Consider the following 54,714-nt stretch of genomic DNA (forward strand, 5'->3'; position numbering starts at 1 on the left):
CGCCGGCGGGAGCTCCGGGCCCGCGCCGAGCACCGCGTCCGAGCGGTAGAGGACGCCGAAGTGCATCGCGTTGTTGTCGATCAACGGCGCGTCCTCCGGCTCACCGTCGCGGTTGTGGCCGTCGTTGCGCGCGAAGATCTGCTGGTGGCACAGGGTGGCGACCGGGCGTCGTTCCGCGTCGTAGGTGTCCAAGAGGGACGGTCGTGACTCGCCGCCGATGACCGCCGCGAGCTTCCAGGCGAGGTTGTGCGCGTCCTCGATGCCGACGTTCGCCCCGAACCCGCCGCGGCTCGGCGGCAACGTGTGCGCGGCGTCGCCGGCCAGGAAGATCCGTCCAGCCGAGAACTGGTCCGCGACCGCCGCGCTGATCGTCCAGCGGCCCGTCGTGATGATCTCGATCTCCAGGTCGTCGCGGCCGATGGCCTGGACGATCTTCTGCCGCAGCTCGGGCTCGGTGTACTCGCGGTCGTCGAGCATCAGCACCCAGCGGCCGTCGCCGTAGGTGGTCAGGAAGCCGACGCCGTCGATCACGAACTGACCGATGCCGTCCTTCAGGTACTCCTGCAGCGGCGCGCGGAACAGCACGCTGCGGGAGGTGTGCATGAAGCCGCGGCCGGTGCGCGTGATCCCGAGCTGTTCGCGGACCGGGCTGCGGTGGCCGTCGGCCGCGATCAGGTAGCCGGCCCGGATCTCGTACGGCTCGCCGTCGCCCTGCACGATCGCCGTGACACCCTCGTCGTCCTGCGCGAACTCCAGCATCCGGGTGCTCATCCGGATGTCCGCGCCCAGCTCACGGGCCTTGTCCCGCAGAAGCGGCTCCATCTTGTCCTGGGCCACCCCGACGCCCTTGGACGGCGAGTACTCGATGTCGGACAGCTGCGCCGGTGGCGTCCAGAAGGTCTCGTCGAACTTCTTCCCGACCAGGCTCTCCGCCCGGACCCGCCGGACGCCGAAGCCCTTGGTCATCCTGCTCACCGGCAGTTCGCCCTCCAGGCCCACCGCACGCAGCAACTCGCCCACCCGAGCGTTGAAGCCGACCGCCCGCGGATGCGGTGAGCTGCCCGGATGCTTCTCCACCAGCGTCACGTCGACCCCGCGCCACGCCAGGAACAGCGCGGCCGACGTCCCCGCCAGTCCCCCACCCACTACCAGCACCGAAGTCTTCATCGCATCCTCCCGATACGCCGTATCACTCAATACACTGTATCGCGATGAGACGCTGTATTGTCCAGTCCGATGTCGAACGAAGCCGTGTGGGACCGCCCAGAGCCGCCCAGCAAGCCGTCACCGACCCCGTTGAGCAGGGACCTGATCGTGAACGCCGCGATCAGGCTCGCCGACGGGGGCGGGCTCGACGAGGTGTCGTTCCGCAAGGTCGCGGCCGCGCTGAACGCCGGCCCGATGCGCCTCTACGGCTACGTCGAGACCAAGGCCGAACTGCTGGACCTGATGGTCGACGAGGTCTACGGCGAGATCACGCCGCCGTCGCCGTCAGCGGACTGGCGAACGGGCCTGCGGCACGTCGCGCACGGCGTCCGGGACGCGGCGAAGCGGCACGAGTGGTTCATCGACCTGCTCAGCAACCGCCCGCACCAGGGCCCGAACGCGCTCACGCACATGGAGACCACGCTCGCCACGGTCCGGTTCGAGAACATCGACGACGTGCTCGGCGCGGTCGGCGCGGTGATGGCGTACGTGTTCGGGGCCGTCCGCGGCGAGATCACCGAACTGCGCGCGGAACGGTCGACGGGCATGACCGAGGAGCAGTGGCAGCGAGCGTCCGGTCCGTACATGCAGCGGATGCTCGCCACCGGCCGGTTCCCGACGCTGGCCAGGGTCATGCACGAGTCCAGCGACAGCGACCCCGCGCACAGGTTCGAGGTCGGCCTCGACTACGTGCTCGACGGCATCGCTACGAGGCACAACCCTGCGTAGACGCCCGCTTCGTCAGGGTCGGCGCCTTCTGCACCATCGCCTGCACCTGCTGGGCCGTGAGCACGAAGCCCGTCTCCGGGTCGTCGACCGCCGCACCGAACACCACGCCCATCACCCGGCCGTTCGGGTCGACCAGCGGGCCACCCGAGTTGCCGGACCGGACCTCGGCCCGAACGGTGTAGACGTCGCGCGTGACCGTCTGGGCGTCGTAGATGTCCGGGCCGCGCAGCAGCGGAATCCGCTCGCGCACCCGTGCCGGTGAGGACTTGTACGGGCCGTCGAGCGGGTAGCCGAGCACGATGCCGTCCTCGCCCGGCTGCACCTCGTCCGAACGGAACTGCAGCGGCGTGGCCTCCAGGTCCGGCACCGCGAGCACGGCGATGTCCGTGCGCGGGTCGTAGGAGACGACCGTCGCGTCGAACTGGCCGCGGCCGACCTCGACCGTCACCTCGTTCGTACCTGCGACGACGTGCGCGTTCGTCATGACCCGCTCGGGCGCGATGACGAATCCGGTGCCTTCCAGCGCACGTGAGCACGACGGCGCACGACCGCGGACCTTGAGCACGCTCGCCTGGAGCCGTTTCGCGACCGGGGAGTCCGCGAGCTGGGTGTTCGGCGGCTCGACCTCCTTGAGCGGCGTGCGGTTGAACGGGTCCATCGCCGCCGGGAAGCCCGAGACGTCGAAGAGCTTCTGCAGGTCGCCGGACAGCACGCGGGCGGCCTGCGGCATGGTCTGGTCGACCTTGCCGAGGATCACCGACTGCTTGAGCGACGACGTCAGGTCCGGCAGGCCGACGACCGAGGTCAGCGGCAGCGCGATCATCCACGCCACGATGAAGACGACGAAGCCCTGCACGATCGCGCCCAGGGCGTTGTCCGCGCCCCTCAACGGCGACGCGTTGACCCTGGCCTTGATCGTCCGGCCGATGTAGACACCGATCGTCTCGCCGAGCGCGACGAGCAGCACGACGACACCGACCGCGAACACGACCTTGGTGACGACGTTCTCGAACTGGGACACCAGCAGCGGAGCGATCTGTGTGCCGAGGATCAGGCCGACGAGCACACCGACGAACGCAGGCAGCGCGACGACCATGCCTTGCCTGGCCCCGGACACCGCGGCGATCGCGGCGAGGCCCAGCACGAGCAGGTCAACCCAGTTCAACCTGAAACCTCCGCCTCACTGTGTAGCGCGCAACGCTAGTTCAAGGTCACGCACATCGGTCGCATCCCACGGCTGTTCCCAGCCGCCGAGTGCGATCAGGCCGTTGATCAACCCCGCGGTGAATCCCCACACCAGCATGCCCGGCGCGGAGAAGGCCGCTCCGACGTAACCCGCGGGGTGACGCACCCGGAACCTGTTGGCAGGATCGGCGAGGTGCGCGACCGGCACCCGAGCGACCGCGGCGGTCTCCGCCGGATCGACTGGTGCGACGGGACTCGGCTGTTCCCAGTAGGCGAGCACAGGCGTGACCACGAACCCGGACACCGGCACGTACAGCTCCGGCAGCAAAGCAAGTGGTCTCACTCCTGACTCAAGTACACCGGTCTCCTCGTAAGCCTCGCGTAATGCCGTGCCCACCGGCCCGTCGTCGGTGTCGTCGCACGCGCCGCCGGGGAACGCGACCTGACCCGGATGCGAGCCCAGCGTGTCCGAACGGCGTAGCAGCAGGATGTCGGGCCCGTGCTCCTCGGACTCCCCGAACAGCATGAGCACCGACGCCTTGCGATAGGCACGCGCCGGCGGGCGGGGGTCGCGCATGAACGTTCGTGCGTCGATCTCCCCGGTCGCCTTGGTCAGGCCCTGCATCCAGTCGGGTGGCTCTGTCGCCTCCGTCATCGAACCGCCTTCTCCACCTGTTCCGGCGCGGTGAAGTACGGCGGATCGGTGATCTGCCGGACCTGACCGTCCGCTGATACGTAATACGTAGCGGGAAGCGTTATCGGCGCCTTGACTCGCTTGCGCAGTTCATCGGCCTCGTCGTGCACGGACGGCAACCGCACGCCGAGGCGGGCGAGCAGTTCCAGGCCGTCCGCGTCCCTGCTCTGCACAAGAACTGGGACGACCGGCACGGCACCTGGTTGCTTCGCATAGGTTTCCAGCACGGGCAGCTCCTCCTGGCACGGCTGGCACCAGGTCGCCCAGAAGTTGATCAGGAGCGGGCCCTTCAGCGCGAGGTCCGTCCGGGTGCCGTCGCCGAGGCACGTCACGCCCACGCCGCCCTCAGCCCCCGGCACGCACGGCCGGAGCTGGGCCTGCGCGCGCAACGCGGCGATGTCCTGCGTCGGGCGGGCGGACGTGGGCGGTGGCGGCGGTGATTCGTCACGAGGCCACAGCGCCACGACGCCCGCCACGCCGAGGACGAGCACGACGGCGAGCCAGCGCGTGCGGTTGTTCACCCTCCTAGCTTCTCACCGGCCCGTACTCGCTCGGCGAGCTCGATCAGGTGGGGCTTCTCGTCGCCCTTCACGAGCTTGGCCGCTTTGTCCGGGTCTTCCGGTCCGAGGCCGTACGACGGGCAGTCCTTCATCAGCAGACAGGCCCCACACGCAGGGGTTTTGGCGTGGCAGACGCGGCGGCCGTGGAAGACGATCCAGTGCGAGGCCATGGTCCAGTCGCGCTTCTCGATGAGCTCACCGATGGCGTGCTCGACCTTGACGGCGTCCTCGAGATCGGTCCAGCCCCAGCGGCGCACGAGGCGGCCGAAGTGGGTGTCGACTGTGAGCCCGGGCACATCGAACGCGTTGCCGAGAACCACGTTGGCCGTCTTGCGTCCTACACCAGGGAGCTTGACCAGCTCCTCCATGTTGCCGGGAACCACACCGTCGTGCTGCTCCACAAGGGCAGCACCGAGACCCATAAGAGACGTTGCCTTGTTCCGGAAGAAACCGGTGGGGCGGAGCATCTCTTCGAGTTCCGTCCGGTCGGCGCCGGCGTAGTCGGCGGCCGTCGGATACTTCGCGAAGAGCGCGGGAGTGACCTCGTTGACCTTCTTGTCGGTGCACTGCGCGGACAGAATGACCGCCACGACGAGCTCGAGCGGCGTGGTGAAGTCCAGTTCGCAGTGCGCGTCGGGGTATCCCTCGGCCAGCACGCGCACCATCCGGCGGGCCCTGCGGGTCAGGCCGAGTTTGGTTTCCGGTTTCTTGGTTGCGGGCACTGATCCAGAGTAGTCAACACGCCGGACCCACCCCCTAGATCCGCACTCGAATCCCTCATGCGCCAGACTTCGGAGCATCATGACTGCCTGGTTTGTGATCGTCGTTCCGATCGTGATCATGTTCTTCGCGCTCTTCATGGAGCGCGTCGAAGCGAAGCTCCGGCACGTCGCCGTGCAGGAGAACGAGGTCGAGGAGTTCCTGGAGTCCGCCAGGCCTGAAGAGGTCAAGGCGCTCTACGGACACGGCATCGGTCGCGCCCTTGACATGTTCCGCCTCCGTCGCCGCGGCCGCGGTGGCACGCGCAAGCGCGTCCGCTAGATGGCGTAAGCTGGCTCGTTGGGCTTCTGGATCGAGCCAGTCGGGTTGTTCCTAGTAAGACGGCGAGCCGAGCGGCGATCCACAAGAGAGCCCTTAGACTGCAACGCAGTGATCGGCGGCACGGCGCTGACTCCACCAAAGATGGTGGTAGGCGTGCCGTCGCGTCGATTAGGAGGGACGAGGTGGACGAGACCCTGGCGCGAGCGGGCATCTTCCAGGGGGTGGACCCGGCGGCTGCAGAGGCGCTGGCGACGACCCTGGAGACGGTGGAGTTCCCGCGTGGCCACGTGATCTTCGCGGAGGGTGAGCCGGGCGATCGCCTGTACATCATCCAGTCCGGCAAGGTGAAGATCGGCCGCAAGTCGCCGGACGGCCGCGAGAATCTGTTGGGGATCTTCGGGCCCTCCGACATGTTCGGCGAACTGTCCATTTTCGATCCTGGCCCCCGCACGTCGACTGCGACGACGGTGACCGAGGTGCGCGCGGTGTCCATGGACCGCCCCGCGCTCCGACAGTGGATCACCAACCGGCCGGAGATCGCCGAGCAGTTGCTGAGGGCCCTGGCCCGCAGGCTGCGCCGGACGAACTCCATGCTGGCCGACCTGATCTTCACGGACGTGCCCGGCCGCGTCGCCAAGGCGTTGTTGCAGCTCGCGCAGCGCTTCGGCTCGCAGGAGGCCGGTCTGCTCCGCGTCACGCACGACCTGACGCAGGAGGAGATCGCCCAGTTCGTCGGCGCGTCCCGCGAGACCGTGAACAAGGCTCTGGCCGACTTCGCGCACCGCGGCTGGCTGCGCCTGGAGGGCAAGAGCGTGCTGATCCTGGACCCGGAGCGCCTCGCGCGCCGCGCCCGCTAGTCAGAACGCAGAGCACGAAACGCAACGGAGCCCCGGGCAGTCAACGGGGCTCCGTGCGCGTGCAGGCCACAAGCACGCGACGGAGCGCCGATCGGCGCGCCAGGCACCGCGAGCACACCACGGATCGCCGCCTAGCGCGCCAGGCATCGCGAGCGCGCCACGGCTCTCCGCCTAGCGCGCCAGGCATCGCGAGCACGCCAAGGATCTCCGCTTAGCGCGCCACGGATCGCCGCCTAGCGCGCCAGGCACCGCGAGCACGCCACGGCTCTCCGCCAAGCGCGCCAGGCACCGCGAGCACGCCACAGATCGCCGCCAAGCACACCAGGTATCCGCGAGTTCGCCACGGATCGCCGCCAAGCGCGCCAGGCACCGCGAGCACACCAAGGATGGCCGCTTAGCGCGCCAGGCATCCGCGAGTTCGCGCTGGTCATCCGTTCGCCTCTTCGTCGTGATTCGGCGAAGCCCAATCAGGGCGAAGCGGCGGACGGATGACCAGCTACTCGGCGAACGAGCCGGAGTCTGCGGAGCAGCGACCAAAAACACAGAGGACCGGGCGCCACCCCCGACGTGGCGCACCGGTCCTCTGTGTGCACAGCTCATCCCCCGACGAACCGTGCCTTCCCTCCCTCTGGCGCGCAGGCCCCGACCCTCAAGCCAGAGGTTGGTCTCGGTTGGTGAGTCAACTTTCGCATGTCGGCACCCCGACTGCTCAAGCCCTTTCACCCTCAAGGACCTCGTGTGTGGCCGATTCGTTGCATGTTTCACCCGGTCATCCCATTCCCGTGACCCAATCGCAACCATCGTGACCCTGCGCACCCGATCTGGTACATCCGTACCAACTTTGGCATACTGGTACACATGTCCCACTCCGCCCGTCTCTCCGACTACCGCGCTGCCCTGACGACCCCCGGCATGCGCGGACCTGTGGTCGCGTCGCTGCTCGCCCGCCTGCCCATCGCGATGGTCGGGCTCTCGCTGCTGCTCTACGTCGAGCGCGCGACGGGATCGTTCGCGGTCGCCGGCATGGTCTCGGCGGCGGCGCTGACGGGTGTGGCTCTCGGTTCCGTCGTGCAGGGCCGGCTGATGGACCGCTTCGGTCCCACCCGCCCGCTGCTCGCGGTGACCGGACTCTTCGCCTTCTTCGTCACCGTCTCCGTGCTCGCCGTCGAGGCGGGCGCGTCGGTGTTCGCGCTGGTCCCACTGGCCCTCGGCGTCGGCGCCACCGAGCCGATGGTGGGCTCGGCTTCGCGTGCGCTGTGGGAGCGGATGGTCCCCGCGGGCCCGACGCGGATGGCGGGCTACGCCTATGAGGCGATCAGCATGGAGGTCTTCTTCATCCTCGGACCGGGTCTCGCCGGTCTGCTGCTGGCCGCGCCGTGGGCGGGCACCGGTGTTCTCGTCGGTTCTGCGCTGATGGTCGTGGGCGCGTTGTGGTTCGCGTTCAACCCGGTCGTGCGCGCCTGGGGCCCGGTCGTCCAGGCTCCGCGCCCGTTGCTCGGTGCGTTCGCCTACCCCGGCATGCGCACGGTGGCGCTGGCCGCGCTCGGCTTCGGTGTGACCATCGGCTTCGTCGAGGTGGCCGTGCCGGCGTTCGCGAAGGCAGCGGGCCACGCCTCGATGGGCGGCCTGATGCTGTCGCTGTGGTCGATCAGCTCGGTGATCTTCGGCGTGCTGTACGGCATGCGCCCGTGGCCGCGTCCGATGCACCTGCGTCTGCCGGTGCTGCTGGGCGGCTTCGCGCTGCTGGCGTTCCTGCTGGCGATCCCGGCCACGCTGATCGGTCTGGGCGTCGCGCTGTTCCTGGTCGGCACGCTGATCACGCCGCAGTCGACCGCCCACTCGGCGGCGATCGAGCAGGTCACGCCGAACGGCATGGCCGCGGAGGCGTTCGGCTGGGTGATCACCTCGGTGACCGTCGGCCTCGCCATCGGCCAGGGCCTGTCCGGTCAGCTGATCGAGCACTTCGGCACGCGGCCGGCGTTCATCGCTTCGGGCATCGCCGGGCTGCTGATCGCGCTGGCGGTCTGGCTGCTGCGCGGCACTGTGCAGCGCGGCGTGCCCGCCGAGGTACCGGTGCGGTCCGAGATGGAGCTTGCGGCTCGCTGAGCCGGCTCGTTCTCGGAAGGGCTCGGAGGCTTTCGCTTCCGGGCCCTTCGTCGGCTCTAAGCCACCGAACGCATCGGCACGACGAGGTAGGTGAGCTCGACGCCGTCCTCGCCCGGCGTCGACGTGAGCACCGTCGAACGCAGGCCGTCCTGGATCTTCAGCTCGATCCGGCGGCCTGCGAACGCCTTCAGCGCGTCCGCGAGGTAGCGGGCCTGGAACGTCTTGGTCAGCCGGTCGCCCTCGACCGTGGCCTTGACGAACTCCTCCGACTCGCCCTGCTGCGGGTCGCTGCCCTTGACCCGGATCTCGGAGTCCTCGACCTGGATGGTCACGGCCTGGTGCGGGCCGCCGTAGGGCGTGGCTCTGCGGACGGCGCGAGCTAACGCGTCCGCGTCCACGAGCACCGTGCTGTCGATGACTGCCTCCAGAAGTCGGCGCGCGCGGTCGTCCGGGAACGGAGCGGCCAGGAGCGCGGTGGAGATCGAGTTGTGGCCCCAGGCGAGGCCGATGCGGTCCTCGTTCGCGTGCAGGGCTACCTGGTTCGTCGCTTGCCGGGCCGCCTCGACGATGGCCTTCGCAGGTACCAACAGGTCGAGTTGACCATGTTGTTCCCACGGCAGTGTGGCGTAGGCCATGCGGTAGCGGTCGGTGGCCATGAAGTGCAGCTTGTGGGCGTCCGACTGGATCCGGATGCCGGTGAAAATCGGCAACGCGTCGTCCTTGCTCGCCGCCCCCGCGACCGCCGCGATGGTCCTGAGCCTGGCGGCGTCCACGTGCCCCTGGAGCGCCGGCAGCGCCGGGACACCGGGGTGGTGGGCGAGGTCGAGGAGCGGGATCGCGAACCTCGACGTGGGCGTGCGGATGGCCAGCCGCTGCCCCTCGACCTTGAGCCGCACTTGCGGATCGTCGAGCGCCTGAAGGGTCGCGGCCAGCGGTTTCGCCGGCACGAGCACCTCGCCCTCGGTGTGCACCGTCGCGTTGACGCTCAGGCGCACACCGTGTTCCTGGTCGCTGCCCGCGACCTCCACGTCCATCCCGGCCTTCAGGCGAAGGCCGGCCAGCACCGGGTCGAGCACGCGGGTCGGCAGCAGCCGCGCCACCTCGGCGGCGGCACCGGCGAGCTCGGCTGTCGTGGCGGTGAGGTCCATGTTCTGGACGCTAGCGGGCACCCCTGACAATTTTGGACGCCCTGGTTCTGGCTGGAGGGAGCGAAGTCGTGGACGAGTGCCTGATCTGCGCGAAGCATCTCGGTTCGGGACCGCTGGCCGGTCCGGTGGTGTTCGCCGACGACCTGGTGGTCGTGTCGCACCGGCCCGGTGAGGTGCTGGGGTACCTGTTCGTGGAGACGCGCCGGCACGTGGCCGCCCTGGACTTGCTCACCGTGGCCGAGGCGGAGGCCGTCGCGCGGGCGGTGCGGCTGGCGGCGGTCGGGCTGCGGGCCGAGCTGGATCCGGAGTTCGTGTTCTCGGCTGTGGCCGGGCGGTCCGTGGCGCACTTTCACCAGCACGTGTTCGTCCGGCATCGAGGGACGCCGGACGAACTGGCGTGGACCGAGGTGGAGTGGGCCGGGGCGCCTCGGGGTGATGCGGCGGAGCTGTGCGCCAAGCTCCGCCCGCACTTCCAGTGAGGCCTCAGGCGCCTGCCTTGCGGCGCGCCAGGTCGATGATCCGCTGCAGGTGCAGCCCCCGCCGCACGTCGCACTCGTGCGTGGTCGTGCCGCTGTCCGCCATCGCCACGAAGTCGTCGAGCAGGTTCGTGAAGCACTCCAGCGCGGGCGTGTCCCGGTTCGTCAGGGTGCGGTGGCCGTTCACCCCGAAGACGGTGAAGTCCGCGAACGGTGGCTGCATCGGCAGGGAGAGACACAGGGAGACGGTGCTGGTGGCGCCGCCGGCGTGTTGCAGGATCAGCTGCCACAGGCCCGTGTCCGTGACGTTCGCCGCCAGCACGTCGGTGATCTCGCCCAGAGCCGCGTCCAGCAGGTCGAACGCGTGCGGGCCCACGTCGTCCAAAGCGCCCTTGTCGTGCCGCCACGGGGAGTTCGAGAACGGGCCGTCCAGCAGCGCGCCGGAGATCCAGCGGCTGTCGGCGCCGGTCCAGCCGCCGGTGCGGTGCAGCTGGGCCAGCATCTCCTTCGTCTCCGGGGCGTAGCGGCGGGTCAGGACGACCAGGGACGCCACGCCGGCTTCGGCGACCGCGGCAGCCAGCTCCTCGGCCACCTCGACGGATTCCGCGATCGGCTTCTCCAGCACGACGTGCTTGCCCGCACGCGCGGCCTCGATCGCCATCGGGCCCTGCACGCCCGGTGGCACGCAGAACGCGACGGCGTCCACAGTGGACAGCATCGCGGTGTAGTCCTCGAACGGTTCCGCGCCGAAGGTGGCGGCCAGCGAGGCCGCCGCTTCCGGGCGTCGCGCCCACACGCCGGTCAGCGTCGTTCCCGGATGGTTCGCGATGCCGGGTGCGTGGATCATCTCGGCCCACGGGCCCGCACCGACAAGTCCTACGCGCAGCTGTTCGTCCACTCGCACATCCTGCCTCAGGAGTAACTGGCCTTGGGGACGAAGATCTCGCCCCCGTTGTCGAACTTCAGGCGCATGCCGGTGTCGCTCGACTCCCGCCGCGGGTCGTGATCCCAGCCACCCGGCACGGTCACCACGTGGCCGCGGTCCGGCGTCGGACCCAGCCAGATCTCGTAGTGGGTGCCGCCCACGAGCTGTTCGACCTTCTTCACGTACACGCCCGGCGAGCTGGAAGTCGGATCCACGCTGATCACGGTCGTGCGGTCCGGCACGAACATCACCACGCCCGCCACCGCGGTCAGGCCTGTGCCCAGCACGGCGCCGAGCAGGAACAGCAGGGTCTGCACCAGACAACCGGAGACCTTCGTCGCCATCACACCATCCTCGGGTTAGCGCGGTCGTACGCTCGGAGGATGCCCGACGACATGACCTTGCCGGGAAACCTGGTACCCGCATCGCGCGTCTCCCAACCCGATCAGCCCGCCGTGGCACGGGACGCCGTCACCGTGGTCCTGCTCCGCGACGGCGCCGAGGGCCTCGAAGCCTTCCTGTTGCGCCGCGTGAAGGGCATGGCGTTCGCGGGCGGCATGACGGTCTTCCCCGGAGGTGGCGTCGACCAGCGCGACGCCGACACGTCCGTCGCGTGGACGGGTCCGCCGCCGCGGTGGTGGGCCGAGATCTTCGACGTCGACGAGGGGACGGCCCGCGCGTTCGTGTGCGCGGCCGTGCGCGAAATGTTCGAGGAGTCCGGCGTCCTGCTCGCAGGGCCCGACGCCACCTCCGTCGTCGCGGACACGTCGGCGTTCGCGAAGGCTCGTCAGCAGCTGGTGGACCGCGAGATCTCCCTGGCCCAGTTCCTCGCCGCCGAGAGCCTCGTCCTGCGCACGGATCTCCTGCGGCCGTGGGCGAACTGGGTCACCCCGTACGAGGAGCCCCGCCGCTACGACACCCGTTTCTTCGTCGCCGCCCTGCCGTCCGGCCAGAAGGCCGACGGCGAGACGACCGAGGCCTCCGACGCGGCCTGGCAAACACCCGCAGAGGCCATCGAAGACGCCCAGGAGGGCCGTCGGATGCTCATGCCGCCGACCTGGCGCACCCTCGACGAGGTGGGCGCTCTCGGCAGCGTGGAGAAGGTCATGGCCGAGGAACGCAGCGTCGAGAAGATCATTCCCAAGCTGATCCGCGACGGCGACGTGATCCGAGTGGTGTTCCAGTGAGCGGCTCCCCGCTGATCGGCGCCCGCGCCGAGCACCCCCTCTACGGCGAGCTCCGCCAGGTCACGGACCACGCCGCGGTGCTGCTGGCCGACAACCCGTCGCCGATGACGCTCGACGGCACCAACACGTGGCTGCTCAAGGCACCGGACGCGACGTCGTACGTCGTCGTCGACCCCGGCCCGCTCGACGACGCGCACCTCAAGCGCATCGCGGCAGTCGGCCCGATCGCCGAGATCCTGCTGACCCACGGCCACCCGGACCACTCCGAGGGCGCCCGCCAGTTCGGTGAGCTGGTCAAGGCTCCGGTGCGCGCGCTCGACCCGACGTTCACCTACGGCTCAGAGGGCCTCGGCAACGGCGACGTGATCACCAGCGCGGGCCTGGAGCTCCGCGTCCTGGGCACGCCCGGCCACACCAGCGACTCGCTGTGCTTCGTGATCGACGGCGAGGCCGTGCTGACCGGCGACACGGTCCTGGGCCGCGGCACGACGATCGTGGCCCACCCGGACGGCAAGCTCGGCGACTACTTCGACTCTCTCAAGCTGCTCGCCGAACTGCCGGAGCACACCGCGGTGCTGCCCGGCCACGGCCCTGAGCTCACGGACGCCGGAGAAGCCGCACGGATGTACCTCGCTCACCGCACGCAACGCCTGGAACAGATCCGCAAAGCGGTGGAGGCGCTGGGCGGCGCACCGACCCCACGACAGGTCGTCGAGGTCGTCTACGCGGACGTGGACAGGGTGCTGTGGCCCGCCGCCGAGTGGTCGGTGCGGGCCCAGCTGGAGTACCTGCGGACCGGCTACTGAGGCAGGTGGCCGTTGTTCGTCGCCCCGAACGCCGACTGACGCGACGAGGACCTGTCGATCTGCCAGCGACCGCTGTCAGGTCCCTTCGCACCCGTCTGCTCCCGCTGCGCCAGCTCCTCGTGCAGCTGCTGCAACAGAGCCCGCTCGCGCTCGCTGAGGTTCGCGTCCACGGAGGACGGCTCGGCGGGCTCCGCGAGAGCGGCCTGCAGGGCCGCTAACTCGTCGGCCTTGAGCTCGGTGGTGATCTCGGCCCGGTTGATCGGGACGGGTTCGGGAAGCGTCTCGATCTCGGGCTCCGCGGAGGCCATCGGGATGCGCTTCACGGGCTTGGGCGGGAAGGGCTGCGAGCCCTCCAGCGCCGTCGGTGCGGAACGTGTGCGTCGTGAGCCGGTCTCTTCCAGTTGCTCCGGCGCCGGTGTCGGCTCGGCCACCGGCGCCGGAGCGGGAAGCTCCTCGGCCGGCTGGTCGAACCAGGCTTGCTGCTGCTGGGAGACGTGGTCGGCCATCATCGGGGCGGGAGCGCCGGAGATCGGCACCGCCATCGACGACGTCACGGCGGACGCGTGGTAGTCGCTGAGCTGCACACCGGTGGTCAGCACCTCGACCGCGGCGCGGACGCCGGCCTTGCGCAGCACCGAGTCGACCCGGTAGGCGGTCGCGGGCGCGAAGCCCTGCGGACCGATGTCCACCAGCACGACCCGCTGTGGCAACGGGCCGGGCGTGGAGCCCGTGGGCGACGAACGCCAGACGCACCGCACCGAGCGGATGTCCGGGAGCACCGACACCGCGCGGGCCAGATCGCCCGCGATGTCCGAGGCCGGGTCGGTCTCGGAGGTGAAGCGGTGCCTGATGAACGGCAGCATCTCGACCACCGGCAGGCGGTCGGTCAGCGCCGCGTCCGAGCGGACCTCGTGGAGGATCCACGTGATGGCCGCGCGCTCGTCCGGCAGCACCGGGATGTTGCCCGCGAGGAGCGTGCCCAGGAGCAGCTCGATCGAGCGGTCCAGTTCTCCGACCGCGAGGAACTCGCGGGCCTGCGACAGGGCGGCGTCGTCGATCCGCCCAGCCATCGACAGCAGGAGATCGTGGAGACGGACCGGCAGGCCGACACCGTCGTTCGTCACGTCAACTCTCCTTAGCTGAGCACCAGGTGCTCCTCGGACTCGGCGCCGGCACACACCAGCTCCGATGCCGCCAACGCCGCCCGGTGGTAGGGCGGAAGGTCCATGCCGGACGGGACGACCTCGACACACGGGTCGTGCTCGCCCAACGCCCGCAGAACACGCTGCAACTCACCGGTCAGCCGGGCGTGGCCGGTGGTGGCCGCCACCAGCAGGACGCGGTTGATCCCGGAGGGACCGATGCGCCAGCAGGAGCGAACTTCCCCGACCCCGTGCCGGCCTCGCAGCGTGGCACCGAGAACGACGGTCGCGGAATCTCCCATCGGCACCCGATCGGGTGATTCCGGAGAAAAGGTGTAGTCGGTGGGTGGCAGTTCGTCCAGCCCTTTGACCGAACTGACAGCACCGGGTTCCGCCCCGTAGGGCACCAGCGCGTCCTGCAAAAGGCGCAGTTCGTGATCAGTCAGAGGGACGCGTCCGTGCAGCAGCGTGCGCGGCAGCGACCGCGCGAGCACCGCGTACGCGTCCGAAGCCGCCCAGTCCCGGTACCGCCACAGCAGGTCGTCCGGAAGGCGTCCGGCGAGCCTGAGCAGCAGTTCGTGGCACGTGTCCGACATGTCACACCTCGACGATCAGTTCGATCTCCACTGGAGCGCCGATCGGCAGCTCTGCGACCCCCACGGCCGACCGGGCGTGCTTGCCCTCGTCGCCGAAGATCTCGCCGAGCAGCTCGGAGGCGCCGTTGATGACACCAGGCTGTCCCGTGAAGCCCTCGGCGGAGGCCACGAACCCGACAACTTTCACGACTCGCTTGATCGAGTCAATCCCCACGAGCGCGTGGACGGCCGCGAGAGCGTTGAGGATGCACGTCGCGGAGTACTGCTTGGCCTCCTCCGGGGAGACCTCGGCGCCGACCTTGCCGGTGGCGGGGAGCTTGCCCTCGACGAACGGCAGCTGGCCGGAGGTGAACACCCACGGGCCGCTCTGCGTGGCGGGCACGTAGGCGGCGAGCGGGGCCGCGACGCCGGGAAGCTCGATGCCGAGCTCCTTCAGGCGGTTGCTCCAGGTGCTCATGCCTTCGCCCTCTTCAGGTACGCGACGTGCTGCTCACCCGTCGGGTTCGTCAGCACGGTGACCAGCTCCCAGCCGTCGTCGCCCCACTGGTCGAGGATCTGCTTCGTGGCGTGGATCAACAACGGCACGGTCGCGTACTCCCACTTCGTCATGCGCGGAGCCTAACTTGCCACCCGATCGACCTCTGCGCGGTTCTCGCACTTCGGGCTACCTTGATCACATGGAGACCTGGCGGATCATCGCCACCAGCCTGTTCGCCGCGGGTGGGCTGGTGCTGGTGCTCGTCGCCATGGCCCAGGTACGTGATCGCAAGCACAGCCGGCGCACGGAGGTCCTCCAGGCCGGGCTGATCGGCCTCGTGGTCGTCGCCGTGGTCACGGCCAGCATCGCGCTGTGGCTTCCTTCGGTCGTCGCGTGGGCGTTGGTCGCCGCGACGGCCATCGCCGTTCTCTTCCTCACCATGGTCGATTGACCGACCAGTCCACGTTCGACCGATTTCACACATAGTCTGGACATGTGACGTCGTGGACCGAGGAGCTGACCCGAGCCCGTCTGCACGTGGTCTCCGGCAAGGGCGGCACGGGCAAGACGACGGTCTCGGCCGCGCTGGCGCTCGCGCTCGCCACCGGTGGCCGCCGGGTGCTGCTGATCGAGGTCGAGGGCCGGCAGGGCATCGCCCAGCTCTTCGACCGGGCCCCGCTGCCCTACTCCGAGGAACGGATCGCGTCCGCGCCGGGCGGCGGTGAGGTGCACGCGCTCGCGATCGACGCGGAAGCCGCGCTCCTCGAGTACCTGGCGATGTTCTACAACCTCGGCTTCGCGGGACGGACGCTGCGCAAGATGGGCGCGATCGAGTTCGCGACCACGCTCGCGCCCGGCCTGCGCGACGTCCTGCTGACCGGCAAGGTCAAGGAGTGCGTGAACCGCACCGGGCCGGACGGCCGCCACCTCTACGACGCCGTCGTGCTGGACGCGCCGCCGACCGGCCGCGTGGTCAAGTTCCTCGACGTCACCAAGGCCATGGCCGACCTCGCCAAGGTCGGGCCGATCAAGGGGCAGAGCGAGGGCGTCGTGCGGCTGCTGCACTCCGGCGACACGGCGGTGCACCTGGTGGCGCTGCTGGAGGAGATGCCGGTGCGCGAGACCCTGGACGCCGTCGCCGAACTGGACGGCGCCGACCTGCGACCCGGCGCGGTGCTGGTGAACCGGGTCCAGCCGGTCCGGCTGCCCGCCCGTTCGCTGCCGGTCGCGGCCGAGGGCAGGCTCGACGAGTCACGGGTGCGCGCGGGGCTGAAGGCGGCCGGGCTCGACCTCGACGAGTTCACGCTCGAAGGTTTGGTCGACGAGACGGTGGAGCATGCCATCAGGGTGCAGTCGCAGCAGGAGGCCAACGAGTTGCTCTCCGAGGCGGACCTGCCGACGCTGGAGCTGCCGGACCTGACGGACGGGGTGGACGTGGCCGCGCTGTACGAACTGGCCGAGGCGCTGGTCGCGGCGGGTGTCCGATGACCAAGCTCGAGTTCGACCCGTTGCTCGACGACCTGGCGACGCGCGTACTGGTCTGTTGCGGCTCCGGCGGCGTGGGCAAGACGACGACCGCGGCGGCGCTGGGGTTGCGCGCGGCCGAACGCGGCAGACGCGTGGTCGTGCTGACGATCGACCCGGCACGGCGGCTCGCGCAGTCGCTGGGCCTGCGGGAACTGGACAACCAACCGCGCGAGGTCGTCGTCGACGGCTTCGAGCCCAAGGGCGAGCTGTTCGCGATGATGCTCGACATGCGTCGCACGTTCGACGACATGGTGCTGACCCACGCGGGCCGCGACCGGGCCGACCAGATCCTGTCGAACCCCTTCTACCAGACCATTTCCTCGTCGTTCTCCGGCACGCAGGAGTACATGGCGATGGAGAAGCTGGGCCAGCTGGTGGCGCAGGACGAGTGGGACCTGATCATCGTCGACACCCCGCCGAGCCGGTCCGCGCTCGACTTCCTGGACGCGCCGCAGCGGCTGTCGACGGTGCTCGACGGCAGGTTCATCAGGATGTTGTCGGCTCCGGCACGGGCGAGCGGCCGCGGGCTGCTCAAGATCGTCGGAACCGGTTTCAGCCTTTTCACCCGCGCCGTGTCGACGATCGTCGGTGGCCAGCTGTTGCAGGACGCGTCAACTTTTGTTCAGGCGTTCGACAGCATGTTCGGCGGATTCCGCGAACGCGCACAGCGCACGTACGAACTGCTCCGCTCGCCCGGAACCGGTTTCGTGGTGGTAGCGGCGGCGGAACCAGACGCATTGCGCGAAGCGAGCTATTTCGTGGAACGGCTCAGCGCCGAGAACATGCCGTTGTGCGGGCTCGTCGCGAACAGGACCCATCCCGTGCTCGCGGGGGATCTGCCCGCGGCGAAGGCGGTCGCCGCAGCGGATGACCTGGACCGCTCCGGTGACGCGCCGCTCGCCGCGGCAGTGCTCCGGCTGCACGCGGACCGGGTGGCAGTGGCCGATCGTGAGAAGCGGCTGCTGGCCCGGTTCACGCGTGCTCACCCCGGCGTGGCGCTGGTCGGCGTGCCCGCATTGCCTGCTGACGTGCACGACCTCGACGGCCTTCGGGAGATAGGTCGTCGACTCGCCGGCGAATAGGCGCGCAGCGCCTAGCTGACCCTCGTGTCTTCGACGTGCTCTTGACGTGCGTTGTCGAGCAGCTCGAACCACGAGTCCACGTCCGGACGGCGGCGCAGCAGAGCACGGCGTTCGCGCTCGGTCATGCCTCCCCAGACCCCGAACTCGATCTTGTTGTCCAGCGCTTCGGCCAGGCATTCCATGCGCACCGGGCATCCCAGGCACACGAGCTTCGCCTTGCGCTGCTCCGCACCTCGAACGAAGAGCTGGTCCGGCTCTTCGTCACGGCACGAAGCGTTGATACGCCAATCCCCCTGGTTCATATCCCCCACTCCTCAGTGCTGTCCAAATGTGGAAATCCGCCACACCCCTGCCACGGATGCCGTAGCGTTCGAGCCACGGCTGCATTCCTTGGACGTTGACGGACTGTAGTGCTGTTCGGTTCCCTGTCCAAGCCTGGGTCACCCGACTGTTACCTGTCTTGCGTATGTCTACTCATGCTGAGTAACGGCACTTACTGATCACCTTCACCCGTTCGTGTACGGCGTACGCTGACCCGCGTGCGAGTCAGGAATGGCGTGCTCAAGATGCTCGGCCTGTGCCTGCTGGCTGGGGTTCTCCTCGCCGGCATGCTGTTCCCAGTCGTGGGTGCGACAGGCCTCGTCTCGAACAGAGCCAGCGACACTGTGGACAGCATCTCGGCCGACCTGGTGACGACGGATCCCCCGTTGATCACCACGGTCACGGACAAGGACGGCGCCCCGATCGCCTACCTGTTCGACCAGTACAGAGTCCTGACACCTCCCGAGAAGATCTCGCCGACCATGAAGGCGGCGCTGATCTCGGTCGAGGACCGCCGGTTCTACGAGCACCAGGGCGTGGACTGGAAGGGCACGATCCGAGCGGGGCTGACGAACCAGGTCAGCGGCTCGGTGTCGCAGGGCGCCTCCACGCTGACCCAGCAGTACGTCAAGAACTACCTGGTCCACGTGGTCGCGCGGAACAACAAGCTGGAGCAGGCCAAGGCCCAGGAGCAGACCATCGCGCGCAAGATGCGCGAGGCCCGGATCTCGTTGCAGCTGGAGCGAAAGCTCGGCAAGGAGGAGATCCTCGCCCGGTACCTCAACGTCGTTCCATTCGGTTCGACCATTTACGGCATCGCGGCGGCCGCGCAGGCTTACTTCAGCACGACTCCGGACAAGTTGACGGTTCCGCAGGCAGCGATGCTCGCGGGAATGGTGAACAGTCCGTCAGCACTCGACCCCGAAGCGTATCCGGACAAAGCTTTGGAGCGGCGCAACAAAGTGATCGACCGGATGGTCGAGAACGACAAGCTGTCGCGCGACGCGGGTGAGGCGGCGAAGAAGGAAGGCCTGGGTCTCGCGACTCCGGTCCGCACCCCGCCGAACGGTTGTGTCGGCGCCGGTCCGGAAAACGGCTTCTTCTGCTCGTACGTCGTGAACTACTTGCAGCGCGCGGGTTTCAGCGAGGAACAGCTGCGCACCGGCGGTTACACCATTCAGACCACTTTGGACAGAGCAGCCACGTCGCAGGCGAAGGCCGCGGCGGAGGCCGGCGTCGGCAAGGGCACCGACGGCATCGCGAACACGATGGCGATCGTGAAGCCCGGCAAGGAACGCCACGAGGTGCTCGCGCTGGTCGCGAACCGCGACTACGGCCTGAAGTCCGACCTGCGCCAGACCACGTACGACCTGCCCAGCGGCGTGGAGAACAAGTTCGGCGCCGGCTCGATCTACAAGGTCTTCACGGCCGCGGCCGCGCTGGAGAAGGGTCTCGGCATCGAGAACGTCATCCCGACGCCGACGTCGCACACCTCCAGGGTCTTCAAAGGTGGCGCCCAGCGCTGCCCGAGCACCGGTGAGCCCGGCACGCGCTGGTACTGCCTGTCGAACTTCGACTCGAGCTACCCGTCCTCGATGACGCTGCAGCAGGCCCTCGCGACCTCGCCGAACACCGGCTTCGTGATCCTGGAGGAGCAGACCGGCATGGACGCGGTCGTGGACATGGCCTCACGCCTGGGAATGCGCGAGACGATGGCGACGAACCTGCAGGGCACGCGGCCGGACCCGAAGGCCAAGGACAAGCAGAACCGCATCTCGCAGACCGAGTTCTACAAGCAGAACGGCGGCAACGCGTCCTTCACGCTCTCACCGGCGCCGGTGTCCACTCTGGAGCTCGCGAACGTCGTCGCGACCATCGTGAGCGGCGGCAAGTGGTGCCCGCCCACGCCGATCGCGAAGGTGCTGGACCGCAACGGCAAGGCCGTACCGCTGAACGAGGCGCCGTGTGAGCAGGTCGTCGCCGAAGGTCTCGCGAACGGCCTCGCCGTCGGCATGAGCAAGGACGACGTCGGCAACGGCACCGCCGCGGCCGCCGCCCGTGCCGCCAAGTGGACCCGCCCGATGATCGCCAAGACGGGCACCACCGAGGAGTACAAGTCGGCGGCGTTCATCGGCGCGACCCCGGACTTCGCGGGCGCCGTTCAGACGTTCAACGACGGCACCAACCCGCGCCCGATCTGCATCGGCGGCGCACCCCGGTTGTGTGGCAACGGCAACATCTTCGGCGGCACGATCCCGGCCAAGACGTGGTTCGAGACGATGACGAAGATGCACGCGAACATGCCGGTGGCCCAGCTTCCGCAGGTGGAGCAGCGCTATCTCAAGGGCGGCCGCGAGATCCAGGTGCCCGACGTCGTGGGCAAGCAGTCCAACGACGCCGTGCGGATCCTGGAGCAGGCCGGCTACAAGGTGAGCCAGCAGTCGGTGAACTCGGAGAGGGCGAAGGGCACGGTCGTCAGCCAGTCGCCGCGCGGCAACGCGTTGCGCGGCACGGTGATCAACCTGTCGGTGAGCTCGGGTTATGTGCCGCCGCCGGTGGCAACGGAGCCGCCGCCGACGCAGCCCCCGCCCAACCCCGGCAACCCGAACGAGCCGCCACCGATAACGCTGCCGACCGAACCCGAACCCCGGTAGCGCTCAGGCGAGCATCGCTTTGAGGCGCTGGACGCTCACATCGACGTGAGCACGGATCTCGGCGACCGCCCTGTCGCGGTCGCCGAGACGGATGGCTTCGACGATGGCCTCGTGCTCCGCCACGACCTCCTCCGGCGTCTCGGACTTGCTCAGGACCGTGAGGTAGAAGCGCAGTTCCTTGGTCAGCGAGGCGAAGAACTCGTCCAGCCTCGTGCTGTCGAGCAGCGCGACGATCTGCTGGTGGAACGCGAGGTCGCGGTCGACGATCCCGTGGCCGGTCCGGGCGGCTTCGCGCAGGTCGTCGAACGCTGTGGTGATCGCTTTCAGCTGCTCCGGACGCGGGGTGCGCGCGATCGCGGCGGTCTCCAGGCGTTCGCGGGCGGTGTAGAGCGCCTCGATCTTCTCCGGTGTGGGCGCGATGACGACGGCGCCGCGGTTGACCTCGTAGCGGACCAGGCCGGTCAGCTCCAGGATCCGGACGGCCTCGCGGATGGTGTTGCGCGCGACGCCGAGCTCGGCCGCGATCGCGCTCTCCCTGAGCCTGTCACCAGGGCCGAAAGCGCCGGCCATGATCCGTTCGGAGAGGCCGTCGGCCAGCTGCTGGGCCGTGGTGGTGCGGCGCACTTCGAGGCCGTCGAGGGCTGACATGTGGCCAGTTTAACGGGTTGCCCTACAGTTGAACTGTACTACAGTTCGACCCATGGACCTGACAGCGTTCAAGGCGCTCAGCTTCGACTGCTACGGCACGCTCATCGACTGGGAGACCGGCATCGCCGCGGTGCTGTCACCGTGGGCGCGCGAACAGGGGCTCTCACTGTCCGACGAGGAACTGCTGCTCGCGTACGGGACTCAGGAGGCGGCCGTGCAGGCGGCGACACCGTCCGCGCTCTATCCGGAGGTGCTGGCGTCCGCTTTTCGGCTCATGGGCTCCGCCCTGGGGCGCGAGGTGAGCGACGAGTGGGCACGCCGGCTGGGTGACTCGGTGCCGGACTGGCCTGCGTTCCCCGACTCCGCGGATGCGTTGGCACGCCTGGCTTCCCACTACCAGCTGATCATTCTGTCGAACGTGCACCGCGCCGGGTTCGCGGGCAGCAACCGGCAGCTGCGCGGGGATTTCGCGGCGATCATCACCGCGGAGGACGTCGGCGCGTACAAGCCCGCCGAGAACCACTTCCGGGCGCTGGATCGCGAGTTGGGCTCGCTGGGCGTGGAGCGCTCGGAGCTGCTGCACGTGGCGCAGAGCCTGTTCCACGACCACGTTCCGGCCAAGCGGGAGGGGCTGCCGTCCGTGTGGATCAACCGGCGGCGCGACCGGCCGGGCTGGGGCGCGACGCCGGAGCCGTCCGGTGACTTCAGCTACGACCTGGAGTTCGGGTCGATGGGCGAGTTCGCGGACGCGGTCGACAAGACGTTCTGAGTTGGGGTGCCGCAGCGGTCGTCCACCGCTGCGGCACTGCGTTCTAGCCGGCGAGCTTGGCCTTCACCGCGGCGGCCACCCGGCCACCCTCGGCGCGCCCGGCGACCTCGGCGTTGACGGCCTTCATGACCTGGCCCATCTGCTTCTGCCCCGGCGCCTCACCGAGCTGCACGGCGACAGCGTCGAACGCCTTGTCCACAATGGACGCCAGCTCGGCGTCGTCGAGCTGCTTGGGGAGGTAGATCTCCAGCACGGCGAGCTCCTGACGCTCCAGGTCGGCCTTCTCGGCCCGCCCGGCACCGTCGAAGGCCTCAGCCGCCTCCTTGCGCTTCTTCGCCTCGCGCGCGAGGACCTTCACGACCTCGTCGTCGGAGAGCTCACGGGCCTGCTTGCCCGAGACCTCCTCGTTCGTGACGGCCGTGAGCGCCATTCGCAACGCACCGGCCGTGACGGTCTCCCGTGCCTTCATCGCGACAGTCAGGTCGTTCTTCAGTCGCGTCTTCAAGTCCGCCATGGCGCAGAACGGTACCGCCCTCCGGATGCCGCGCCGATCGAGTTAACGGCCTTCCGTACCCTTGACGCGTGAACAAGCTGGGCCGCGCCCTCCTCGCCACGACCGCTCTCGGCGCCGCGACCGTCGCGTACGCGGCGGGAATCGAGAGAAGGCACTGGACCCTGCGCACCGCCACGGTGCCGGTCCTGTCCCCCGGAGCCAAGCCGATCCGCGTGCTGCACATCTCGGACCTGCACATGACGCCGAACCAGGTGTCGAAGCAGCGCTGGGTGGCCGCCCTGGCCGACCTGAACCCGGACTTCGTGGTCAACACAGGCGACAACCTCGCGCACAAGGACGCCGTCCCCGGCACGTTGCGCGCGCTCGGCCCGTTGCTCGACAAGCCGGGCGTGTTCGTCTTCGGCAGCAACGACTACTACGCGCCGAGGCTCAAGAACCCGGTCCGCTACCTGCTGCCGTCCGCCAAGACCAAGCGAATCCACGGCGTGACGCTCCCGTGGCGCGACCTGCGCGCCGGCATGATCGAGCGAGGCTGGGAAGACCTCACCCACCTGCGCAAGACCATCATGGTGAACGGCCAGGCCATCTTCTGCGCGGGCCTCGACGACCCGCACCTGAAGCGCGACCGCTACGCCGACATCGCAGGCGCCCCGGATCCCAGTGCCGCTTTGAGGCTGGGCGTCACGCACTCCCCGGAGCCGCGCGTGCTGGACCCGTTCGCAGCCGACGGCTACGACTTCGTGATGGCCGGCCACACCCACGGCGGCCAACTGCGCATCCCGTTCTACGGCGCAGTCGTGACGAACTGCGAACTGGACCGCGGCCGCGCCCGCGGAGTTTCGCGCTGGGGTTCGCACATGTGGATGAACGTGTCCGCCGGCATGGGCACTTCGCCGTACGCGCCGGTGCGGTTCTGCTGCCCACCGGAGGCTTCCCTGCTGACCTTGGTTCCGCGACCCGTTACGCCTGGTCAGGGGCGAAATGAGGGGGTCCGATTCGGAGCTGGCGCGGACATGATGTAGAGTTCTACATGTTCCCAGCCGGGGTGTGGCGCAGCTTGGTAGCGCGCTTCGTTCGGGACGAAGAGGTCGCAGGTTCAAATCCTGTCACCCCGATTGAATAACACAAATCAGCTCCTGTTCGCAGAAATGCGAATGGGAGCTGATTTGTTTTTGCGGTTGTTCCGGGAGAACAACTCCTGAACCTCATGGCCGCCACTCGGCGAGGAAGTCGCCCTCAAGCCACTCGGCCACCCCGGCGAGCATCGCGGCGACGTTCTCCCAGAGCGGTTCCTCGTCCGCGCCCTCGACGTTGTCGAACGGCATCACGCACCCGTGAAGCGGCCCCTCGCGGAGATCGACGAACAGATAGCTGCCGGACGCGCTGACCGCGATCGGGACGAAGAGCGGCAGCCACAGGTCCCCGATGAGCGACCCGGCGGGTTCACCCAGCTTGCGCGCCTCGTAGCTGTCGACGTCCCCGACCCGCGGGTCGACCGCGACCTCGCGCCGGATCCGCATCGTCATCTCGCGGACCTCCAGCGCCCGGCCGACGCCGAACGGACTGTAGAACTCCGGAACGAGCGGGGCGTAGTCCGCCTCCTCCAGCCCGCCGCACGCCGTCCACCACGCCGCCAGGTCGGCCGGCAGAGGCGCACCGATCGCCTCCTCGGCGGCCGCCACGTCTGCTGCGGTGGCCGGAGGCAGGAACTTGGCGTGCAACTCGGGCGCGTGAGAGCGGAGCCAGGCGTCGGCTCGGGTCCAGTTCACGCGCCAGATCATCCCGAGTGACGCGCGACACAGCTCCCTCGGCCCCTCAGCACAATTCCTTTCGGCCTTGAATTTGTCTCGCCTTTTGTTTGTCGACAAGTCGACCAGAAGGTCCCTTCGCACACAGGGTCGAAGGTCCTTCGCGATCACCGCGAAAAGTCATCAACGTTCCCGATAAGCCACCCGATCGTGTGACGCACCTCGACACGAGCAGCCGTAGACGCCACCGTCGTTGCATGACACTGCGCCATCGTTCTGGATCAAATTATACGGAACGACCACGTAGCGTTAACCCTTACGAGTGAAGGTTGACGGTTCAACTGACGTTGCGTAACGGGAGACTTGATCCAAACGACGAAGGCTGTGGTTCAGCCGCCGTTGAATAAGTCGGGAGATGTCAGTGATGGACTCCGCCTCCGCCGCCAATGCTTCTCATCGGTCGTGGATCGTCGTAGTGGCCAAAGCAATTGTGGTGTTGCAGTCCCTGGGGATTGTTTACATGCTCACTTCTGCCTGGGTGACGGCCGTGGTCGCCGTCGGTTTCATCGTGGTCTTCATCGCGGTCAGGGCATTGTCGCGGGCTTCGCGGCAGGTCGACCGGATCTTCGAGGAGGAGCTCGGCCGGCAATAGGCTCGGCACCATGCTTACGCGGGTGTCGGAGGCTCTGGTGAAGCCAGGCCGGGAGCAGGAGTTCGTCGCACGGGTGCGGGATCTCGTCGGGTCGTTTCCCGAGATCTACGACGGGCTTGTGGGGCACGAGGTGCTCGTCGAGCTCGACGACCCGCGGCGCGTGCAGTACGTGAGCCGGTGGCGGGACGAGCAGGCCCTGGAGAACTACGCGGGGCCCGGATGGCGCACCGATCCGGTGACGTTCCCGGACGAGGACGAGTACCTGCAGCGGCCGTTGACGCTGCGGCACTTCCAGGACGTCAGTTGATGAAGCCCCGTGCGGGCAGGCCTTCCGGGAAGCGTTCCAGCGCCTCGCCGGCGGCGTGGGCCAGTGACTCCAGCGTTTCGGTCTCGGCCGGGGTCGCGGTGTGCGGGACGGCCCAGTAGCAGCCGATGGCGCCGAGTGGTTCCGGGCGCAGGATCGGGGCCATCAGCAGGCTTCGCACAAAGGTCGGCCGATACGCTTCCTGAGGAATCCTCGAATCGAAGCGAATGTCCCTGATCGCCACGGTTCGACGATTCAACATCGCCCACCCGCTGATGCAGTTCACGGCGGGGAAGCGCTGGCCCTTCCACAGCGGGCTCATCGAGTCCTCGTCGGCGTAGTAGCAGAGGTCGCCGTCGAGCAGCACCAGCGTCGCACCGTGCGCTACCAGCGAAGACCTGGCCGTGGTGCGGACGATGCGTTGCACTTCCTCCAACGTGGCGGCCCCGGCGAGGCGATCCATTGTTTCGGACATGCATCAACGTTAACTCTCGCGGGACCCCCGCACCTAGAATCTCTGACTCGATTCAACTGGTCAGCGGCGGTTCCTCGGTCGGTGACCTTGTGACAAAGATTGCTGGTGCTTTGCGACAATCCACCGCTTCACGGCCGGACGGGTCGCCAGTACGAGGCTCAGCACGCACAGCGCCAGCAGGACGGCCGACCCCATCGTGGGCACCAGTTCGGCGACGCCGCGGCGCACCGAGCGGATCAGCGCCACCAGCAGCACCAGCCCCGTGAACCCGCCTGCCATCTGCGAGGCGACCGTGTTCGGGAAGTGCGGGTGGTTGACCGACAGCGCGCCGAGCGCGTTCAGCAGGCCGAAGCCCGCGATCACGGCGGCGAGCAGGATGCCGACCAGCAGCGTGCCGCCGGACATCAGGAAGCTCATGATCACGAAGGCCGCGATCACCAGCATGCCGACGGCCAGGATCCAGTTCAGGATCGCGAGCAGGGTGAGTTGCGACGGCTTCGGCGGCAGCCAGCCGGGCGGCGGGCCGGGCTGGAACGGAGGGCCCTGCCGCGGCCACTGCTGGGGTGGCGGGCCTGGCTGGGGCCACTGCTGGGGTGGCGGGGGCCGGTGCTGCTGCGGTGGCTGGTGGTGCCCGTGACCAGGTGGTGGCGGCGGGCGGTGCGGTGGCCCACCCCACTGTGGTGGTTGTGTCATGTGGAATCCCCCTAGAACCGACCACTGACTCTAGTGTTGAACCGTGACCACGCACCCTTCTCCCGACATTCCGGAACAGCTCTTCGAGGACCCGGCCGCCGAGACCCGGTGGCGTGAGCGGTTCACCGCTCCCCGCATGAGCCTGCCCGGATGGGCCGACGACGCACCGGACCGCACCCTGTACGTCTCCAACGCGAGCGGCGTGTGGGAGATCTACTCCTGGGACCGCGCGACGGACGAGCACCGCAAGGTCACCGACCGCCCGAACGGCACGTCGCACGCCACGCTGAACCCGGACGGCACCGAGATCTGGTGGTTCGACGACCACGACGGCGACGAGTTCGGCGTCTGGGTGTGCGAGCCGTTCAAGGCCGACGGCAGCAAGGCGGAGCCCGCGGTCGCCGACGTGACGCCCGGCTACCCGGCGGGTCTGGAGATCGGCCGCACCGTCACGGCGGTGGCGGCGTCGACCGACGACGGCACCACGGTGTGGTTGGCGCGCAACGGCAAGAGCGAGGTGCTCTACCAGCACGTCAACGACGCCGGCGTCACCGCGCTGTCCAAGGACGAGTCGATCGTCGTGATCGCGCACTCCGAGCACGGCGACAACCGGCACATGGCCCTGCGCGCGCTCAAGGCGGAGAACGGCGAGACGATCGCCGAGAAGTGGGACGGCAAGGGCAAGGGCCTCGACGCCATCTCGTTCAGCCCGGTGCACGGCGACCAGCGGCTGCTGGTGCTGCACGAGCGCCGTGGCCGCGAGGAGCTGCTGATCTGGGACGTCGCCGCCGGCACCGAGCAGGAGATCGTCCTCGACCTGCCGGGTGAGGTCTCCGCCGACTGGTACCCGGACGCGTCCGCGTTGCTGATCGTGCACACCCACCACGCCCGCAACACCGCGCACCGCTACGACCTCGCGACCGGCGAGCTGTCCACTCTGGACACCGCGCCCGGTGTGATCGGCTCGGCGGGCGTGCGGCCGGACGGCACGATCGAGTACTCGTGGTCGTCCGCCGAGAGGTCCACGGTCATCCGCGCGCTGGCCACCGACGGCACCGAGCGCGTGCTGGTCGAGCCCGCCGGCGCCAAGCCCGCGACGTCCGCGCCGTTGGAGGACGTGTTCGTCGGCGACGTGCACGCGCTGGTCTCGAAGCCGGAAGGCGAGGGCCCGTTCCCGACGGTCTTCCTGATCCACGGCGGCCCGCACTCCTCCGACGAGGACCGCTTCTCCGCCTACCGCGCGGTCTGGCTGGACGCCGGGTTCGCCACTGTGCACGTGAACTACCGCGGCTCCAGCGGCTACGGCTCGAAGTGGCGTGACGCCATCGAGGGCCGGCCGGGCATCACCGAACTCGAGGACATCGCCGCCGTGCACGACTGGGCGGTCGAGTCCGGGCTCACCGACCCCTCGAAGTCGGTCCTCAACGGCGCATCGTGGGGCGGCTACCTGACCCTGCTCGGCATCGGCACCCAGCCGGAACGCTGGACCGTCGGCGTCGCGGGCGTCCCGGTGGCGGACTACTTCGCCGCCTACGAGGACGAGATGGAACCGCTGCGGGCGTTCGACCGCGCGCTGTTCGGCGGCTCCCCGGAGGAACTGCCCGAGCTGTACAAGGAGTGCTCGCCGCTCACGTACGTCGACCAGGTCACCGCTCCGGTGCTGATCCTCGCCGGCGAGAACGACCCGCGCTGCCCGATCAGGCAGATCGACAACTACCTCGACGCGCTCGCGGCCCGCGACCACGCCTACGAGATGTACCGCTACGACGCGGGCCACGGCTCGCTGGTCGTCGCCGAGACGATCCGTCAGACGGCGGCCGAGGTGGACTTCGCAAGGCGGCACATCACGAAGTAACCTGGTGACGGCGCTGCCGAGCGCCTCACCTCCTGATCGGTCACCCACGCTGACCGGCGTCGCGGAGGCAAAGGGGACTCCTGTCCTCCCGGCGCCGGTCAGTCGTGTCTGTCGTGTGCACGAACGCAGCCCGGACGAGCAGAGCGAGGCGTGGGGAACGGCTCCAGCGCGTCCGCGAAAGGCACGCCATGACCGAGCAGAAGTCGTTCAAGCGCCTGGTTCGCGCCCGGATGGAGCGCACCGGCGAGTCCTACACCACCGCCCGCAGGCACGTGCTGAAAGACGCGCGGCCCACCGGGCAGATGCACGACTCCTGGCTGCTGCGGGAGGTGCTCGACGACGAGTGGTCCGAGGCGATGCTCGCTGGGCTCGCCGGGGGCATCGGGTTCATGTACTTCGTGTTCGAGTACAAGGGCCACACGCCGACCATGACGATCGTCGCGCGGCACCACCCCGCGCCGTTCATCCCGACTGCGCTGATGCACGCGAACATCGCGCACGACGTCACCAGCACCACCTCGGCACGCAAGGCCGAAAAGCAGCTCCGCGATGCCGACGGGCCGGTGATCTGCTTGCTGGGCAAGGAGAAGCATCCGGTCGGGGTGCTGGGAACGGACGGTGACACGGTCACCGTGCACAACCACGGGACGAACGTGCAGCCGCTCGCCGAGTTCATGACGAGCTGGGGTCAGGGCAAGCACGAGATGATCAGCATCGGTGAACGGACAGGCGAGCCGGACGTCGCCGCGGCCGTGCGGATGACGTGCGAGCACCTCACCGGGCCGGTGCTGGGCAACAACTTCGACGTGAACTTCGGCTTCTCCGGCATGAGTAAGCTCGCGGAGCAGTTGCGCGACAAGGGGAAGAAGGGCTGGGCCCGGCGCTGGGCCGACGACCCCGGGTTCGTGAAGCAACGGCTGCACGACGGCCTGGAGGTCGAGTACACCGCGCCCGGAGCCACGCGGCCGCTCTACGCCGAGTTCCTCACCGAAGCGGGGCTTCCCGGGGCGCAGGAGTTCAGGGCGTCGGGCGCGCTCTGGTCGGAGATCGCGAACGGCGGCGACTACGACGAACTGGCGGACAAAGTGGACGAGGCCCGTTCCATCGAGGAACGGGCCATCCGCCGGCTGATGCTCTGAGCCGTCAGGCCGACTGGGCCTGCCACATCCAGTGCGCCTGCTCCAGTTCCTGCGTGATGCCGATCAGCAGGTCCTGGGTGACGAGGTCGGGCTTGTCCGTCTCGTCGATGCGGGTGCGCATGCGGGAGATCAGCGACGCCAGTGAAGTCGTGATCGACTCGACGACCTGGTCCTCCTTCAGCCAGCCGGACGCGATCTCGGGTACGCCGGACGACGCGGCGATGGTCTTCGCCGTGCCGTTCGGCGTGACGCCGAGAGCGGCCGCTCGCTCGGCTACCTGGTCGGCGGCGTTGCGTGCCAGGACGACCAGTTCGTCGAGCTGAAGGTGGACGCTGCGGAAGTTCTTGCCGATCACGTTCCAGTGCGCCTGTTTCCCGATCAGGGACAGGTCGACGAGGTCTACGAGCGTCGCCTGCAGGATCTTGCCCACCGCGTCGCGGTCGGCGTCAGCCAGTGGGCTGGTGATCGGGTTCTTGGCCATGGTGAAACGCGCCTCCTCAGACGGTGACGGTGAGCGCCACCTCGATGTTGCCGCGCGTCGCGTTGGAGTACGGGCAGACCTGGTGGGCCTGCTCGACGAGCTTCTCCGCGACCGCCTGGTCGAGTCCGGGGATCTTCACCGCGAGCTCGACGGCGAGCTGGAAGCCGCCGGTGCCGTTGGAGCCGATCCCCACCTTGGCGGTTACCTCAGAAGAAGCGACCTGAATCTTCCCGGCGCGCGCGACGGCTGCGATGGCGGAGTTGAAGCAAGCCGAGTAACCGGCCGCGAACAGCTGCTCCGGGTTGGTCGCGTCGCCGCCGGGGCCGCCCATCTCCTTGGGGATCGACAGGACCTCGTCGATCACACCGTCGGACGAGCGAACCTCGCCGTTGCGGCCTTCGCCGTAAGCAGTCGCCTCAGCCGTGTACAGCGCTTCCATTCCGCTCTCCCTTGAGTCAGTGGGCTTTGAAGCCTTTCACTGAGGGAGAACGCATCGCGCACGACTCAAATGCCCCGTCGTGACTCAGTTCACGTCCAACTGAGACGTCTGACGCAGCGCGAACTCGGCGACCTGACGGCCGATCACCCGGAGGTTCCGGTCGACGTCGGCGTCCGAGCAGGCACCGTCGCCGTCGAACTTGACCTGCGCGGAGTTGATCGCGGAACCCAGCGGCGTCGGCCAGCCGCGCAGCGCGTGCACGATCGAGCGCACCGCCGCGAGCGTGTTCACCGCAGCCTGCCAGCCGTACGCGGCGGTGATGGTGCCGACCGCCCGGCCGTCGAGGTACGGGCGTTCGTCGTCGCGCAGGTCCTCGATGTAGTCGAGGGCGTTCTTGACCAGGCCGGACACGGTGCCGTGGTAGCCGGGCGACACGACGATCACGCCGTCGCACCTGCGCAGGTCCTCGACCATCCTCATGGCGACGTCCGTGCGGTCCGGCACCGACGGGTCGTAGAACGGAAGCACCAGGTCAGGGCCGCTGTACTGGATCGTCTGCGCACCAAGCTCGCGAGCGCCCTCCAGAGCCACCCGCAGCGCCCGCTCGGACTGCGAGTCGGACCTGATCGAGCCCCCGATGCCCACCACCGTCACCGTCATGACAACGATCCTTCCACCTCCAGATACCTGGAGATCCAGCACTACTCGCGAGTAACCTGCAACACATGTCGAACTTCCAGGCGGCCGTGATGGCCGGTGCTCTGCGCTTCGCGTTCGGTCTCCCCGGCCCTGTGCGCCGCCTCATCGCCGGCAGTCCGATCCGTCTGGACGGCCAGGACCTGCATCCCGAGGCGCAGTTGCTGCTCAGGCTCCAGCAACTGTCCGGGACGGAGTGGCGCACGAAGACAGCATCCGAGAGCCGACTGGATCTGGAGTTGAGTTCGAAGCTCGTGGCCGGCCCGAAGATCACCGGGGTGGGTGCGAGGGAGCTCACGATCGGGGAGTTCGCCGGGCGTCTCTACACGCCGGACGGTCTTGCCGAGGGCTCACCGTTGTTGATCTTCTATCACGGTGGCGGCTGGGTGACCGGAAGCCTCGACAGCCACGACAACCTGTGCCGGTTCCTCGCGAGGGAAGCGGGTGTCCGCCTGCTCGCGGCCGACTACCGGCTCGCCCCGGAGGCCCCGTTCCCGACCGCGGCCGACGACGCCGCCGAGGTGCTGCGCTACGCCATCGCCAAGGCCGAGGACCTGGGCATCGACCCGAAGCGGATCGCGCTCGGCGGTGACAGCGCGGGCGGCAACCTCGCCGCGGTGACCGCGCACGCCGCCGAGATCGACCTGGCGTTCCTGCTGCTCTTCTACCCCGGCGTGGACGCGTCGGTGCGCCGCCGGTCGCGCGAGATCTTCGGCAACGGGTTCTTCCTGACCGACGAGAAGATGGACTGGTTCCTCGACCAGTACACGGCCGGGGGCAAGGACCGTCACGACCCGCGCCTGTCGATCATGCTGGCCGAGGACCTGTCGGGCCTGCCCCCGACCTACATCGCGACCGCGGGCTACGACCCGTTGCGCGACGAGGGCGAGGCCTTCGCGGAACGGCTGGCCGCCGAGGGTGTGCCGGTGGTGCTGCGCAGGCACGAGGGCCTGTTCCACGGCTTCGCGAACGTGCTCGGCGTCGGCGGGATCTTCCGCGAGGCCGTGTCCGAGGCCGTGGGCGCGCTGCGGACCGGCCTCGCGCTGGCCAACTCCGCTCAGGACGTGGCCGAGACCGCCTGACGCTGCCGCGCCAACACCCAGCCGACGCCGGCCACCACCAGGCCGGCGAGCCCGGCGACGACGAAGCCGAGCGGGGGCCCGCTGTGGTCCACGGCGAGCCCCGCCAACGGCTGACCAGCGGCAACGCCGAACGTGAACGCGGAGCCCTGCAGTCCCAGCGCCAGCCCGCGCGCGGACGGCGGCGCGCTCTTGGCGATCAGTTCGGACGAGGCCGTGATGGTCGGCGCGCACGCCAGGTTCATCGGGATCAACGCGAGCGCCAGCAGCAACACGCTGCCGTCGCCGAGGCCGACCGGTATCTCCAGCAACGCCATGCACGCCAGCAGGAACACGCCGCCGGGCACTCGTTTGAGGCTGCCGTAGAAGAGCCCGCCGAGGGCCGACGCGGCGCACATCACGAAGAAGATCAGCCCGAGCCAGCTCTGCTGGCCCGTGCGCTCCAGTGAGGCGATCGCCGAGATCTCCATGCCGGACAACACCATCGTGGCGCCGAACGGGATGATCAACGCGGCGATCATCGGTCCGCGCAGCCACTCCCGCAACCGAGGAGGCGACCCCTCGACGACGTCGTCCTCGTGCAGCAGCACCGGGTTCACGACGAACAGCACCGCGCTCGCGGTCAGGATCGCCAGACCGATCACGACGAGCGCCGTGCCGGTGGAGAACTTCGTCGCGATCAGCACGCCCGCCGCGGGCCCGACCATGAACGACAGCTCGACCGAGATCGAGTCCAGCGAGAACGCGGGCCTGCGCTGGGGTTCGGGCACGATCGCGGTGAGCGCCTGCCGTCCGATCGACATCACCGGTACCGCCACGAGCCCGTTGGCGAACGCCAGCACGAGCAGGACGTAGTAGTCCATCAGCGGCGCCGTCAGCCAGAACGCGCCTTCGAGCAGGCTGAGCATCAGCACGAACCGAAGGCCTCTGCTGTCGACCAGCTTGCCCATCAACGGCGACCCGAGACCGAGGCCGATCATGGTCGCGAAACCCACCGTGCCGGCCGCCGCGTAGCCCTTGTCGAGCGTGGTGACGACGTGCAGCGTCACCGTGACGCCCGCCGCCGTCGGGGGAATCCTGGCGAACAGCATCAGCAGCATCAGGGGACGAACCCCCGGCAGCGCCAGGACCGACTTGAACGGGGCGAGGTTCACGAGGACATCGTCACCCCGGTGGCAACCGGTTTGCTCTGCCGGGCAAGCAGCCAGGCGACGCCCGCGACCAGCAGCCCGGCCACGCCGACGATCGCGAACCCCGCCGGAGCACCACCCCGGTCGACCGCGACGCCGGCGAGCGGCTGGCCGATCGCGTTGCCCACGGTGAACGCCGACCCCTGCAAGCCCAGCGCCAGCCCACGTGCGGTGGGCGGCGCGAGCTTGCTGATGTGCTCACCTGACGCCGCGATCAACGGAGCGCACATGAGGTTCATCGGCACGAGGAGCAGGCACAGCAGCAGCACGTTGCCGTCGCCCAGGCCCACCGGAATCTCCAGAGCGGCCATGAGCACCAGCAACACGAGCACACTGGGCACCCTCTTCACGCCGCCGTAGACCAACCCGCCCACGATCGACGCCGCGCACATCGCGAAGAACACCACGCCGAGCCAGCTCTGCTGGCCGATGTGCTCCATCGACGCGATCGCCGAGACCTCCATGCCCCCGAGGCACACGGTCGCACCGACACACACGGCGAGCACGCCGACGATCCGTCCGCGCATCCACTCGAAGATCCTCGGCTGCGGCCCGTCGACGATCTCGTCCTCGTGCACCATCGGCGGGTTCGCCCAGTACAGGAGCGCGCCGGCGACCAGGATCGAGACGCCGATGAACAGCAGTGCGGCGTTCGTGGAGAACTTCGTCGCGACGACCACCCCGAGCGCGGGCCCGCCCATGAACGACAGCTCGACCGAGATCGAGTCCACCGACAACGCGACCCGGCGCCGGCTCTCCGGCACGAGCGCGGTGATGACCTGCCGTCCGATCGACATCATCGGCACGCCGAGCAGCCCGACGCAGAACGACGTCACCAGCAACGTCCAGTAGCCCATCAGCGGCGCCGTCAGCCAGAACGCCGCCGAGGCCGTGACGCTCAGCGCGAGCATCGACCGCAGGCCGCGCGCGTCGATCAGCCTGCCCATCAGCGGAGCGCCCAGCCCCATGCCGATCGTGCCCGCCGCCCCGACCAGGCCCGCCGCGCCGTAGCCCCTGTCCAGCGTGACCGCGACGTGCAGCGTCAGGATCACGCCGGTCGCCGCCGGAGGCATCCTCGCGAAGAACATCAGCAGTGCGAACGGACGGACTCTGGGCAGCATCAGCACGTGCTTGAAGGGGGCGAGGTCCACACAGCCATCCTCACGTGGATGGCAAAAGGTTTTCTTTGCTAACGATGTGAGTCCGCGTACAGCTCTTCCAGGGCTCGGTACGCCTTCACCACGAACGGCCGTGCGTTCGCGTACCTCTCGATGGCGTCCTCGTCCGGTGTGATCGTCTGCGTCGGCTGCACGAGGTCGACGGTCAGCGACTCGATCTCGCCCAGCGCCCGCCACGCCAGCAGCGCCGCGCCGACGGCCGAACCGCCGCTGTCCTCGGTGAGGTGCAATGGCATGCCGAGCGTGTTCGCCAGCGTCTGGGCCCAGATCGGAGCGCGGAACGCACCGCCGGTGATCCGCAACGAGTCGACCTGCGGCACGGCGTCGAGCACGAGCGCCAACTGCTGACACACACCCTCGACCAGTGCCTTGGTGATCTGCGCAGGCGTGTGTTCGCGCCGGAGGCCGAGCAACGCGGCGTGCGCGGTCGGGTCCCACCACGGCGCTCGCTCGCCCAGCAGGTACGGCAGCGCGACGAGCCCGTCCGAGTCGACGTCGGCTGCCTGGGAGAGCAGCTCACCGACCGGGACGTTGAACGTCTCCGCGGCCCACTGGGCGACCACGCCGCCGTTGCTGATCGCTCCACCACGAACCCAAAGGCCCTCGCCGATGGCGTAACTGAAGGTGCGGCCTTCCTCGTCGACACCGGGTCCCTGCTGCGCCACGCGGAGCGCGCCCGACGTGCCGAGCGAGACCGCACCGGCTCCCGGAGTCGCCGCGCCGACGCCGAGGTTGCCCAACGGCCCGTCGCCACCGCCGACGATCACGGGAATGCCGGGCCGCAGTCCTGGGATCTCGGCGGTCAACGGCGTCGAGTGGGTCGGCTCGACCAACGGCGGCAGCTGATCCGCGGTGACGCCCGCGAACTCCAGCGACGGCTCGTGCCACTGCAGGGTGTGGATGTTCATCAGGCCCGTGCCGGAGCCGGACGAGTGCTCGTTGATCAGCTCACCGGTCAGGTGCAGGTGCACGAAGTCCTTGATCTCGCACCACTTCGCGGCGCGGACGCCGTTCTCGTGGAACCAGGCGAGCTTCATCAGCGGCGTGAACGAGTGGATCGGCGCGCCGGTCGCCTGGTGCAGCGCACGACCCTCCTCCGTGCCGCGCAACCGTTCGGTCTGCTCGACCGCGCGGTTGTCGGCCCAGCTCAGGGCGTCCGTGACCGGCGTCAGGCCGGCGTCCAGGCCCATGATCGAGTGCATCGCACCGGTCAACGCGATCGCACGAACGTCCTCAGAAGCCAGCTCACGCAGTGCGTCGAGCGCGGCGTCGAGCACCTGCTTCGGGTCGTGCGTGGCTTCGAGACCGCTGGTGCGCATGGGATAGGCGCGTTCGGTCGAGGCGACGACGCGAGCCTGCGCGTCGACCGCGACGACCTTGGTAGCCGTGGTGCCGAGGTCCACCGCGAGAACGATCATGCTGCGGCTCGCACGGCCGTGAAGACACCGAAGCTCGGGGACTTCCGCGACGGGCCCCAGAACTCCTCGCCGCGTTCGTCGTCCGGCGTGACCGCGGGCTGCCGCGTCACCTCGGCCAGGCCCGCTCGGGTCAGCGCGCCGTCCGCGTAGCCGATCATCTCGCCGGCCGAGCCGACGCCGACGACCTTCGCGGCACCGAGGTCGTGGAAGTGCCTGACGTAGAACCCGGTGCCGCGGGCCACATCCAGCACCGACTTCCCGCGCAGGTCACCGAAAGCGGTGAGCAACGTCGAGCGCTCGGCCAGTCCGGTCGGGATGTGCTTGGCGCGCTCGTAGATCGCACCCAGCGCATCGTACTGCTCGTCGCTCTCCGCCATACGACTCACCCTAGGACGGCGGATACCGGACGAACCACTCCTGTCCCACCGGCGCGGCGGGGCTCGTCTCCAGTTCCCAGTCCGCCACCATCCGGTCGACGACCTCCCGGAACTGCACGCGCTCGACCCAGTCCGGGCGGATCTTCTCGACGCCGTGCAACGCGCCGGCGAGGTTGCCGCACATCGACGCCGTCGAGTCGTTGTCGCCGCCGTGGTTGACCGAGAGCAGCAACGCGTCGTTCGGATCGTCGGTGACCAGCACCGAGTACAACGCGATTGCGAGCGCCGTGTCGCCGACGCCGCCACGGCCCAGTTCCTCGACCCGCGCCACGCTCGGTGAGCCGAGATCCGCCAGTTCGAGGGCGTGCTCGATGCCCGCGACTACCTCCTCGTGGCCTTCGCGCCGGACGAGTGAGTCGACGGCGACTTCCAGCGCGTCCGTCACGTCCTTGCCGCGCAACAGTTGGTGCACCAGAACGGCGAACACACCCGCCGACAGGTAACCGCTCGGGTGGCCGTGCGTCAGCGCCGCGTTGGCCGCCGCCAGCGCGAACACGACGGCCGGATCGTCGTCGGCGAGCGCGACCGGCGCGACCCGCATGACGCCGCCGCAGCCCTTGGAGTTGTTGACCGGCTTGGTGATCGTGGCCTGCTCGCCGGTGCGGGCGTACTCCTGCAACGCGCTCGTGCACGTGAGTCCGGGCGCCCGCATCCGGAAGAGCTCCTGGTGCGAGATGAGCCAGCCGTCCGGCTCATCCACAGTGGAATGAACGCCACGGGCCTTGTCCCACGGCGTTTTCTGCGTGTGCAGCCAACGCTGGTACGCGTTCTGGGTGATGCCGGTGATCTCGCGCTCGCCGGTGATCCGCTGCCGCACGTGCGACCTGATCATCGCCTCGAACGTGAACAGCGTCATCTGCGTGTCGTCGGTGATGTCCGGCTTCTCGGGCAGATCGGTGATGCCGTCCGGCCCGTGGCGTTCGTAGACGACCTCCATCGGCAGGTTCTCGGTGTTCGCACCGAGCGCGTCACCGATCGCGCCCCCGATCAGGCACCCGCGCAACCGCGAGCTGTCCCTGTGCGGCACCACGAAGAACCTGCGGCCCTCGCCGTCGACCCAGCGGCTCGCCTCCCTCGTGGCGGTCGGCCGTTCCGCGCACCCGCAGATCCGCATGTGCTGTGCGGCGGCGTCGGCCAGCTCCACGAAGTCGAACTCGGCCTCGAACGGCAGGCCCGGGTTGAAGTGCAGCTTCGGCTTGCTCGCGACGAGCCTGCTCAGGACCGTGTGCAACGGCAGGCGGATCCACTGCTCGACGCCCGCGGGCAGCCGTGACTCGTCCGTGTAGACCTCGAGGACCTCGCGGTCGCTCATCAGGACTTCGCCGGGAATGAGCAGCTCACCGTGCGCGGCGTGGTGCCCGAAGCCGTTCACGTCGTCTTCGTGCTCGTGCAGGAGCTGCTCCATCGGAGCCAACGCCCTCACCACGACCTCCGGTACAGCTCTTCGGCGACGAGCCGGACGTCGTGCTCGGGCCCGCCCTCCAGCGCACCCGCGATGGCCTGCGCCACCCCGCGGCCCTCACCACGAACGGCCTGCGCCAACGCGCCGGCGGCGGTGAAGGGATCGGCGTCCGGCGGGTCGAGCTTCGACGACGTGAAGAGGTGCGAGGCCAGCATGATCACGGCGTCGGCGGCCGCGGAGTCCGGGCCGTGGGTGAGCGCCACCAGCTCGCGGATCCGGTCCGCGTCGAGCCGTTGCGCGGCGGCGGGCAGCGCCCAGATCAACGCGCCGGGCCCCTGCGACCTGATCGTGCCGCGATAACTGTTCTTGACCAGGTCCCGGGCGCTCTGCCGGGACACCAGGTCGGGCTGGACGGCGGGCTCCGCCGCCCACTGCGCCAGCGCGGCGGCCGGGTCCTCCGCCGAACACGCGGCCAGCTGGCCGACGAGTCCTGTTCGGACACCCGCGCCGAAAGCGAAACCCTGATAGGCGGCCACGACCTCTGCGAGGCGGGGCGGCCTGATCCACTCGATCTCCCCCATCGCCGTCAGACCCTACCGGGCCCGACGGCGACAGGAGCGATGATCAAAGGCGCTTCGCGAGCTCTTCCGCGACCTCGTAGGTGTTCAGTGCCGCACCCTTGCGCAGGTTGTCACCGCACACGAAGAAGTCCAGCGTGTTCGGGAAGTCCAGCGCCTGACGCACGCGGCCCACGTACGTCGGGTCCTCGCCCACGGTGTCCGCGGGCGTCGGGAACTTCTGCGCGGCCGGGTCGTCGACCAGCACGATCGTCGGCTGCGACTCGAAGATCTTGTGCGCGGCCTCGACCGTGATCTCGCGGGCGAACGTCGCGTGGACGGACAGCGAGTGGGTCGTGACGACCGGGACGCGGACGCAGGTCGCGGAGACCTTCAGGTCCGGGATGCCGAGGATCTTGCGGGCCTCGTTGCGGACCTTCAGCTCCTCGGACGACCAGCCGCCGTCCTTGAGCGAACCGGCCCACGGCACCACGTTCAGCACCAGCGGAGCCGGGAACGGCGAGTCCTCAGCGGACAGACCGGCGGCGGACAGCGCCTGCGCCACGTCGCCCGCCGAGACACCGGCCTCCTTGCCCGCCAGCGCCGAGATCTCGGCGTACAGGCGGTCGATGCCGGACTGGCCGGCACCGGAAGCGGCCTGGTAGGAGGCCACGACGAGTTCCTTGAGCTCGAACTCGCGGTGCAGGGCACCCAGCGACGCCATCATCGACAGCGTCGTGCAGTTCGGGTTCGCGATGATGCCGCGCGGACGGTCGTTGATCTTGTCCGCGTTCACCTCGGGCACGACCAGCGGCACGTCGGCGTCCATCCGGAACGCGCCGGAGTTGTCGATCGCGACGGCACCGCGCTCGGCGGCGATCGGGGCCCACTCGGCGGAGACCTCGTCCGGCACGTCGAACATCGCGATGTCGACGCCGTCGAACGCCTCGGGCGAGAGCGCGATGACCGTGACGTCCTGGCCACGCACGTTGATCTTCTTGCCCGCCGAGCGCGGGGACGCGATCAGCCTGATCTCGCCCCACGGCACGGACGAACGGGTGTTGATGATGTCGATCATCACGGTGCCGACGGCACCGGTCGCGCCAACCAGCGCGAGAACGGGCGCACTCATCGTCCAGTCCCTGCGTAAACGACGGCCTCTTCGTCGGTGCCCAGGTCGAACGCGTCGTGCAGGGCACGGACGGCGTCGTCGAGCTGGGTGTCGCGGCAGATGACCGAGATGCGGATCTCCGAGGTGGAGATGATGTCGATGTTGACGCCGGCCGTGGCCAGCGCCTCGCAGAACGTCGCCGTGACGCCGGGGTGCGAGCGCATGCCCGCGCCGATCAGCGACACCTTGCCGACGTGCTCGTCGTAGAGGACCTGGTCGAACCCGATCTCGCCGCGGGACTTCTCCAGTGCCGCCACGGCGCGCGGGCCGTCGACCTTGGCCAGCGTGAACGTGATGTCGGTGCGGCCGGACGCGGCCTGCGACACGTTCTGCACGACCATGTCGATGTCGAGCTCCGCCTGCGCCACGACGCGGAAGATCTTGGCCGCGATGCCGGGGTGGTCGGGAACTGCCGTCACGGTGATTTTGGCCTCGGACCGGTCGTGCGCGACGCCGGTGATCATCGCCTGTTCCACGGGAAGGTCCTCCACTGAACCGGACACGATGGTTCCGGTCTTGTTGCTGAACGAAGAGCGGACGTGCACGGGGACGTTGTAGCGCCGGGCGTACTCCACGCAGCGGAGCATCAGCACCTTGGCGCCACAGGCGGCCATCTCGAGCATTTCCTCGTACGTGATCGTGTCGAGTTTCTTCGCGTTCGGCACGATGCGCGGGTCGGCGGTGTAGACGCCGTCCACGTCGGTGTAGATCTCGCACACGTCGGCCTTGGTCGCGGCCGCGAGCGCCACCGCTGTGGTGTCGCTGCCGCCACGGCCGAGCGTCGTGATCTCCTTCGAGTCCTGGGAGACGCCCTGGAAGCCCGCGACGATCGCGATGGCCCCCTCGGACGTCGCGTCCTGGATCCGGCTCGGCGTCACGTCGATGATCCGCGCTTTGCCGTGCACCGAAGTCGTGATCACGCCGGCCTGCGAGCCCGTGTAGGAGCGCGCCTCGGCACCGAGCGAGTTGATCGCCATCGCGAGCAGTGACATCGAGATGCGCTCACCCGAGGTGAGAAGCATGTCGAGCTCACGCGCGGGCGGCACCGGCGAGACCTGGCGGGCGAGATCGAGCAGTTCATCAGTCGTGTCACCCATGGCGGACACGACGACAACGACGTCGTTCCCCGCCTTCTTGGTCGCGACGATGCGCTCGGCCACGCGTTTGATCCGCTCGGCGCTTCCAACCGATGAACCGCCGTACTTCTGGACGACGAGCGCCACCGACCTGACCTCCTTCGCGCGACTAAAACCCCACGTCGAAGGCAGCCTACCCGGACCACCTGGTGAGACTCTGGAGCCGTGATGCGCGTGACTACTCTGTCCGGGTGTCGTCGAGTGCCGATGTCGTGGAGGCCCCAGCAGCCGTGCAGGAGAGCAGTGCGCGCTCACGGACGGCCGAAGCGCTCAGACATCCGGCCGTGCTCTGGACGGCTCCCGCGCTCATCTACCTGATCATTCGCCAGGTCGGTCTGTTCGTGCTGCAACTGGTCGTCGAGTACCAGAACAAGCTCACCGGCAAGGCCGACACCTCCGTCGACAACCTGAAGTCGTGGGACGGCGACTGGTTCCTCGGCATCGCGTCAGGCGGCTACAACGGCGTCCCGTCACCCCCGTACGACGCGTTCGGCCACCGCACCGCCGAGACCCCGCTCGCGTTCTTCCCCGGCTACCCGGCGTTGATCAGGTGGGTCGACGGCCTGCCGGGCGTGGACGTGGTCGGCGCGGCCTTCGCGGTCAGCCTGATCAGCGGCGTCTTCTGCGCCTACGGCCTGTTCGTCCTCGGCCGCGTGGTCCGCGACGGCTCGAACCGCACGGGCCTGATCTTCGTGACGCTCTTCGCCGCGTCCCCGATGTCCGTCGTGCTCTCGATGACCTACTCCGAGGCGACGTTCTGCGCGTTCGCCGTCTGGGCCCTCGTGGGCGTGGTCAAGAAGCGCTGGATCCTCGCCGGCGTCTGCTGCGCGGCGGCAGGCCTGGTCCGCCCGACCGCGGCGGCGCTGATCGCGGCGGTCGGCCTGGCCGCATTGGTCGCGGTGATCGCCGACCGGAAGGACTGGCGGGCCTGGGTCGGCGGTCTGGTCGCTCCCCTCGGCCTGCTCGGCTATCTCGGCTGGGTGGCCGTCCGCACCGGCGACCTCATGGGCTGGTTCGGCGTGCAGCAACGCGGCTGGGGCTCGAAGTTCGACGGCGGCGCGGCCACCTGGGACTTCGCCTGGGGGCACCTCGGCAACCCGCGCTCGATCCTCGAGACCGGCACGGTCTGGCTGCTGGCGTTGGCGATCGTCCTGGTCTTCTACGCCTTCCAGCGCCGCCTGGAGTGGCCGCTGATCGTCTACGGCCTGGGTGTCCTGGCCATGGACCTCGGCTCGAACGGCCTGATGAACTCGAAGGCCCGTCTCCTGCTCCCCGCCTTCACCCTGCTGCTCCCCCTGGCCCTGGTCCTCGCGCGCCGCCGTCCGTCCACGGTCCTCACCGTCCTGGGCATGGCGACGCTGTTCAGCGCCTGGTTCGGCGCCTACTCCCTGGCCGTTTGGCAGTATGCGATCTGATGAACGAGCTGATCTCGAAGCGCTGGAGCCCTCGCGCCTTCTCCGCCGACGCAACGGTTTCCGACTCTGAACTCCGCACCGTGCTGGAGGCGGGCCGCTGGGCGCCGTCGCACGGCAACAGCCAACCGGCCCGCTTCGTGGCGGGCCGACGGGGCACGCCGACGTTCGACGCGATCGTCGAGACCCTGACGCGCGGCAACAAGACCTGGGCGCCCCGCGCCTCGGTCCTGCTGATCGGCTGCGTGATCACCGCCGACGACCGCGGCGACATCCCGAACATCGAGTTCGGACTGGGCCTGGCCATGGAGAACATGGCGCTTCAGGCCGTCGACCTGGGCCTGATCGCGCACATGATGGGCGGCTTCGACAAGGCAGCCGCGCACGCCGCCTTCGGCATGCCCGGCGACGTCCGTCCGCTGGTCGCCATGGCACTCGGACGGCAGGGCGACCTGTCCGCCCTGCCGGAGGACCTTCAGGCCCGCGAACAGCGGGAACGCCGACGCCTGCCGCTGTCCGAAACGGTCTTCACCGGCACCTGGGGCCAGTCAGAGTTCAGTTGAGAAGTACTTGGTCGCGACGTCGTTGTGCAGCGGAAACGCCAACGGCACGCACTCGAAGATGATCGCCCGCTCGGAAGCCTCGTCGTTGGGCACGAACGGCGGCATGTCCTCGGCGTTGATCGCGGGCGCGGTGGCGAACATCAGCACCGTCCCCCCGTCCGGCGTGGACACGAAGTGCAACGGCCGCAGGTCGTCCGGCGGAATGCGCACGCCCGCTTCTTCCTCGAGCTCACGCACAGCACTCTGCTGCCAGGACTCACCGCGATCCATGAACCCGCTGACGAACGCCAGCTCCCCGACCGGAGGAATCGCCCGCCGCACGGTGAGCAGCCCGGTCCGCGGCCCGTCCTTCACCGGGACGAGCAACACCACGACCGGCGATGGGTTCGCCCACACCATGTGCCCACAACTGGCGCACCTACGCGGGTACGCGGCCGTGTCGGCGTACTGAGAGCCACAGCTGTTGCAGAAGTCGTCGCGCGCCATGCTTCGAACCTAGTTCAGGCGCCTCACGAGTTTAATGACGATCGCTCGAACGGCCAGCCAGAACAGGGCGGCCAGCCCGAAGTTGACGATCACTCGCAACTTGGCGTCCGCGGGCGAGAAGAGGTCCCTGAACGCGAGCGCCAACGGCTCCGCCAGGGACTTGACCGTGCTGGTGATGGGGTTGTCCGGGTTGGCCCCGCCGACGGTGAGCACGACGTGAACGACGAGCACGACCGCCAGCGCGAGGCCGACCCAACTGACAACTCCGGCGGCGATACCGACCACACGCGTCCGCATACCGCCGGAATCTACTACTCAGTAGCGTGACACCGCACGCGCGAGCAATCCGGTCACGACCAGCCAGAACACGGCGGCAAGACCGTAGTTGAGGAAGACGTCGAGGTTGTAGTTGCCAGTGTTGAAGAGCCCAGGGAAGAACAGGGCGAGAGGCTCGGCCAAGGACTGGATGAACTTGAAGAACGCGTTCGTGGGGTTCGCGCCCAACACGATCATCAGGATGTACAGCACTTCGATGAAGGCGAAGAGCGCGCCGATGCCGCTGATCACGCGGGAAGCCGTGCCGCGGCCACTGGTGGTACGTAATCTGGACATACATGAACTTTTCCCGGGTACGCGCGCGTCAAAACTTGCTAACTGACCTTCTTCAGCAATCGTGACCTGCCCGTATCAACCGCTCCCAGCCCACCGCGATGCCGAAGGCGAGCCGTCCTTACCGAGCGGTCCGGGTGGGGTGGCTTCGTCACGAGTCGTGCCACAGCTCTTGCTGCATCAGGGAAGGGGTGTCAAACGGACACGCTCTTCGTCCGTTTGACACCCCTTCCCTGATGTGGCCCGCTCTTGGCTCGACTCGTGACGAAGCCACCCCACCAACGCGCCCCACTACGCAACGCAACTCCGCCCAACGCACCAGGCGTGCCATCAACCCACGCACGGCGTAGACCCCGGCTTTGGATCAGATTGGCGGGGTCTGGGGCGGAGCCCCAGGAATCAGCCGCCACAGACGCACGCAAGGCGACCACCTACGGACGACGCAACAGGCAGCCGCCAACGCAACAGGGGGACGCCCCACCCAACCCACGCGCCCACCCAACCCACGCGCCCACCCAACCGACACGCCCACCCCAACCAACACGCCCGGCTATCCCACGATCCGGTCCCTGAGTTCCATCCCACCCCGATCTGTGGCTACTCTGTCCGACGTGTGGCGTTCCCTCCTGCTTCGCTGCCGTGACGGGGTCTGATCAGACCGGCCCCCCGTCGCGGGCCTCAGCGTTGCCGCCGGTCGTTCCCGTAAACGACCCGCAGGAGCACAGAGATCATGACCTCGAACGAGGCCTTCACCACCACCGCGTACGAGTCGGCTGACGCCTACACCTCGGGCACCAGCCGAATCCGCAAGCCCTCCCGCCCGGCCCCGGACACGCAGCAGTCCTGGAACCGCCAACTGGGCAGCAGCATGCCTTTCCACCGCTACCGCCCGTTCAACGAGCTGGTGGAGGTCATCGACGTCCCCGACCGCACCTGGCCGGCGAAGAAGATCGAGACGGCTCCGCTGTGGTGCGCGGTGGACCTGCGGGACGGCAACCAGGCCCTGATCGACCCGATGTCCCCCGCCCGCAAGCGCAAGATGTTCGACCTGCTGGTCCGCATGGGCTTCAAGGAGATCGAGGTCGGCTTCCCGGCGGCGTCCCAGACGGACTTCGACTTCGTCAGGGAGATCATCGAGGACGGCGCGGTTCCGGACGACGTGACGATCCAGGTCCTGACCCAGTGCCGCGAGGAGCTGATCGCCCGCACCTTCGAGTCGCTCAGGGGCGCGAACAAGGCGATCGTCCACTTCTACAACTCGACGTCGATCCTGCAGCGCCGGGTGGTCTTCCGCTCGGACCGCGACGGCATCAAGAAGATCGCGACCGAGGCCGCGAAGTTCGCCAAGCAGCAGGAGCAGGACTACCCGGAGACCGACTTCCGCTACGAGTACAGCCCTGAGTCCTACACGGGCACCGAGCTGTCCTACGCCCTGGAAGTCTGCAACGCCGTCCAGGCGGTCATCCAGCCCACGCCCGAGAAGCCGCTGATCATCAACCTGCCGGCCACCGTCGAGATGGCCACGCCGAACGTCTACGCCGACTCGATCGAGTGGATGTCGCGGAACCTCGACAACCGCGAGTCGATCATCCTGAGCCTGCACCCGCACAACGACCGCGGCACGGGTGTCGCTGCCGCCGAGCTGGGTTACCTGGCCGGGGCGGACCGCATCGAGGGCTGTCTGTTCGGCAACGGTGAGCGCACCGGCAACGTCTGCCTGGTCACGCTGGCCATGAACATGTTCAGCCAGGGCATCGACCCGCAGATCGACTTCTCCGACATCGACGAGGTCCGGCGCACCGTCGAGTACTGCAACCAGCTGCCCGTCCCCGAGCGCCACCCGTACGGCGGCGACCTGGTCTTCACCGCGTTCTCCGGTTCCCACCAGGACGCGATCAAGAAGGGCTTCGAGGCCCTGGAGGCCGATGCCAAGGAGGCCGGTCAGCACGTCGACGACTTCCTGTGGGAGGTCCCGTACCTGCCGATCGACCCGAAGGACGTCGGCCGCAACTACGAGGCCGTCATCCGGGTCAACTCGCAGTCCGGCAAGGGCGGCGTGGCGTACCTGATGAAGCAGGAGCACCACCTCGACCTGCCGCGGCGCCTGCAGATCGAGTTCTCGAAGGTGATCCAGGAGGTCACCGACACGCAGGGCGGCGAGATCAACCCGAAGGAGATGTGGGACGCCTTCGCCGACGAGTACCTGCACGGCCGGGCGCCGCTGTACCTGCTCAAGCACAGGGCGTCGTCGGACGGCAGCGGCCGCGAGGAGATCACCGCGACGCTGCTGATCGACGGCGACGAGCAGGAGATCACCGGGTCGGGCAACGGTCCGATCGCGGCCTTCGTCGACGGGCTCGCCTCGGTGGGCTACGACGTGCGGGTGCTGGACTACGCCGAGCACGCGCTGTCCGCCGGTGACGACGCCCGCGCCGCCGCCTACGTCGAGTGCGCGGTGGGCGACCGCGTCCTGTGGGGCGTCGGCATCGACAGCTCGACGGTCGCCGCGTCGTTCCGCGCGATCGTGTCGGCGATCAACCGAGCACAGCGTTAGATCATTCTGGGATAACCAGCGACGGGGAGGACGCGTGCGGCACCAGTTGCCGCGGCGCGCCCTCCCCGTTCGCCTGCACGGCCCAGATGCCCTCACCCGGCAGGCCGTAGGCGATGGTGTCGTTGTCGAGCCACACGACCTGGTCGTCGATCCCGCGGGTCTCGGCCAGCGGTGTCTCCACCATCGTGGTCAGGTCCAGCACGTGCTGGCGCCACGGCCGCGCGCCGTCGCCGGACACGCGCTTCTTGAACGCCACGCGCCTGCCGTCCGGCGAGAGCGACGGGCATTCGGCGTTCTCCCGCACCGTCTTCGCTGAGATGTCGACCGCGTCGCCGTTGATCAGATAGGTCTTGCCCCCGGTGGACAGCGTCGCGTAGAAGGAGCGATCGTCGCCGGTGAACGTCACGCCCCAGAAGTTCATGTCCTCCGCCCGCTTCATGCCGGCGATCCGCGTGCCCTCCATGTTGCTCTGGTACAGCAGCGTCTCCCGGTCGTAGATGCCCGTGCGGGTGGAGAAAGCACCGGTCTGCGCGTACGAGTCGCCGGTGACGAAGGTCGTCCAGGACGCCATGCGCCCGTCCGGCGACAGCTTCGCGCGGTTCGGCACGCCTGCGACGTCGATGCGGTGCGTCTCCGTCAGCGACTGGTCGACGAAGATCGCGACGGACCCCGGGAACGGGCCGGAGCGGTCCGCGAGACACAGCCCCTGCCGTGCCGCGGTGTAGAACCGCTTGCAGGACAACGAACTGACCCGGCGCGGACCGGCCGGGTCGGTCAGCGGCACCGACGCCACCCTGCCGCTCACCTCGTCCACGAACATCAGCCGCCCGGCCGAGAGTTCGACCGGGCCCTGTTCCACGGCAACGGAAACCTCCTCCGGAGCGCGCAGGGCGTAGGCGGTGGCGCCCGCGCCCAGCGCGATCACGGCGGCGATGACGATCAGGATCCTCACCAAGCGAACCACGTCCAAAGAGCACCGAAGAGAACGGACGAGGTGGCGCGGGCGAGCACCTGTCCGGTCTGCAGCAGGGCCAGACCGGACGTGCGCAGCTCGTCGGGGATCATCGGCCCGGCAACGGCCATCAGCACGCCGTCGGTACAGGCGTAGAACAGCCCGTGCAGCACCAGAACACCGATGAGCAGGGAAATCCCGCCGACACCGGCGAGCAGCACGTACGCGCCGAGCAGCGCGAGGTGACCGACCAGGAAGATCTTCCACCGGCCCAGGCGGTCGGCGAGCGACCCCAGCGGCACGGCGGCGAGCAGGTACACGCCGGCCGTGCCGAGGGGCAGCAACGCGATGTAAGCGACGTCGACGTCGAGTTTCTTCTGCAGCAACAGGTAGATGAACCCGTCGCCCAGCGTCAGGAACCCGAGTCCACAGGCGACCAGGCAGACCCGCCGGAACGGCCTGGATCGCAGCAAACCGAACGCGCTCTTCAGCGACACCGCGACGCGTGGCAGCACGTCCCGGTGATCACGAACGAACAGCACCAGAACCAGAAGACCCACCGCGGCGAAGCAGAAGCTCACCACGAACACGACGTCGTAGCGCGCCGGGAGCGTCCACAAGAGACAGAACGCCACCAGTGGACCGAGGAACGCGCCCACGGTGTCCATGGCGCGATGGACACCGAAGGCCCGTCCGAGCGCCGAGGGCTCGCTGCTCAACGTGATCAGCGCGTCCCTCGGCGCGGTGCGCAAGCCCTTGCCGGTCCGGTCCCCGGCCAGCACGAGCCCCATCGCGGTGGCCGAGGTCCCGGCGGCGAGCAGGCCGAGCTTGCCCAGCGCCGAGATCCCGTACCCGAGTCCGGCCACGAACTTGCGCCGTTGCCAGCGGTCCGCCGCGTGACCGCCCACAACGCGAACCAGTGCCGTCACACCGGTGTAGATGCCGTCGAGCACACCGAACTGCAGTGGGGAGAACCCCAGCCCCAGCACCAGGTACAGCGGCAGGATGGCGGTGACCATCTCGGACGAGACGTCCGTGAGCAGGGACACCGCGCCCAACGCGAGTACGTTCCCCGCGATCCTGCCGGTCCCACCCGCCGCCGGAGCTTGTCTAGCTGTTGCGATGTACACGACGGCCTCCGATCAACAGCCGAACACGGCTAACGACAGTTGTAAGGACCGGCCTTGTCGCGCACCGTTCCGGCCGTGTCGATGACCTCCCACGAGTAGGAGCGGCCGGAGATGGTGAGCTTCATGACGCCGTGACTGTCCGAGAAGTACTTCTCGACACCCGTACGCGGAGTGCGCTCGTTGTAGAGGTAGTCACCGCCGATGCCGACGACCGCCGACCGCACGCCGTTGGTCTGGTCGACCACACCGCTCTTGTTCAACGGGGCCAGCCGCTCGTAGTGGTGGTTGTGGCCACCGAGCATCAGGTCCGCCTTGACGTCCGCGAACGCGTTCCAGTACGGCGCGATCTTCGCGTTGTCGCCGTACTTGCCGGAGGTGAACCGCGGGTGGTGCATGTAGCCGACGACGCAGGCCTTGGTGTTGGCGGCCAGGTCTGCCTTGAGCCAGTTCAGCTGCGTCGAGTCCGAGCCGTCGTTGTCCATCGGGTCGGAGTCGACCGAGACGAAGTGGAACTCGCCTGCTTCCCAGCTGTAGTACGGCTTGCCGGCGGGATAGGCCTGGGCCCCGAAGTACGCCTTGTACCCGTTGAGGTTGTCGTACCACTCGTGGTTGCCGGGCGAGGGGTGGGTGATGCTCTTGTACTTGCCCCACGACTTGTCGTAGTGGTTGCGGAACTCCGTCAGCGTTCCGTTGTCGTACTGGTTGTCGCCGACCGTCAGGATGTGGTTCGGCTTGATCTGGTCGATCAGCCTCGCGGTCTCGTAGTGCTCGGAGTTCGTCAGCGACGCGATGTCGCCGGCGACGACGATCGTGATGTTGTCGCCCGGCCCGGCCGGCAGGGTCGTCGCCTGCACCGCGTTGCTCACCGCGGAGAGGTTGCCCGCCGCGTCACGGGCTCGGACGGTGTAGGTGAACGCCGTCCCGGACGCGAGGCCCGTGTCGGTGAACGTGGTGCCGGTCGGCGTGCCGACCACGCTGCCGTTGCGCAGGACCTCGTAGCCGGTCACGCCGACGTTGTCGGTCGCGGCCGTCCACTGCAGCCCCACCGTGCTCGACGTGGTGCCCGTGCTCGCGAGCCCGGACGGCGCGGTCGGAGCGGTGACGTCGCCGTTGGCGATGCTGCCCCAGACCTCGAGGTCCCACAGCGAGTAGCCGTAGGACGTGCCGCGCTTGGTGCCGTAGATCCGCACGTAGCGGCCACTCGTCGAGACGGCGATGTCGTCGATGCCACCGTTCTGACCGGTGAGGGTCTTCTTGGTGCTCCACGACGAGCCGTCGCTCGACGTCTGGATCTTGTACTCGGAGGCGTACGCGACCTCCCAGTTGAGCTTGACCCTCGAGATGGTGGCGGCGCCACCGAGGTCGACGGCGATCCACTGGGGATCGACGCCCTCGAGGCTCGCCCACCGGGTGGCCGAGTTCCCGTCGACGGCGTTGGCGCCGCCGAACGTCTGGGCCTCCACGGACGAGACGGTGGTGGGTTTGTTGGCGGAAAGCAGGGAATCAGCCGCGTTAGCCGTGCCTGAGGCTGCGATCTGGGGGACCACGAGCGCGAACAGGGCTATGGCGACACCAGCTCTGGTGTGCTTTTTGATCACTTCGTTCCTCCTGGGCAAAGGCGGCGGCTCGAAGGATTGGTAAACAAGCTTTCCAATTGAGTTCGGACGTTAACGGCGGTCGAACCAGCAGGTCAACGGCAGAACTGCCGGATGAACGCATGACAGATCGGAGGTCTACCGGAGGAACCGAGCGGTCATCGTCAGTCACGACGTGACTGGTTGAAGCGCCACAGAACGGCGTGGGCGACCGCCGCCACGCATATGCCCTGGATCACACCCAGCAGAAGGCGCCGAACCCAGTCGTAGAGGCTGACCTGACTGACAGGATCGGACAACGACCAGATGGCACCCATGGCCGCCACAGCTCCGATGAGGACCCAGATCCTGTACCGGGAATTCCCGGTACGTGACGGCCAGTCATGCCCTTTCGAACAGCCGGCGAGACCGTTCGGACCAGACGTGCGTAGGCCACGGGTAGCCATCCAGGCCAGCACGGCCATGCCGCCGAACGACGACATGTACCCGATCACGTTGTAGAGCCGATGAGGTCCGACGACGGAGACGTCCAACCAGGCCCACCGCTGCACGAACCACCCGTCGGTCTGCGTGAAGGCGTCCCAGAGCAGGTGCGTGAGCACTCCCACCACAATGGACAGCGCGCGCACGAACGGCTGACGGAGGTCTCCCGGACGCGACACCCGTTCCCGCACGAAGGCCGGCGCCAACGCCATCAGTGAGGGCAGCATCAGGCGTCCGGCCAGCAGCAACGCCACCGCGGCAAGGGATCCGCCGAGCACACCGTGGGTCGGCACGATCGGCAGGTAGTAGCCCAGGTCGGGTGCGACGGCGCCCGCCACCAGTCCCGGAAACCAGAGGTGCCGGCGCAACGGAAGCACCGCGGCCGGGTGCGCGAGCGTGAACGGCACGGATTCAGCCTAGATCGGGGCTCGATACCTGTGGGCACGCTGAAGAAACACCCAGGTCGGGATTGTTCACCTGGGTCACGTACGTTCACCGATCATGAGCACCGCAGCCAGCCTCGTAGTGCTGTTCCTGGTCGCCGTCGTGCCGCTGGCACCGACGGAGGCCGTGCTCATCGGCGCCGGTGTGCTGGCCGCGTCCGGTGAGGTGCCGTTGTACCTGGTGGTTCTCGTCGCTGCGGCCGGATGCCTGGTCAGCGACTTGATCAACTTTAGCGCAGGGCGGCGGATGGGGATGCGGGCCCTCGACAAGGTCAACAAGAACGCCAAGGCGCGGTCCATGGTCGTGTGGACGGCCGACCAGCTCGCGACCAAGGGCGAGACGATCCTCATCGCGGCGCGGTTCCTGCCGGCGGGCGGCATCGTCGGGGCGCTGCTCACCGGCGCGCTGAGGTGGCCGTTGCGCCGGTTCGTGCCGGTCGCGGCGCTCGGGTCGGCGCTGTGGAGCCTCTACCCCGCCACCGTCGGGTACATCGGCGGTCAGCTCGTCGACGAGGCGTGGCTCGCGATGCTGTTGTCGTTCGGTGTGGCCACGCTCATCTCCATCCCGGTCGGCATGGCGATCCGTGCGCGCAACGCCAACCGCACTCTCTCGTACGCCGAGGCGTCGTCGTAGAGCACCGCGAACCGGTCGGCCGCCGCCAGCAGGGCGTCCACCTCGAACGCCATCTGGGCGTCGCCGCACAGCCTTTCCAGCAGTGAGACCCAGCGCAGGTTGAAGAGCATCAACGCGTCACGCACGCGGCCGGGGCGGGCGGCGAACTCCGAGCGGGTCACGACGAAGAAGCAGCCTCCGGGGAACACGCGGCGCTTCGAGTAGTCGAGCCAGCGGTCGGCGAGGTCCAGCAGCGAACCGCCCGGCATCACGACCTCGTGCGCGAAGATCTCCGCCGCCGTGTGCACTGTGCAGATCTGCAGCTCTTCCTTGGCGCCGAAGTGCGAGAACACCCCGCTCTTGCTCATGCCGAGCTCGACCGCGAGCCGCCCGATCGTGACGCCCTCAAGGCCGTCGACCGACGCGATCTCCGCCGCGCGAAGAAGGATCGAGCTCCGACTGTCCATCCACCGAGGACAGCGGACGACCCTGGAGAAACGAACGGGGCCACCTCGAAGTGAGGTGGCCCCGGACGGAGAACAGGAACTACGGGTTCAGCGCCTCGGTCACCGAGGCCGGTCCCACCAGCGGGACGTCGGGCGACAGGCCGTCGCTCTCCTCCACCAGGATCGGCTTCACCTCGTGCGGCTGGATCTCGCCGGACCGGATCTGCTCGGCGTAGTGGCACGCCACCTTGTGACCCGGCTTGAGCTCACGCAGCACGGGACGTTCGGTGTCGCACTTCGTCGCCTGCCGCCACGGGCACCGGGTGTGGAACCGGCAGCCACTGGGCGGGTTCGCCGGCGACGGGAGGTCGCCCGCGAGCAGGATCCGTTCGCGCCGGTCCTCGACCACGGGGTCGGGCACCGGGATCGCCGACAGCAGCGCCCGCGTGTACGGGTGCAGCGGCTCCGCGTAGAGGTCCTCGGAGCTGGCCTCCTCGACCAGGCCGCCGAGGTACATCACGCCCACGCGGTCGGAGATGTGCTTCACGACGGCGAGGTCGTGCGCGATCACCAGGTAGGTCAGGCCGAACTGCTCCTGGAGCTCCTCCATGAGGTTCACGACCTGCGCCTGCACCGACACGTCCAGCGCGGACACCGGCTCGTCGGCGACGATCAGGTCCGGCTCCAGTGCCAGCGCCCGCGCGATGCCGATGCGCTGCCGCTGACCACCGGAGAACTCGTGCGGGTACTTGCGCAGCGCCGTGGTCGGCAAACCGACGGCCGTGAGCAGGTCGCGAAGCCGCTTGTTGGTCGACTCCTTGCCCTTGTCCAGGCCGTGCGCCCGCAGGCCCTCGATGAGGATCGACTCCACGGACTGACGCGGGTCCAAAGAGGACAGCGGGTCCTGGAACACCATCTGGATCCGGCGCCGCATCTTGCGCAGGTCCTCGCCCTTGAGAGCGGAGAAGTCCTGCCCGTCGAAGACCATCTTGCCCGCGGTCGGCTCGTTGAGCCGCAGCATCGCCCGCCCGAGGGTGGACTTGCCGCAACCGGACTCGCCGACGAGGCCGTACGTCTCGCCGCGCTTGATCTCGAGGTCGACGCCGTCGACCGCGTAGACGTAGCCGACGGTGCGGTCCATGAACACGCCCCGCTTGATCGGGAAGTGCACCTTCATGTCCTGGACGGAAACCAGGGTCTCGCTCATACCGGCACCTCCTCGGCGGCGGGAGTTCCCGGCACCACCGGGTTGTGGCAGCGGAGCAGGCGGCCCAGCTGGTCCTCCTCCGGCGGAGTGACCTGCGTGCAGATGTCGAGCGCGTTCGGGCACCTCGGCGCGAACGCACACCCCTGCGACCACGGGATGTTGTCGGCGACGGAGCCCTTGATCGGCGTCAGCTTCGAGTGACGAGCGGCGTCGAGTCGCGGGATCGAGGCCAGCAGGCCGTGCGTGTACGGGTGGCGCGGCTCGGCGAAGAGCTTGTGCCGCATGGCCTTCTCGACCACCTTGCCGCCGTACAGCACGTTGACCTCGTCGCACAGGCCGGCGACGACACCCAGGTCGTGGGTGATCATCACGAGCGCGGTGCCGAGGTCCTGCACCAGTTCCTTCATCAGCGACAGGATCTGGGCCTGGATGGTCACGTCCAGCGCCGTCGTCGGCTCGTCCGCGATCAGCAGCTTCGGCCGGCACGCGAGCGCGATCGCGATGAGAGCGCGCTGCCGCATACCGCCGGAGAGCTGGTGCGGGTATTCCTTGAGCCGCCGGTTCGGGTCCGGGATGCCGACCTTGTCGAGCAGGTTCTTCGCCTCGATCATGGCTTCCTTGCGAGGCATGCCGCGGTGCCGTTCGAGCACCTCGGTGACCTGGATGCCGATCGGGACGACGGGGTTGAGCGAGGACAGCGGGTCCTGGAAGACCATGCCGAGCTCACTGCCGCGCTTGTCGCGCATCTGCCTGTCGGACAGCTTCAGCAGGTCCGTGCCGTCGTAGGTCACGCTGCCGGAGACCTGGGCGCCGCGCTTGGGCAGCAGACCCATGATCGCCAACGATGTCACCGACTTGCCGCAGCCCGACTCACCGACGAGCCCGACCGTCTGGCCGGGCTCCACGTTGAAGCTGACGCCGTCGACAGCGCGGAACGGCTCCTCGCCCTTGCGCTGGAACACGACGGAGAGGTCACGTACTTCGAGCAGTGCCACGACGACTCACCGCCTGTTCTTCGGGTCGAGGGCTTCACGCAGGGTCTCGCCCATGAGCGTGAACCCGAGCGCGACGATGATGATGCAGATCGCGGGCCACGCGGCGAGGTGCGGATGGGTGTCGAACACCTTCTGCACGTCACCGAGCATCTGACCCCACTCCGGCGTCCGGTCGTCCGGGTTGCCGAGGCCGAGGAACGACAGCGCGGCCGCCTCGATGATCGCCGTGGCGAGCACCAGGGTGGACTGGACGATCACCGGGCCGAGCGAGTTCGGCAGCATGTGCCGGAACACGATCGCGCCCTTCTTCACGCCCAGAGCGGTCGCCGCCAGCACGTGGTCGCTGTGCCGTTGCGCCAGCATCGAGCCTCTGAGCAACCGGGCGAACACGGGGATCTGCACGATCGCCACCGCGAGGATCACGGTGAACTGGCTCGGCCGCGCGAACATCGCCGCGATCGAGAACGCCAGCAGCAGCGACGGCAGCGAGAGCATGACGTCGACGACGCGCATGACGAGCGAGTC

60 protein-coding genes, 1 tRNA gene and 2 pseudogenes (2 of these 63 only partly in view) are annotated in these 54,714 nt (G+C 68.6%); 23 read left to right on the top strand and 40 right to left on the bottom strand.

Features of this window, described 5'->3' with window-relative positions:
• Positions 1-1,167, bottom strand: partial view of an FAD-dependent oxidoreductase gene (locus BM417_RS16725; RefSeq protein ID WP_093594384.1) — the 5' portion only. Its footprint begins 318 nt before the window's first position; the window shows 1,167 of its 1,485 coding nt (coding positions 1-1,167); its start codon is at positions 1,165-1,167; its stop codon lies off the left edge, out of view.
• Positions 1,168-1,236: 69 nt separating this feature from the next.
• Here BM417_RS16725 and BM417_RS16730 point away from each other — a divergent pair, with 69 nt between their 5' ends.
• Positions 1,237-1,935: a TetR/AcrR family transcriptional regulator C-terminal domain-containing protein gene (locus tag BM417_RS16730; protein ID WP_093594387.1), complete on the top strand. Its 699-nt coding sequence runs from the start codon at positions 1,237-1,239 to the stop codon at positions 1,933-1,935.
• Here the strand turns inward: BM417_RS16730 and BM417_RS16735 are convergent.
• From BM417_RS16735 to nth, 4 genes are read right to left on the bottom strand one after another with little or no spacing between them, the layout of a single operon-like run.
• Positions 1,913-3,100 (bottom strand): MarP family serine protease, encoded by a 1,188-nt coding sequence (locus BM417_RS16735; protein ID WP_093594390.1) that lies wholly within the window; start codon positions 3,098-3,100, stop codon positions 1,913-1,915. The genes BM417_RS16730 and BM417_RS16735 overlap by 23 nt on opposite strands.
• Positions 3,101-3,115: 15 nt before the next feature.
• On the bottom strand, positions 3,116-3,775 hold the full coding sequence (locus BM417_RS16740) for an NUDIX hydrolase (protein ID WP_093594393.1): 660 nt from the start codon (positions 3,773-3,775) through the stop codon (positions 3,116-3,118).
• A complete protein-coding gene (locus BM417_RS16745) occupies positions 3,772-4,335 on the bottom strand; it encodes a TlpA family protein disulfide reductase (RefSeq protein WP_093594396.1) in 564 nt (187 codons plus the stop codon). The genes BM417_RS16740 and BM417_RS16745 overlap by 4 nt, the downstream gene beginning before the upstream one ends.
• The gene (gene nth, locus BM417_RS16750) at positions 4,332-5,039 is read right to left on the bottom strand and encodes an endonuclease III (RefSeq protein WP_245822020.1); all 708 of its coding nucleotides are present in this window, start codon (positions 5,037-5,039) and stop codon (positions 4,332-4,334) included. Before nth ends, BM417_RS16745 begins: the two co-directional genes overlap by 4 nt.
• A gap of 136 nt (positions 5,040-5,175) precedes the next feature.
• On the opposite strand from nth, the gene BM417_RS16755 reads away from it, so the two are divergent.
• The 3 genes from BM417_RS16755 (at position 5,176) to BM417_RS16765 (ending at position 8,378) form a co-directional block, all read left to right on the top strand.
• Positions 5,176-5,415 (top strand): hypothetical protein, encoded by a 240-nt coding sequence (locus BM417_RS16755; protein ID WP_093594399.1) that lies wholly within the window; start codon positions 5,176-5,178, stop codon positions 5,413-5,415.
• 182 nt (positions 5,416-5,597) lie between these two features.
• Entirely contained in the window at positions 5,598-6,272 is a 675-nt protein-coding gene (locus BM417_RS16760) for a Crp/Fnr family transcriptional regulator (RefSeq protein ID WP_030477589.1), read from the top strand.
• 858 nt (positions 6,273-7,130) lie between these two features.
• Positions 7,131-8,378 (top strand): MFS transporter, encoded by a 1,248-nt coding sequence (locus BM417_RS16765; RefSeq protein WP_093594402.1) that lies wholly within the window; start codon positions 7,131-7,133, stop codon positions 8,376-8,378.
• 56 nt (positions 8,379-8,434) lie between these two features.
• Here the strand turns inward: BM417_RS16765 and dnaN are convergent, their stop codons facing one another.
• Positions 8,435-9,526, bottom strand: coding sequence for a DNA polymerase III subunit beta (gene dnaN / locus BM417_RS16770; RefSeq protein WP_093594405.1), 1,092 nt, complete (start codon positions 9,524-9,526; stop codon positions 8,435-8,437).
• Positions 9,527-9,594: 68 nt separating this feature from the next.
• Between dnaN and BM417_RS16775 the strand changes: the two genes are divergently transcribed.
• Positions 9,595-10,005 carry an HIT domain-containing protein gene (locus BM417_RS16775; protein WP_245821956.1) on the top strand — a complete coding sequence of 137 codons (411 nt, stop codon included), beginning with the start codon at positions 9,595-9,597 and terminating at the stop codon, positions 10,003-10,005.
• A 4-nt stretch (positions 10,006-10,009) separates the two neighbouring features.
• Here the strand turns inward: BM417_RS16775 and BM417_RS16780 are convergent, their stop codons facing one another.
• Both BM417_RS16780 and BM417_RS49205 read right to left on the bottom strand, forming a co-directional pair.
• A complete protein-coding gene (locus BM417_RS16780; protein ID WP_245821957.1) occupies positions 10,010-10,900 on the bottom strand; it encodes a Gfo/Idh/MocA family protein in 891 nt (296 codons plus the stop codon).
• A 14-nt stretch (positions 10,901-10,914) separates the two neighbouring features.
• Positions 10,915-11,271, bottom strand: a complete 357-nt coding sequence (locus tag BM417_RS49205) for a hypothetical protein (RefSeq protein WP_245821958.1) — start codon at positions 11,269-11,271, stop codon at positions 10,915-10,917.
• A gap of 39 nt (positions 11,272-11,310) precedes the next feature.
• Here BM417_RS49205 and BM417_RS16785 point away from each other — a divergent pair, with 39 nt between their 5' ends.
• The gene (locus BM417_RS16785) at positions 11,311-12,114 is read left to right on the top strand and encodes an NUDIX hydrolase (protein WP_177320465.1); all 804 of its coding nucleotides are present in this window, start codon (positions 11,311-11,313) and stop codon (positions 12,112-12,114) included.
• Positions 12,111-12,920: an MBL fold metallo-hydrolase gene (locus tag BM417_RS16790; RefSeq protein ID WP_245821959.1), complete on the top strand. Its 810-nt coding sequence runs from the start codon at positions 12,111-12,113 to the stop codon at positions 12,918-12,920. Before BM417_RS16785 ends, BM417_RS16790 begins: the two co-directional genes overlap by 4 nt.
• On the opposite strand, the gene BM417_RS16795 is transcribed toward BM417_RS16790, so the two are convergent.
• Genes BM417_RS16795 through BM417_RS16810 form a run of 4 tightly spaced genes read right to left on the bottom strand, consistent with a single transcriptional unit; the run spans position 12,914 to position 15,267 of the window.
• The gene (locus tag BM417_RS16795; RefSeq protein WP_093594414.1) at positions 12,914-14,044 is read right to left on the bottom strand and encodes a hypothetical protein; all 1,131 of its coding nucleotides are present in this window, start codon (positions 14,042-14,044) and stop codon (positions 12,914-12,916) included. The two genes, BM417_RS16790 and BM417_RS16795, sit on opposite strands and share 7 nt — an antisense overlap.
• Positions 14,045-14,055: 11 nt before the next feature.
• Positions 14,056-14,658, bottom strand: coding sequence for a hypothetical protein (locus BM417_RS16800; protein WP_093594417.1), 603 nt, complete (start codon positions 14,656-14,658; stop codon positions 14,056-14,058).
• A gap of 1 nt (position 14,659) precedes the next feature.
• The gene (locus tag BM417_RS16805; protein WP_093594420.1) at positions 14,660-15,115 is read right to left on the bottom strand and encodes a RidA family protein; all 456 of its coding nucleotides are present in this window, start codon (positions 15,113-15,115) and stop codon (positions 14,660-14,662) included.
• Positions 15,112-15,267 (bottom strand): DUF4177 domain-containing protein, encoded by a 156-nt coding sequence (locus BM417_RS16810; protein ID WP_089950120.1) that lies wholly within the window; start codon positions 15,265-15,267, stop codon positions 15,112-15,114. Before BM417_RS16810 ends, BM417_RS16805 begins: the two co-directional genes overlap by 4 nt.
• A gap of 68 nt (positions 15,268-15,335) precedes the next feature.
• Here BM417_RS16810 and BM417_RS16815 point away from each other — a divergent pair, with 68 nt between their 5' ends.
• From BM417_RS16815 to BM417_RS16825, 3 genes are read left to right on the top strand one after another with little or no spacing between them, the layout of a single operon-like run.
• On the top strand, positions 15,336-15,587 hold the full coding sequence (locus BM417_RS16815; protein ID WP_093594423.1) for a hypothetical protein: 252 nt from the start codon (positions 15,336-15,338) through the stop codon (positions 15,585-15,587).
• 44 nt (positions 15,588-15,631) lie between these two features.
• Positions 15,632-16,624 carry an ArsA-related P-loop ATPase gene (locus BM417_RS16820; protein WP_093594426.1) on the top strand — a complete coding sequence of 331 codons (993 nt, stop codon included), beginning with the start codon at positions 15,632-15,634 and terminating at the stop codon, positions 16,622-16,624.
• Entirely contained in the window at positions 16,621-17,745 is a 1,125-nt protein-coding gene (locus BM417_RS16825) for an ArsA family ATPase (RefSeq protein WP_093594429.1), read from the top strand. The genes BM417_RS16820 and BM417_RS16825 overlap by 4 nt, the downstream gene beginning before the upstream one ends.
• Positions 17,746-17,756: 11 nt before the next feature.
• On the opposite strand, the gene BM417_RS16830 is transcribed toward BM417_RS16825, so the two are convergent.
• The gene (locus tag BM417_RS16830; RefSeq protein ID WP_089908081.1) at positions 17,757-18,047 is read right to left on the bottom strand and encodes a WhiB family transcriptional regulator; all 291 of its coding nucleotides are present in this window, start codon (positions 18,045-18,047) and stop codon (positions 17,757-17,759) included.
• Positions 18,048-18,284: 237 nt separating this feature from the next.
• Here BM417_RS16830 and BM417_RS16835 point away from each other — a divergent pair, with 237 nt between their 5' ends.
• Positions 18,285-20,720, top strand: a complete 2,436-nt coding sequence (locus tag BM417_RS16835; protein WP_093594432.1) for a penicillin-binding protein — start codon at positions 18,285-18,287, stop codon at positions 20,718-20,720.
• 3 nt (positions 20,721-20,723) lie between these two features.
• Here BM417_RS16835 and BM417_RS16840 read toward each other — a convergent pair whose 3' ends face one another.
• Positions 20,724-21,368 (bottom strand): GntR family transcriptional regulator, encoded by a 645-nt coding sequence (locus BM417_RS16840; protein WP_093594435.1) that lies wholly within the window; start codon positions 21,366-21,368, stop codon positions 20,724-20,726.
• A 52-nt stretch (positions 21,369-21,420) separates the two neighbouring features.
• Here BM417_RS16840 and BM417_RS16845 point away from each other — a divergent pair, with 52 nt between their 5' ends.
• Positions 21,421-22,137 carry an HAD-IA family hydrolase gene (locus tag BM417_RS16845; protein WP_093594438.1) on the top strand — a complete coding sequence of 239 codons (717 nt, stop codon included), beginning with the start codon at positions 21,421-21,423 and terminating at the stop codon, positions 22,135-22,137.
• 43 nt (positions 22,138-22,180) lie between these two features.
• Here the strand turns inward: BM417_RS16845 and BM417_RS16850 are convergent, their stop codons facing one another.
• On the bottom strand, positions 22,181-22,651 hold the full coding sequence (locus BM417_RS16850) for a GatB/YqeY domain-containing protein (RefSeq protein WP_093594441.1): 471 nt from the start codon (positions 22,649-22,651) through the stop codon (positions 22,181-22,183).
• 68 nt (positions 22,652-22,719) lie between these two features.
• On the opposite strand from BM417_RS16850, the gene BM417_RS16855 reads away from it, so the two are divergent.
• The gene (locus tag BM417_RS16855) at positions 22,720-23,673 is read left to right on the top strand and encodes a metallophosphoesterase (RefSeq protein WP_093594444.1); all 954 of its coding nucleotides are present in this window, start codon (positions 22,720-22,722) and stop codon (positions 23,671-23,673) included.
• 19 nt (positions 23,674-23,692) lie between these two features.
• A tRNA-Pro gene (locus BM417_RS16860) sits at positions 23,693-23,766 on the top strand.
• A gap of 90 nt (positions 23,767-23,856) precedes the next feature.
• Here the strand turns inward: BM417_RS16860 and BM417_RS16865 are convergent.
• Positions 23,857-24,420 carry an SMI1/KNR4 family protein gene (locus tag BM417_RS16865; protein WP_143138675.1) on the bottom strand — a complete coding sequence of 188 codons (564 nt, stop codon included), beginning with the start codon at positions 24,418-24,420 and terminating at the stop codon, positions 23,857-23,859.
• Between the two features lie 403 nt (positions 24,421-24,823).
• On the opposite strand from BM417_RS16865, the gene BM417_RS16870 reads away from it, so the two are divergent.
• Positions 24,824-25,051, top strand: a complete 228-nt coding sequence (locus BM417_RS16870) for a hypothetical protein (protein WP_143138676.1) — start codon at positions 24,824-24,826, stop codon at positions 25,049-25,051.
• A 10-nt stretch (positions 25,052-25,061) separates the two neighbouring features.
• Positions 25,062-25,358 (top strand): antibiotic biosynthesis monooxygenase family protein, encoded by a 297-nt coding sequence (locus BM417_RS16875; protein WP_093594453.1) that lies wholly within the window; start codon positions 25,062-25,064, stop codon positions 25,356-25,358.
• Here the strand turns inward: BM417_RS16875 and BM417_RS16880 are convergent.
• Entirely contained in the window at positions 25,351-25,830 is a 480-nt protein-coding gene (locus BM417_RS16880; RefSeq protein WP_093594455.1) for a GAF domain-containing protein, read from the bottom strand. The genes BM417_RS16875 and BM417_RS16880 overlap by 8 nt on opposite strands.
• 60 nt (positions 25,831-25,890) lie before the next feature.
• Entirely contained in the window at positions 25,891-26,523 is a 633-nt protein-coding gene (locus BM417_RS47795; protein ID WP_177320466.1) for a hypothetical protein, read from the bottom strand.
• A gap of 43 nt (positions 26,524-26,566) precedes the next feature.
• Here BM417_RS47795 and BM417_RS16890 point away from each other — a divergent pair, with 43 nt between their 5' ends.
• Both BM417_RS16890 and BM417_RS16895 read left to right on the top strand, forming a co-directional pair.
• On the top strand, positions 26,567-28,378 hold the full coding sequence (locus tag BM417_RS16890; RefSeq protein ID WP_245821960.1) for a S9 family peptidase: 1,812 nt from the start codon (positions 26,567-26,569) through the stop codon (positions 28,376-28,378).
• A gap of 188 nt (positions 28,379-28,566) precedes the next feature.
• Entirely contained in the window at positions 28,567-29,517 is a 951-nt protein-coding gene (locus BM417_RS16895) for a hypothetical protein (protein WP_093594460.1), read from the top strand.
• A 4-nt stretch (positions 29,518-29,521) separates the two neighbouring features.
• On the opposite strand, the gene BM417_RS16900 is transcribed toward BM417_RS16895, so the two are convergent.
• The 3 genes from BM417_RS16900 to BM417_RS16910 all read right to left on the bottom strand — a co-directional run bounded on the left by BM417_RS16900 (position 29,522) and on the right by BM417_RS16910 (position 31,097).
• Positions 29,522-29,998, bottom strand: coding sequence for a Dps family protein (locus BM417_RS16900; protein ID WP_093594463.1), 477 nt, complete (start codon positions 29,996-29,998; stop codon positions 29,522-29,524).
• A 16-nt stretch (positions 29,999-30,014) separates the two neighbouring features.
• Entirely contained in the window at positions 30,015-30,437 is a 423-nt protein-coding gene (locus BM417_RS16905; RefSeq protein ID WP_030477612.1) for an organic hydroperoxide resistance protein, read from the bottom strand.
• Positions 30,438-30,521: 84 nt separating this feature from the next.
• The gene (locus tag BM417_RS16910) at positions 30,522-31,097 is read right to left on the bottom strand and encodes an NADPH-dependent FMN reductase (protein ID WP_093594466.1); all 576 of its coding nucleotides are present in this window, start codon (positions 31,095-31,097) and stop codon (positions 30,522-30,524) included.
• 65 nt (positions 31,098-31,162) lie between these two features.
• Here BM417_RS16910 and BM417_RS16915 point away from each other — a divergent pair, with 65 nt between their 5' ends.
• The gene (locus BM417_RS16915; protein ID WP_093594469.1) at positions 31,163-32,215 is read left to right on the top strand and encodes an alpha/beta hydrolase; all 1,053 of its coding nucleotides are present in this window, start codon (positions 31,163-31,165) and stop codon (positions 32,213-32,215) included.
• On the opposite strand, the gene BM417_RS16920 is transcribed toward BM417_RS16915, so the two are convergent.
• Genes BM417_RS16920 through BM417_RS16955 form a run of 8 tightly spaced genes read right to left on the bottom strand, consistent with a single transcriptional unit; the run spans position 32,191 to position 40,788 of the window.
• Entirely contained in the window at positions 32,191-33,366 is a 1,176-nt protein-coding gene (locus tag BM417_RS16920; protein ID WP_093594472.1) for an MFS transporter, read from the bottom strand. The genes BM417_RS16915 and BM417_RS16920 overlap by 25 nt on opposite strands.
• Positions 33,363-34,553 (bottom strand): MFS transporter, encoded by a 1,191-nt coding sequence (locus BM417_RS16925; protein WP_093594475.1) that lies wholly within the window; start codon positions 34,551-34,553, stop codon positions 33,363-33,365. The genes BM417_RS16920 and BM417_RS16925 overlap by 4 nt, the downstream gene beginning before the upstream one ends.
• A gap of 38 nt (positions 34,554-34,591) precedes the next feature.
• A complete protein-coding gene (locus BM417_RS16930; RefSeq protein WP_093594478.1) occupies positions 34,592-35,998 on the bottom strand; it encodes a gluconokinase in 1,407 nt (468 codons plus the stop codon).
• Positions 35,995-36,375 (bottom strand): class I SAM-dependent methyltransferase, encoded by a 381-nt coding sequence (locus BM417_RS16935; RefSeq protein WP_093594481.1) that lies wholly within the window; start codon positions 36,373-36,375, stop codon positions 35,995-35,997. The genes BM417_RS16930 and BM417_RS16935 overlap by 4 nt, the downstream gene beginning before the upstream one ends.
• Before the next feature lie 10 nt (positions 36,376-36,385).
• Positions 36,386-37,858 (bottom strand): ADP-ribosylglycohydrolase family protein, encoded by a 1,473-nt coding sequence (locus BM417_RS16940; RefSeq protein WP_143138678.1) that lies wholly within the window; start codon positions 37,856-37,858, stop codon positions 36,386-36,388.
• Positions 37,855-38,418, bottom strand: a complete 564-nt coding sequence (locus tag BM417_RS16945) for a hypothetical protein (RefSeq protein WP_093594487.1) — start codon at positions 38,416-38,418, stop codon at positions 37,855-37,857. The genes BM417_RS16940 and BM417_RS16945 overlap by 4 nt, the downstream gene beginning before the upstream one ends.
• 43 nt (positions 38,419-38,461) lie before the next feature.
• On the bottom strand, positions 38,462-39,526 hold the full coding sequence (locus BM417_RS16950; protein ID WP_093594490.1) for an aspartate-semialdehyde dehydrogenase: 1,065 nt from the start codon (positions 39,524-39,526) through the stop codon (positions 38,462-38,464).
• Complete coding sequence (locus BM417_RS16955; protein ID WP_093594493.1) at positions 39,523-40,788, bottom strand: aspartate kinase; 1,266 nt, start codon at positions 40,786-40,788, stop codon at positions 39,523-39,525. Before BM417_RS16955 ends, BM417_RS16950 begins: the two co-directional genes overlap by 4 nt.
• 104 nt (positions 40,789-40,892) lie before the next feature.
• Here BM417_RS16955 and BM417_RS16960 point away from each other — a divergent pair, with 104 nt between their 5' ends.
• Both BM417_RS16960 and BM417_RS16965 read left to right on the top strand, forming a co-directional pair.
• Positions 40,893-42,116 carry a hypothetical protein gene (locus tag BM417_RS16960; RefSeq protein WP_245821961.1) on the top strand — a complete coding sequence of 408 codons (1,224 nt, stop codon included), beginning with the start codon at positions 40,893-40,895 and terminating at the stop codon, positions 42,114-42,116.
• Entirely contained in the window at positions 42,116-42,676 is a 561-nt protein-coding gene (locus BM417_RS16965) for a nitroreductase family protein (RefSeq protein WP_093594496.1), read from the top strand. The genes BM417_RS16960 and BM417_RS16965 overlap by 1 nt, the downstream gene beginning before the upstream one ends.
• Here the strand turns inward: BM417_RS16965 and BM417_RS16970 are convergent.
• Genes BM417_RS16970 through BM417_RS16980 form a run of 3 tightly spaced genes read right to left on the bottom strand, consistent with a single transcriptional unit; the run spans position 42,662 to position 43,774 of the window.
• Positions 42,662-43,162, bottom strand: coding sequence for an NUDIX domain-containing protein (locus tag BM417_RS16970; RefSeq protein WP_093594499.1), 501 nt, complete (start codon positions 43,160-43,162; stop codon positions 42,662-42,664). The two genes, BM417_RS16965 and BM417_RS16970, sit on opposite strands and share 15 nt — an antisense overlap.
• 9 nt (positions 43,163-43,171) lie before the next feature.
• The gene (locus BM417_RS16975; protein WP_093594502.1) at positions 43,172-43,459 is read right to left on the bottom strand and encodes a YggT family protein; all 288 of its coding nucleotides are present in this window, start codon (positions 43,457-43,459) and stop codon (positions 43,172-43,174) included.
• 18 nt (positions 43,460-43,477) lie between these two features.
• A complete protein-coding gene (locus tag BM417_RS16980; protein WP_093594505.1) occupies positions 43,478-43,774 on the bottom strand; it encodes a hypothetical protein in 297 nt (98 codons plus the stop codon).
• Between the two features lie 727 nt (positions 43,775-44,501).
• Between BM417_RS16980 and leuA the strand changes: the two genes are divergently transcribed.
• Complete coding sequence (leuA, locus tag BM417_RS16985) at positions 44,502-46,325, top strand: 2-isopropylmalate synthase (protein ID WP_093594508.1); 1,824 nt, start codon at positions 44,502-44,504, stop codon at positions 46,323-46,325.
• A 1-nt stretch (position 46,326) separates the two neighbouring features.
• Here the strand turns inward: leuA and BM417_RS47800 are convergent, their stop codons facing one another.
• The 4 genes and pseudogenes from BM417_RS47800 to BM417_RS17000 form a co-directional block, all read right to left on the bottom strand.
• Positions 46,327-47,214: a TolB family protein gene (locus BM417_RS47800; protein ID WP_407656157.1), complete on the bottom strand. Its 888-nt coding sequence runs from the start codon at positions 47,212-47,214 to the stop codon at positions 46,327-46,329.
• Positions 47,203-48,407, bottom strand: a pseudogene (locus BM417_RS47805) (MFS transporter); the annotation flags it as partial. The gene BM417_RS47800 and the pseudogene BM417_RS47805, both read right to left, overlap by 12 nt.
• A gap of 29 nt (positions 48,408-48,436) precedes the next feature.
• The gene (locus BM417_RS16995; RefSeq protein ID WP_322788968.1) at positions 48,437-50,005 is read right to left on the bottom strand and encodes a discoidin domain-containing protein; all 1,569 of its coding nucleotides are present in this window, start codon (positions 50,003-50,005) and stop codon (positions 48,437-48,439) included.
• Between the two features lie 161 nt (positions 50,006-50,166).
• On the bottom strand, positions 50,167-50,892 hold the full coding sequence (locus BM417_RS17000) for a DUF4184 family protein (protein ID WP_093594511.1): 726 nt from the start codon (positions 50,890-50,892) through the stop codon (positions 50,167-50,169).
• A gap of 94 nt (positions 50,893-50,986) precedes the next feature.
• On the opposite strand from BM417_RS17000, the pseudogene BM417_RS17005 reads away from it, so the two are divergent.
• Positions 50,987-51,406 (top strand): annotated as a pseudogene (locus BM417_RS17005) (DedA family protein); the annotation flags it as partial.
• A gap of 20 nt (positions 51,407-51,426) precedes the next feature.
• Here the strand turns inward: BM417_RS17005 and BM417_RS17010 are convergent.
• The 4 genes from BM417_RS17010 to BM417_RS17025 form a co-directional block, all read right to left on the bottom strand.
• Positions 51,427-52,008: a TetR/AcrR family transcriptional regulator gene (locus tag BM417_RS17010; protein ID WP_093594514.1), complete on the bottom strand. Its 582-nt coding sequence runs from the start codon at positions 52,006-52,008 to the stop codon at positions 51,427-51,429.
• Positions 52,009-52,087: 79 nt separating this feature from the next.
• Positions 52,088-53,194 carry an ABC transporter ATP-binding protein gene (locus tag BM417_RS17015; protein ID WP_093594517.1) on the bottom strand — a complete coding sequence of 369 codons (1,107 nt, stop codon included), beginning with the start codon at positions 53,192-53,194 and terminating at the stop codon, positions 52,088-52,090.
• Complete coding sequence (locus BM417_RS17020) at positions 53,191-54,189, bottom strand: ABC transporter ATP-binding protein (protein WP_093594520.1); 999 nt, start codon at positions 54,187-54,189, stop codon at positions 53,191-53,193. The genes BM417_RS17015 and BM417_RS17020 overlap by 4 nt, the downstream gene beginning before the upstream one ends.
• A 6-nt stretch (positions 54,190-54,195) precedes the next feature.
• Positions 54,196-54,714, bottom strand: partial view of an ABC transporter permease gene (locus BM417_RS17025; protein WP_177320469.1) — the 3' portion only. 405 nt of this gene lie beyond the right edge of the window; only the last 519 of its 924 coding nucleotides appear in the window; the start codon falls outside the window, past its right edge; it ends in the stop codon at positions 54,196-54,198.

The organism is Lentzea waywayandensis, assembly GCF_900115955.1.
GTDB lineage: Bacteria > Actinomycetota > Actinomycetes > Mycobacteriales > Pseudonocardiaceae > Lentzea > Lentzea waywayandensis.

Bases quoted from the DNA above. Each gene is read 5' to 3' on its own strand.
- BM417_RS16730 (WP_093594387.1), top strand. From the start codon at position 1,237: ATGTCGAACGAAGCCGTGTGGGACCGCCCAGAGCCGCCCAGCAAGCCG.
- BM417_RS16740 (WP_093594393.1), bottom strand. From the start codon at position 3,775: ATGACGGAGGCGACAGAGCCACCCGACTGGATGCAGGGCCTGACCAAG.
- nth (WP_245822020.1), bottom strand. From the start codon at position 5,039: ATGGTGCGCGTGCTGGCCGAGGGATACCCCGACGCGCACTGCGAACTG.
- BM417_RS16755 (WP_093594399.1), top strand. From the start codon at position 5,176: ATGACTGCCTGGTTTGTGATCGTCGTTCCGATCGTGATCATGTTCTTC.
- BM417_RS16765 (WP_093594402.1), top strand. From the start codon at position 7,131: ATGTCCCACTCCGCCCGTCTCTCCGACTACCGCGCTGCCCTGACGACC.
- dnaN (WP_093594405.1), bottom strand. From the start codon at position 9,526: ATGGACCTCACCGCCACGACAGCCGAGCTCGCCGGTGCCGCCGCCGAG.
- BM417_RS49205 (WP_245821958.1), bottom strand. From the start codon at position 11,271: ATGGCGACGAAGGTCTCCGGTTGTCTGGTGCAGACCCTGCTGTTCCTG.
- BM417_RS16785 (WP_177320465.1), top strand. From the start codon at position 11,311: ATGCCCGACGACATGACCTTGCCGGGAAACCTGGTACCCGCATCGCGC.
- BM417_RS16800 (WP_093594417.1), bottom strand. From the start codon at position 14,658: ATGTCGGACACGTGCCACGAACTGCTGCTCAGGCTCGCCGGACGCCTT.
- BM417_RS16805 (WP_093594420.1), bottom strand. From the start codon at position 15,115: ATGAGCACCTGGAGCAACCGCCTGAAGGAGCTCGGCATCGAGCTTCCC.
- BM417_RS16810 (WP_089950120.1), bottom strand. From the start codon at position 15,267: ATGACGAAGTGGGAGTACGCGACCGTGCCGTTGTTGATCCACGCCACG.
- BM417_RS16815 (WP_093594423.1), top strand. From the start codon at position 15,336: ATGGAGACCTGGCGGATCATCGCCACCAGCCTGTTCGCCGCGGGTGGG.
- BM417_RS16825 (WP_093594429.1), top strand. From the start codon at position 16,621: ATGACCAAGCTCGAGTTCGACCCGTTGCTCGACGACCTGGCGACGCGC.
- BM417_RS16830 (WP_089908081.1), bottom strand. From the start codon at position 18,047: ATGAACCAGGGGGATTGGCGTATCAACGCTTCGTGCCGTGACGAAGAG.
- BM417_RS16840 (WP_093594435.1), bottom strand. From the start codon at position 21,368: ATGTCAGCCCTCGACGGCCTCGAAGTGCGCCGCACCACCACGGCCCAG.
- BM417_RS16845 (WP_093594438.1), top strand. From the start codon at position 21,421: ATGGACCTGACAGCGTTCAAGGCGCTCAGCTTCGACTGCTACGGCACG.
- BM417_RS16850 (WP_093594441.1), bottom strand. From the start codon at position 22,651: ATGGCGGACTTGAAGACGCGACTGAAGAACGACCTGACTGTCGCGATG.
- BM417_RS16870 (WP_143138676.1), top strand. From the start codon at position 24,824: ATGGACTCCGCCTCCGCCGCCAATGCTTCTCATCGGTCGTGGATCGTC.
- BM417_RS16875 (WP_093594453.1), top strand. From the start codon at position 25,062: ATGCTTACGCGGGTGTCGGAGGCTCTGGTGAAGCCAGGCCGGGAGCAG.
- BM417_RS16880 (WP_093594455.1), bottom strand. From the start codon at position 25,830: ATGTCCGAAACAATGGATCGCCTCGCCGGGGCCGCCACGTTGGAGGAA.
- BM417_RS47795 (WP_177320466.1), bottom strand. From the start codon at position 26,523: ATGACACAACCACCACAGTGGGGTGGGCCACCGCACCGCCCGCCGCCA.
- BM417_RS16895 (WP_093594460.1), top strand. From the start codon at position 28,567: ATGACCGAGCAGAAGTCGTTCAAGCGCCTGGTTCGCGCCCGGATGGAG.
- BM417_RS16900 (WP_093594463.1), bottom strand. From the start codon at position 29,998: ATGGCCAAGAACCCGATCACCAGCCCACTGGCTGACGCCGACCGCGAC.
- BM417_RS16905 (WP_030477612.1), bottom strand. From the start codon at position 30,437: ATGGAAGCGCTGTACACGGCTGAGGCGACTGCTTACGGCGAAGGCCGC.
- BM417_RS16910 (WP_093594466.1), bottom strand. From the start codon at position 31,097: ATGACGGTGACGGTGGTGGGCATCGGGGGCTCGATCAGGTCCGACTCG.
- BM417_RS16915 (WP_093594469.1), top strand. From the start codon at position 31,163: ATGTCGAACTTCCAGGCGGCCGTGATGGCCGGTGCTCTGCGCTTCGCG.
- BM417_RS16930 (WP_093594478.1), bottom strand. From the start codon at position 35,998: ATGATCGTTCTCGCGGTGGACCTCGGCACCACGGCTACCAAGGTCGTC.
- BM417_RS16935 (WP_093594481.1), bottom strand. From the start codon at position 36,375: ATGGCGGAGAGCGACGAGCAGTACGATGCGCTGGGTGCGATCTACGAG.
- BM417_RS16945 (WP_093594487.1), bottom strand. From the start codon at position 38,418: ATGGGGGAGATCGAGTGGATCAGGCCGCCCCGCCTCGCAGAGGTCGTG.
- BM417_RS16950 (WP_093594490.1), bottom strand. From the start codon at position 39,526: ATGAGTGCGCCCGTTCTCGCGCTGGTTGGCGCGACCGGTGCCGTCGGC.
- BM417_RS16965 (WP_093594496.1), top strand. From the start codon at position 42,116: ATGAACGAGCTGATCTCGAAGCGCTGGAGCCCTCGCGCCTTCTCCGCC.
- BM417_RS16970 (WP_093594499.1), bottom strand. From the start codon at position 43,162: ATGGCGCGCGACGACTTCTGCAACAGCTGTGGCTCTCAGTACGCCGAC.
- BM417_RS16975 (WP_093594502.1), bottom strand. From the start codon at position 43,459: ATGCGGACGCGTGTGGTCGGTATCGCCGCCGGAGTTGTCAGTTGGGTC.
- BM417_RS16980 (WP_093594505.1), bottom strand. From the start codon at position 43,774: ATGTCCAGATTACGTACCACCAGTGGCCGCGGCACGGCTTCCCGCGTG.
- leuA (WP_093594508.1), top strand. From the start codon at position 44,502: ATGACCTCGAACGAGGCCTTCACCACCACCGCGTACGAGTCGGCTGAC.
- BM417_RS17010 (WP_093594514.1), bottom strand. From the start codon at position 52,008: ATGGACAGTCGGAGCTCGATCCTTCTTCGCGCGGCGGAGATCGCGTCG.
- BM417_RS17015 (WP_093594517.1), bottom strand. From the start codon at position 53,194: ATGAGCGAGACCCTGGTTTCCGTCCAGGACATGAAGGTGCACTTCCCG.